A 57671-nucleotide genomic window follows, 5' to 3' on the forward strand; every position below is an offset into this window, starting at 1 on the left:
GTCAGCCCCGCATCCTCGTGTAGTCTGATTAAAACACAAATGACCCGTAAGAGGGTCACTTTTTTCAAAGTGTCCATCTTACGGGTCACAGTTCACTATGACCGGGGCGGCTTTTTTGCATTCATTTCGCACGCGTCTATTATCGACAGCGTTCGACGAAATTTGACGCGCGTCAACATAAATTGACGACTTTCGACCTAGGGATATATTCTTATGTCAGGTTAGTGATCGCTTACTTACATAGGTTCCGGAGGTGGGGGAATGGAAGGTTCGCCTCGCAAAGAAAGCATAACGCTGAAGGCGATCGACATCGTACACGAGATGGGATTTCAAGGACTGACGACCCGGGAAATCGCGAAGCGGGAAGGCATCTCGGAAGCGGCGATTTACCGCCACTTCAAAAACCGGGACGAAATCGTCGCCGCCGTCGTCGCGTATTACGCGAAGTTCGACCACAACTTCGTGGAATCCATTAACGATCTCCAGCTGAGCCCGCTCGAATCGATCGTCTCGCTCCTGGAGCGGATGGCGGCCTATTACGAAGAATACCCGGCGATCTCCTCCATTATGAACGCGTTCGATTCGATGCAGTACGACGCTGCCATGGCGGAGACGACCGCCGGCATTTATTTGTTCCGGAAGACGGCGGTGGAAGATTTGCTGCGCCAAGCGCAGGAAGACGGGGCGTTGAGCCGGGACGTAGATCCGGGCCTGTTCAGCTCCATCCTCTGGAGCGCTTTCTTCTCTCAAGTGTATGAATGGAGAGGCTGCGGCCGCGCCTTCTCCTTACAAGAGCAAACCGCGGCGGCCATTGGAATGCTGCTGCGACTCGCAACAGAAAAGACGGGGTGAACCGATACCGATGATGGAACATGGCAAACGCGAGCCGATGTTCGAGATGTTCCTGTACGAATCCAATCAACTGATCGAGCAACTCGAGCAGACGATCCTCGACGTCGAACGCTGCGGCGCGATGACGCTCGAGCAGATTAATCAAATTTTCCGCGTCATGCACACGATTAAGGGTTCCTCGGCCATGATGATGTACAACCATATTTCGGAGCTGACCCATTACGCGGAGGATCTGTTTCATTACTTGCGGGAGCATCCGTCGGCGATCGACGACCCGACGTCGTTGACCGATCTCGTTCTGTCGGTGTCCGACGCGATGAAGAGCGAGCTGCGGAAGATCGACCGCGGGGAAGAGACGAAGGATCACTTCTCGGAGCTCGTCGCGGATGTAAGGGCATACATACATAATTTGAAAGAACAGGGCGTCGGCGGCAAGACCGCGCCGTCGAACGCGCTTCGCGAAACCGTCGAGCGGCAACCGCAAGCGAAGCTGGCTCGATCGGACCGCGCGGAGCCGGGAACGACGGCGTACGAGGCGGTTCTCCGGTTCGACGAGGACTGCGGCATGGAAAATATCCGCTGCTTCACGGTCGTCCATAACTTGAAGGATAACGCGGACATATTCGGCTACGAGCCCGAGGATATCATGACGAACCACGAAGGCAGCTCCGAACGGATTCGCCGGGACGGGTTCCGCATCGCATTCTCTTCTCCGCAGGGATACGACGAGCTGATCGAGTTTTTCGCAGGCTCCAGCTATATCAGCAAGGTCGATCTGACGACGGTCGCCGCCGCGTCGGAGACCGTCGAGGCGGTTCCGGAACAGGATGCAAGGCCGTCCGCGGATAGCAAGACGCCGGCGCCGACGTCCGCCATGCAAGCGGCGCAGGAGTCGATCCAGAGCACGCAGAGCCACTTCCTTAGCGTCAACGTCGAGAAGATGGACAAGCTGATGGATTTGGTCGGCGAGCTCGTGATCTCCGAGGCGATGGTGACGGAGCATCCGGAGCTGCGGGGGCTGCAGCTGGACCAGTTCTTGAAGGCGGCCAGACAGCTGAAGAAAATTACCGGAGAGCTGCAGGACGTCGTGATGTCGATTCGGATGGTGCCGCTGTCGGCGACGTTCCAGAAGATGAATCGCATCGTGCGCGACATGTCGAAGAAGCTGAACAAGGATGTAGCCTTACATATTGCAGGCCAGGAAACCGAGGTCGACAAGAGCATCATCGAGCATCTGTCCGACCCGCTCATGCACATGATCCGCAACTGCGTCGACCACGGCGTGGAGGCGGCGGAAGAACGAGCGGCGGCGGGGAAGCCGGCGCAAGGCGCGGTCTGGCTCGAAGCGAGGAACGCCGGCGGCGAAGTGTGGATTACGATTCGCGACGACGGCCGGGGGCTCGACAAAAACAAGATTTTGGCGAAGGCGAAGTCGAACGGCTTGCTTCATAAGGCCGAAGAGGAATACAGCGAACGGGAAATCTACTCCATGATTTTCCTGCCGGGCTTCTCGACCAAGGAGGCGGTCACCGAATATTCCGGCCGGGGGGTCGGGATGGACGTCGCGAACAAGAACATTCAAGCGCTCGGCGGCACGATTCACGTCGAGAGCGTTCTCGGCAAGGGAACCTCGGTCGTCGTGAAAATACCGCTGACGCTCGCCATCATCGACGGCATGACGATCAAGGTCGGCGACTCCCGGTTTACGGTGCCGACCGGCTCGATCCGGGAATCGTTCCGGGTGAACGACGAAGAAATTATTCGCGATCCGGACGGCAACGAGATGCTGCTTATTCGCGGCCGATGCCATAAGGTGCTTCGCTTGTACGAACGGTATGCGCTTCGCACCGAGGTGACGGCGCTCGATCGGGGCGTCATGCTCATGGTGGAGTACGAAGACGAAGCGGTCTGTATTTTCGCCGACGAGCTGCTCGGCAAGCAGCAGGTCGTCGTGAAGTCGCTGCCGCCGATCTTAAAGAAGATCAACGGCGTTTCGGGGTGCACCCTGCTCGGCGACGGGAGCATCAGCTTGATTTTGGACATATCCGGATTGCTGCAGCCGGCAGCCTAGAGAGGAGACGACGACATGTCGGACATCATATTGGATCAAGCGTTTATGGAAGAGGATACCCAGAAGGGGAAGTTCCTGACCTTCGTCTTGGGGACGGAAGAGTACGGCATCGAGATCAAATACGTAACGGAAATCATCAATCTGCAGCCGATCACGGTCGTGCCGGAAGTGCCTGTATATATGAAAGGGATCATTAACCTCCGAGGCACGATCATTCCCGTCATGGACGTGCGGCTTCGGTTCCAGAAGCCGGTTCGGGAGTACAACGACCGGACATGCATCATCGTCATTCACTTCGAGGACGTCACCATCGGGCTGATCGTCGACAGCGTCGCGGAAGTGCTGAACATCGCGGACGGCGACATCGTCGACCCGCCGAACATGAATCAGACGAGCCAACGGTACATCCGCGGCATCGGCAAGGTGAACGGCAGCGTGAAGCTGCTGCTCGACTGCTCGAAGCTGATCGGCGACGACGAGCTGCAGCAGATCAAGCCGAATTCATGAGAGATCTATGATAAGCAAGGAGGCGTTTCTTGCCATGAGGCAATGGTTATTGGACCTGAATCTTCGGATCAAGCTGATTTCCGCTTTCGTTGTCGTCGCATGTATCGCTGCCGTTGTCGGAGTATTCGGGATCTTGAACATGAACGCGATCAGCGACAAGGGTCAAGAGATGTACGAGGTGGACACTCGGCCGCTCGCGGTATTGGGTCAATGGTCCGGGTTATATCAGAATACGAGGGTTTCGGCGAGGGACGTGCTCCTCTCCGACGAGCCGGAATATAAGCAGGAGCGGGCGGACCGGACCGCCGAGCTCTTCAAGGCAATGGAACCGTTGCTGGCGGACTTCGCTTCGTCCGTTCACGACGACGAGGTTCGCGAGGTATACGACACGCTCGAAAGAGCCTTCGGTCCCTATTACGAGGGTACAATGGAAGTCGTGCGCATGGGCCTGACCGGTCAGGAAGAACAAGGCATGAGGCAGTTGTACGACATGGTCGAGCTGACTTCGATCGTAACGGATGCGTCGGAAGACCTCATGGCGCTCGTGTCGGAGCAGGCGGACGAGAAGGCGGACTCGAATACGGCTTTAAGCGATCGGTCGACGAGGGTCATGCTCGTCTTCATCGCCGCGGCCATGGCCTTAGCCATCGCGCTGGGCATGTTGATCGCCCGCATGATCGCCCGTCCGGTACAGACGCTCGTCGAGGCGTCGCGGAAGGTAGCCGACGGAGACCTGAACGTGAACATCGACATTCGGACGAAGGACGAGATCGGCACGCTGGCGCAGGCGTTCGGTGCGATGACGGACAGCATGAACGAGGTGCTGCATAACATCGCGAACGCGTCGGAGCAGGTCGCTTCGGGCTCCCGTCAAGTGTCGGAGGCGAGTCAAGAGCTGTCGCAGGGCTCGACGGAGCAGGCGTCCTCGATTCAGCAGCTGACGACGTCGATGGAACAAATCGCCTCGCAGACGAAGCAGAACGCCGCGAATGCCGAGGAAGCGAACCGCTTGGCGCTGTCGGCGAGCGCGGACGCGGAGCAGGGCAACGGCCGGATGAAAGAGATGCTGGCGGCGATGGAGCAAATCAACGAATCGTCGGGCAACATCTCCAAGATTATCAAGGTGATCGACGAAATCGCGTTCCAGACGAACATCCTCGCGCTGAACGCGGCGGTCGAGGCGGCTCGGGCAGGGCAGCACGGCAAGGGCTTCGCGGTCGTCGCCGAGGAAGTGCGCAACCTCGCGGCGCGCAGCGCGAACGCAGCGAAGGAGACGACGGCGCTGATCGAAGGCTCGATCAAGAAGGTCGAGGCCGGCACGAAGATCGCGAACGACACGGCGGCCGCGCTCGAGAAGATCGTGGGCGGCGTCGGCAAGGCGGCGCAGCTCGTCGGTTCGATCGCAAGCGCCTCGAACGAGCAAGCCGCGGGCATCATGCAGGCGAACCAGGGCATCGCGCAGGTGTCGGACGTCGTTCAGGCGAACTCGGCGACCAGCGAGGAGTGCGCCGCGGCGAGCGAGGAGCTGTCCGGCCAGTCCGAGCAGCTGAAGGAGATGGTCGGCAAGTTCCGGTTGAAGCGGAACGCGCTTTCGTCGGGCTTCGCCGGCTACGAATCTTACGCGGGACTCGATTCGAACCGCGCGAGGTTCGCGTCGGCGTACGCTCGGTCGGAGGTGGCCGCGGCATCCGGCAAGAAGAGGGTCCGATTGGACGACGACTTCGGGAAATACGAGTAATCCATTGAAATTAAAAACCTATGAGGGGCGTTCATATCCATGGATTGGTTTCGGAACCTACGCATCAGCAGAAAGTTACTATCGTCGTTCGGTCTCATCGCGGTCTTGGCGGGCGCGATCGGCGCGATCGGCTCCCTCAGCTTGGCGAACGTGACCGGTAAGCTGTCGGACGCCTACGAGTATAATACGAAGCCGATCGCAGGAATCGGGAACTGGCTGGAGCAATACGCCAGCATGAAGGTCGTGCTGCGCGACGCGCTCATTCAAGACGACCCGGAATATCTCGCGAGTCGGAAGGCGCGGTTCGACGAGCTGAAGCAGCAGATGGACGGTTCGTTGGCCCAATACGCCACAGGCATCGCCTCCGAAGAAGAACGCGCACAGTACAACAAGCTTGTCGAAACGTTCAATACCTACTTTAAACATTTGGAAAATACGATTCAGGCCGCCGTGGACGGCGATAAGGCGCGAGCGATTCAGCTGTACAAGGAAGGCAATGACTTGAATACCGTCGTGAACGAGGTCGGCCGGGGCATTATGCAGCTGAATATGAAGATGGCCGAGCAAGATTTGGCGTCGAACAAGGCGTCCTCCCAGCAGTTGATCGCCGTTATGATCGTGCTCAGCATTGTGGGCGCCATCGCGGCCATGGTGCTCGGCGTCGTCATCTCGCGTATGATCAGCCGTCCGATCCAGACGCTCGTCGACGCGTCGCGGAAGGTGGCCGACGGGGATATGAACGTCGATATCGGCATCCGGACGAAGGACGAAATCGGCACGCTGGCGCAGGCGTTCGCCGCGATGACGGACAGCATGAACGAGGTGCTGCATAATATCTCGAACGCGTCGGAGCAAGTCGCTTCGGGCTCCCGTCAAGTGTCGGAAGCGAGCCAAGAGCTGTCGCAGGGCTCGACGGAGCAGGCGTCCTCGATTCAGCAGCTGACGGCGTCGATGGAGCAGATCGCGTCGCAGACGAAGCAGAACGCGGCGAACGCGGAACAGGCGAATATGCTGGCGGTGTCGGCGAGCGCGGACGCGGAGCAGGGCAACAGCCAGATGAAAGAGATGCTGGCGGCGATGGAGCAAATCAACGAATCGTCGGGCAACATCTCGAAGATCATCAAGGTCATCGACGAAATCGCGTTCCAGACGAACATCCTCGCGCTGAACGCGGCGGTCGAGGCGGCGCGGGCGGGGCAGCACGGCAAAGGCTTCGCGGTCGTCGCCGAGGAAGTGCGCAACCTCGCGGCGCGCAGCGCGAACGCGGCGAAGGAGACGACGGTGCTGATCGAAGGCTCGATCAAGAAGGTCGAGGCCGGCACGAGAATCGCGAACGACACGGCGGCCGCGCTCGAGAAGATCGTGGGCGGCGTCGGCAAGGCGGCCGACCTCGTCGGTTCGATCGCGAGCGCCTCGAACGAGCAGGCCGCGGGCATCATGCAGGCGAACCAGGGCATCGCGCAGGTGTCGGAGGTTATTCAGGCGAACTCGGCGACGAGCGAGGAGTGCGCCGCGGCGAGCGAGGAGCTGTCCGGGCAGTCCGAACAGCTGAAGGAGATGGTGGGCAAGTTCCGATTGAAGCGGAATGCGTCCTCGACGGTCTTCGGCGGCTACGAAGCATACGCGGGACTCGATTCGAATCGGGCCCGGCTCGCGCCGGCGTTCGCCCGGGCGGAGGTTGCCGCGGCATCCGCGCCCGCGTCCGGCAAACCGAGAATCCGATTGGACGACGACGATTTCGGCAAATACGAGTGAGTCGGGCTGTCGTTCGGGGACGGTGCAACGGGCGTTACGTCCGCTTTCGAGCTTAAGGACGCTATATAAATCGTTAGGAGGGCACCCTCTTGAAACATTGGTTGTTGAATCTTAGGCTTCGTCTCAAGCTCGTCTTCGGGTACGCGATCGTTGCGTGCATCGCCGCCATGATCGGCATCTTCGCGATCGTGAATTTCCAATCGATCGATGACCGCGACACGGAATTATATGTGGAAAATACGGTGCCGATCGCGGCTCTCGGCAGCTGGATGGAGCTGTTCAACAGCATGCGCGTAGCCGCCAGAGACGTGCTGCTCTCCGAAGATCCGGACTACCGGCAACAGCGGGCGAATCGCATCCTGGAGCTTCACGGCGAGATGGAGTCGTTAATGGAGCGGTTGAAGTCTACGAGCTCAACCGAGGAAGGGCGCGCACGGTATGAAACCCTCGATACGGCGTTCGCCGCCTTTCACTCCGGAAACCAAGAAGTCGTTCGCCTGGCGTTGGCCGGGGAAAAGATGAAAGCGATGGAGCTCCAATACGGGAAGCTGTCGGAGCAGGCATCGACGACTTCGGATGCGGCGTTAGGGTTAATGAGCGAATTGGAGCGTCAAGCCAAACTCAAGGTAGACGAAAATACGGTCGTGGCGAACCGAACGTCCATCGTCATGATCGCTCTTATCGCGATTGCCATGCTGCTTGCCGTGGTTCTGGGTTCCTGGATTTCGGGTTTCATCGTGCGTCCGATCCAGACGCTCGTCGAGGCGTCGCGGAAGGTGGCCGACGGGGACATGAACGTGAACATCGATATCCGGACGAAGGACGAGGTCGGTACGCTGGCGCAAGCGTTCGCCGACATGACGGGCAGCATGAACGAGGTGCTGCTCGGCATCGCGAACGCGTCGGAGCAGGTCGCTTCGGGCTCCCGTCAAGTGTCGGAAGCGAGCCAGACGCTGTCGCAAGGGTCGACGGAGCAGGCGTCTTCGATTCAGCAGCTGACGGCGTCGATGGAGCAAATCGCGTCGCAGACGAAGCAGAATGCCGCGCATGCCGAGCAGGCGAACGCATTGGCGATATCGGCGAGCCGGGATGCGGAGCAGGGCAACGGCCGGATGAAAGAGATGCTGTCGGCGATGGAGCAAATCAACGATTCGTCGGGCAGCATCTCCAAGATTATCAAGGTGATCGACGAAATCGCGTTCCAGACGAACATCCTCGCGCTGAACGCGGCGGTCGAGGCGGCGCGGGCGGGCCAGCACGGCAAGGGCTTCGCGGTCGTCGCCGAGGAAGTGCGCAACCTCGCGGCGCGCAGCGCGAACGCGGCGAAGGAGACGACGGCGCTGATCGAAGGCTCGATCAAGAAGGTCGAGGCCGGCACGAGAATCGCGAACGACACGGCGGCCGCGCTCGAGAAGATCGTGGGCGGCGTCGGCAAGGCGGCGAATATCGTCGGCTCGATCGCCGCCGCTTCGAACGAGCAGGCGGTCGGCATCGCACAAGCGAACCAAGGCATCGCGCAGGTGTCGGAGGTCATCCAAGCGAACTCGGCGACGAGCGAGGAGTGCGCCGCGGCGAGCGAGGAGCTGTCCGGCCAGTCCGAGCAGCTGAAGGAGATGGTCGGCAAGTTCCGCTTGAAGCGCGTCGCGACGTCGGGCTTCGGCGGCTTCGAGTCTTACGCGGGAACGATCGCGACGAACCGCGCGCGGTTCGTGCCTCGGTTCGCTCGCGCGGAGGTCGCCGCGGCATCCGCGTCCGGCAAGCCGACCATTCGGTTGGACGACGACGACTTCGGCAAATACGAGTAGGGGTCGATTATGACGACGCTAACGGAGCAGGAATACCGGCATCTTGCCGGGTACATCAAGAAATATCTCGGCATTCATCTCGGAACCGAGAAGAAGACGCTCGTTCAGAGTCGTCTGCTTCCCGCCTTGGAGCAGCGGCGGATGAGCAGCTTCGGCCAATACGTCGAATACTTGGAGCGCGACGGCACCGGCGTCGCCCTCCGGGAGCTGGCGGCGAGGCTGACGACGAATCACACGTACTTCAACCGGGAAGCGGAGCACTTCGTCTTCCTGAGAGATCAGGTGCTCCCGTACCTGGAGCGGACGGTCCCCTCCCGCGACTTGCGGATATGGAGCGCAGGCTGCTCCTACGGGCAGGAGCCGTACACGCTGGCGATGCTGCTCGCGGACTACTTCGGCGCGAACAAGGCGTCGTGGGATACGAAGCTGCTGGCGACCGACATCTCGCCGAAGGCGATCGAGCATGCGAAGGGCGGCGTGTACAAACGGGAGGATGTTCTGCAGCTGCCGGAGCGGTGGCGGCGCGCGTACTTCCAGTCCGCCGGGATCGACAGCTTCGCCGTCGTTCCCAAAGTGAAGAACGAAGTATTGTTCCGAACGCTCAATCTCATTCATCCGTTCCCGTTCCGGCGTCCGTTCCACGTGATCTTCTGCCGGAACGTGATGATTTACTTCGACGCCAAGCTGCGCGCCGAGCTGCTGCATAAATTTTACGACGCGCTTGCGCCGGGCGGTTATTTGTTTATCGGTCACTCGGAGTCGATTCCGAGGGACGAGACGAAATTCGAATACGTCATGCCGGCGGTTTATCGAAAGTGAGGGGAACGCGTTGCCGAAAATCAAAGTGCTCGTCGTAGACGACTCCGCTTTGTTCCGACACGCGGTCGTCAGAGGGCTCGAAGAGCATCCGTCGATCGAGGTCGTCGCCGCCGCCGCGGACCCGTACGAGGCGCGCGACCGCATCTTGGAGCACGAGCCCGACGTCATGGTGCTCGACGTCGAGATGCCGAAGATGAACGGGATCGTATTTCTGAAGAAGCTCCTGCCCCAGTACCCGCTGCCGGTCGTCGTGATGAGCTCGCTGCCCGACCACGTCTTCGAAGCGATGGAATGCGGCGCGGTCGACTTCATCGCGAAGCCGGGCAGCCGAACCGGGGTCGAGGCGCCCGTCTTCCTGCGGGAGCTGCAGAGCAAGATTCGCGTCGCCGCCCGGGCGACGCTCGCCCGGCCGACCGCCGCGCCGGCGGCGCAGCAGCCGGCCGTTCGGGAACAGCCGCGGGCGGCATCGACAGCCTACGACGTCATCGCGATCGGCGCGTCGACGGGCGGGACGGAGGCGATTCTCTCCGTGCTCAAGGGGCTGCCTCCCGAGAGTCCGGGTATCGTTATCGTCCAGCATATGCCGGCGGGCTTTACGAAGTCGTATGCGGAACGGCTCGATCGAGTGACGGCGTTCGACGTGAAAGAAGCCGTCAGCGGAGACGTCGTGGCGCCCGGGAAGGCGCTGCTGGCGCCCGGCAATCAACAGATGAAGCTCGTAAAGCGCGGCTCGAGGCTGCACGTGGAAGTGTACGAAGGTCCGAAGGTAAGCGGGCATTGCCCGTCGGTCGACGTGTTGTTCGAATCGGTCGCGGCGGTCGCCGGACCCAAAGGGGTAGGCGTGCTGCTTACCGGCATGGGCAGCGACGGCGCGATGGGCCTGCTGCAGATGCGGGGCCGCGGCGCTCGAACCGTCGGTCAGGACGAGGCGACCTCTGTCGTATACGGCATGCCCAAGGTCGCGTTCGAGATCGGAGCGGTCGAGAAACAGACGTCGCTGCAGCAAATCCCCGTCGCGGTAAAGCATTGGGTGTGGAATTCGTAAGAAGAACCGGAGGCTTGAATCTGATGTACGCGGACAATTCCGTATTGCTTGCGTTGGACGATGAATGGAGCGCGCTCTTGATGGAGGGCGAAACCATATACGGGGTCAGCGGCAAGGCATTGGCCCTGCTGGGCGTAGACGACCGCGCGCAGGTCGTCGGACAGCCGTTCTCCCGCTTGCTCTATCAGCGAATCACCGCCTCTCTCTATGAGGATATCAGGGAGAGCATCGGGGCGACCGGGCGTTGGCACGGCGAGCTGAAGCTGCGAAGAGGCGAGGACTGGTTTTGGGCGGAATGCGCGATCCGCCGCCTGCCCTCCAAGAACGGCGAGCATCGCTCGCTGTGCTGCTTCCGCGACTCCACGAGGCAGAAGGAATTGGAGCATCAGGTATTTATCTCGGAGTGCTACGACACCTTGACCACGCTGCCGAACCGGGCGTTCTTCGGGTACCGCCTGTCGATCGAGGTCGACAAAGCGTCCAGAATCCCAGCTAGAACGCTGCTGCTGCTATTGATCGACATCGATCACTTCAAGCTGATTAACGACTCGTTGGGACATGCGTTCGGGGATCGCGTGTTGAAGGAGATTGCGAAGCGGCTGGAGGCGTGCACCGACCATTCGATGCTGCTCGGGCGCATCGGCGGGGACGAGTTCGCGTTGGTGCTGAAATCGGAGTCGAAGCCCGCGTTGCTGCCGAAGGTGCGGAAGGTGATCGAAGCGGTCACGACGCCGATCAAGATCGACCAGCACGATCTGTCGTTCACCTGCAGCGCGGGCGCCAGCTGTTATCCGGACGACGCGAAGGAGGCGGACATTCTGCTTAAGCACGCCGAGCTGGCGATGGCCGCGGCGAAGGAGCAAGGGCGCAACCAGATGCTGTTCTTCGAGAAGCGGATGAACGCTTCGGCGATGCGGCGTCTGCTGCTGCCGAATTACTTGCGCCGCGCGGTCGAGCGGCAGGAATTCGAGGTGTACTACCAGCCGAAGCAGCGGCTTAGCGACTTGGAGATTTACGGAATGGAGGCGCTCATCCGCTGGCGTTCGCCCGATCTCGGATGGGTGCCGCCGTCGGAGTTCGTCGCGGTCGCGGAAGAGCTTGGACTCATTCACGAGATCGGGACATGGGTCCTTCGCACCGCTTGCGCGAAGGCGCGCGAGTGGCAGCGGGAAGGCTGCCGGTCGATGAGCGTCAGCGTCAACTTATCGGGGAAGCAGTTCCAACAGCAAGACCTGGACGCGACGATCGCGGCCGTGCTGGAGGAGACGGAGCTGCCGCCGGAGCGGCTCGAGCTCGAGTTGACGGAGAGCAGCGTCATGCTGCATCCGGAGGAATCCGCGCTCGCGCTGCAGCGGCTGAAGAAGCTCGGCGTATCCGTCTCGGTCGACGACTTCGGGACGGGATTTTCCTCGCTGAATTATTTATCCGTCTTCCCGCTCGACACGCTGAAGATCGACAAGTCGTTCGTGCAGGCGATGACGAACGACGCGAAGAATGCGGTACTGGTCGAAGCGATCATCGATCTGGGGCATAAGCTGGGGCTCGCGATCGTGGCGGAGGGCGTAGAGACGCCGGAGCAACGCGAGATGCTGTCGTCGTACGGCTGCGATTGCATCCAAGGATACATTCTTAGCCCTCCGGTGGATGCGGCGAGCTTTAAAGAACGCTACTTGAGACAAGGATAACGGCGTCCGAGACGCGACGAAGAAGGAAACGGCGCAAGCTTCCGGCAGGGGCGGCGCCTTTTCTTCGTTTTCTGCATATTGACAATGATACAACTTGTAACATAATATAAGTGCAAGTTGATAGCTGCCGCATGCTCGGGAGGGGACGAATTATGGAGATGTATTGCTTTCGTTGCAGATCGATTGTGCCGGTTCGACAAATGCAGACGGTTATGAAGACGGCGTTCTACAAGTCTTATCCCGCCGGGATTTGCTGCGATTGCCATTCCCAGGAAAGCGATGCGGGTCTGAAGCCTACTGGTTTTTCTTCCACTTTTGGTACTCCAGGAAGTCCTTGAATTGCTGTTTGTCTACGCCGGAAGCCATAGCCTCTTGCACGAGCTGCGTCCATTCCGCGTCCAAGGGCTCATCCTCTTGCTCCCCGAACAGCAGCGAATTGATCGGGACCTTCAGCGTAGCGGCCATCTTCTCGATAAATTGAATCGACGGGTTGCTTTGAATATCCCGTTCTACGTTGCTTAGATATGATTTCGCCACGCCTGCCGCTTCCGCGAGCTCGGAGAGCGAGAGGCGTTTTTGTGTTCTTATGGCTTTAATGCGGTTCCCGATGCTGTCCATGGTTTGTCGTCCTTTGCGTTGGAATTGTTCTTTATATTATAACGATTATTATAACATAGTTCCTTAAAACGAACAAAATGAATATCGACTCATGTTGCAAACTTTTTTTCGAAGAGCGAGAGGAAGGGGAAAGAGAGACAGAATTGCCTGTTTTTCATTTTTTACCAATTATTCGACAAAATTCCGCCTAAAATTTTTTTTTTAGGCTACAAACTTTGACAAAATACAAACTGTATCAGGAGTATAATGCTGATATTGGGCGGATAGGAACACTGCACTATTTGCTACTATTAGGGTTTATTCTAGGAGGCTGGGTTTTCCGTGGAAGAAGCAATGAAACGCCTGGACGCAGAGTGGTTGGAACTGATCTTGACGGCGAAGCGCATGGGCTTGACCATCGAGGAGATCCGCGAATTTCTTATGAAAGAAACCGTCCAGCGTAAGGCGCAATGAAGAAAACCCTCGTAAAATACGCACTCCGCATTTTACCCTTAGGCTATATGGGGCTCGTATGGGTTCAATCCGGCCATTTCCAACCCGAATCCGTCATGCATCTTTCGCGTTATACGTTACTTTCGTTGGGGGTCTTGTTCGAAGCGGCGCATCTGTTTCAATTCGGCATTCTATACGCGGCTCTCGTCGTCGCGGCGTTGACCTTCGGCCCGCTGACGAAACGAGGGGAAGCGTTCGCGCTGCTCCTCTCCGCGCTCTATGCGTTGCTGGACGAAGCGCATCAGTATTTCGTGCCCTTCCGTTCGGCAACGCTGACCGATCTGGCGAAGGACGTCGTCGGCGTCGCGGTCGTCTGGTGGGCGATTCGAAGATCGTACCGATCCCAACGGTCCAAACTCGGACAGGCGCTTAGGAAATGCTCCGCTGCATTTTCAAAAATATAGGCTCGTCGTGTTGACATGTTCACTATAGAGAACTAAACTGTAATCAATGGTTCGTTAAAGTGAACTATTTAGACGGCTAACGACAGTGGAGGGAAATGATATGAGATCGGACGAAATAGACGTAAGGGTCTATTTTACCATGATCAAAAGACGCCTATGGCTTATTGTCGTTTGCGTTGCGTCCTTCACGACGCTTGCGGCTTGGTACAGCTACCAAAACTATGTTCCCTTGTACGAGGCGCATACCAAGCTGATCGTGAACGACGCGAGCGAGGCGGACCCGTTCGGCCGGCAGCTGATGAACATCGGCGGCGGCGGCGCGAACAGCGGATTGATCGACACTTATAAAGAAGTGATTCGGACGCCGATCATTATGGACAAGGTCGTGCAGCGCTACCCGAATTTGGGCGTGAGCTCCGAGTACTTGATGTCCGCGGTTCGCGTCGCCGCCCTGAACAACACGCAGGTCATGATTTTCTCCATCGTAGATTACTCCCATGAGCGCGCGGTCTCGATCGTGAACGCGATCACCGACGTATTTCAAGCCGAAATTCCGCACATCTCTCCGGTGAACAGCGTGGTCGTCTTAACGGAAGCGAAGATGGAATCCGACCCGCAGCCGATCAACGAGAAGCAAAACACTTACATCGTTCTCGGATTCATGGCTTCGTTGATCCTGTCGGTCGGCGCCGTCATTCTGCTCGACAGCCTCGACGACACCTTGCGGACGGAGGACGACATTCGGGAAGCGCTGGGCATTCCGACGCTGTCCTCCATCCCGAAGCTGGAGAAGCGTCGCCGATCGAAAGCCAAGAACGTCGGGGAGGGGTCGTATGCCGCGGTTAAATCCTAAGTCGACGGTTACGCTGCACGACGATGTCTCGTCCCCTTTTTCCGAAGCGTACCGCAATCTGAAAATCAATCTCGACTTCGCCGCCGTCGGCCTGACGGTTTCCATCGCGACGATCGCCGTCACTTCGGCCGCCCCGGGCGAAGGGAAGACGACGACGGCGCTGCAATTGGCCGCGGCGTATGCAAGGGGAGGAAAGAACGTCCTGCTCGTCGACGGCGACATTCGCAAGCCTAGTCTGCATGTCTTGGCGGGACGCGGCGGGCGAGCCGGACTGACGGATTACCTGGCCGATCCGAATACCGTATTGTTCGATGTCGTTCACGATTCCCCTTTGGAGGGGATGTCCGTGATGGCGGCGGGTACGCCGGTGCCGAATCCGTCCGATCTGCTTGCATCCGAGCGGCTCGACTCGCTCCTGCAGGAGCTCAAGCGAAGGTACGACGTCGTCGTTATCGATACGCCTCCGGTTCTCGGCGCGATCGACGCGAAGATCGTCGCGGCGAAGTGCGACGGCGTCTTATTCGTCGTCGAGGGCGGCAAGGTGAAGCGGGACGCCGCGAAGAAGGCGCTGGACGAACTGAATCAGGTGAAAGCCAGAATTTTAGGGGCGACGCTGACGAAGGTGCATCGGAAGGACGCTCAGAAATATCCTTACTACTCTTAATTCTAATGAAGGAAGAAGGGTACCTCGTGAGATCTGGAAGGAAGCAACGGAGGTTCATCGGGCGCGGCGCGCGCCATGTCGGGGTCGGGGTCCTCAGCCTGTCGATGCTAACCGGTTGCTCGCTGCTGGACGCTTTCCGGTCGGAAGAACCGGCGGCGGAAGCGCCCGCGCTGAAGACGGTGAAGGTCGAGCCGGTGGCCGTGCGGCGCATCGAAGAGCCCGTCTTCGTCGTCGGGGACGTCCACTCCTCGCTCCGAATGGACGTCGTCGTCGACATCGGGGGCAAGGTGGAACAAGTGTATAAGCGGCTGGGCGAGACGGTGAAGGCGGGCGAACCGCTCGCGAAGCTGAGCTCCACGGACGCGGAGCAGGCTAGATCGGAAGCGGCCGCCGCGCTGGATCGAGCGCTTGCGGCCGTCGCCGCGGGGAAGCAGGCCTTGGCCGACGGCAGGAAGGAGCTGTCCGTCGAGATCAAGAAGATGGAGCTCGAGTATGAGAGGCTCGTTCGCGCGCGGAATAAGACGAAGAACGATTACGACGGCGGAGCGGCGACGAAGTCGGCACTGGACGAAGCCGAGCTCCAGGTGGAAGCGTCCCGTATCGATCTGGAGCTGGCGAGGCAGAAGCTCCGGTCGATGACGTCGGCGGACGCGATCTCCTCGCTGGAGGCCGAAGCGAAGAACGCGGAGCAGGCGCTGCTTCGCATCGAGGAGGCGCTTACGCATCTGGAAGTCGTCTCGCCGATCGCCGGGATCATTACGGCCCAGACGTTGATCGAGGGGACGATCGTCAAGGCCGGCGAGGTCGTCGGTACGATCGACCGGGTCGATCCGCTCCGCATCTCGGCGCAGTTGAACGAGGAGGCGGCCAATCTGGTCCGGGGCAAGAGCGATCTCCAATACGCCTTGCCGGGCGGGGAAACGAAGAGTCGCGCGAATATCCATTATCTTACGAGCATCATGGATCCGGAGACGAAAACCTATGAGATCAGCTTAGAGGCGCCGGGCGTCGGCTCGGGACTGAAGCCCGGCATGAAGGTGTCGGTGCAGCTGACGGAAGACGCCGATCAGACCGCCCTCGGCATTCCGCAATATAGCGTCTTAGAGGACGGAGCGATGAAATACGTGTTCGTGCTGCAGGGGGACGTCGTGGAGAAGCGGGAGGTACGGCTCGGCCGCTCGAACGCAAACTACTACGAAGTGTTGTCCGGCGTTCGGGAAGGGGAGAAGCTCGTCGTGACGGGTCAAGCGGGGCTGCAGGATCGGGAGCAAGTGTTTAGCGTAGAAGAGGAGACGGCTTGGGAGCCGGGGGCGGTGCAGCCATGAGGAAGCATTGGCAGTGGAAGCGGCTGGCGGCCTGCTCCGTCCTCGTGCCCGTCTTGCTGTGGAGCGCGCTTCCGATGACGGCGGGCGCGGATACGGCGGCGGTTATCTCGGCCGCGGCTTCGCTTACGCCTTATGCGATCACGAGCGAGCTGAAGGCCGGCGTCAAGAGCGTCTTGAACGAACGCACGCAAGAAGGGACTCGGATCGGCGTCGTGGTGCGGTTGTTTAACCAGAGCGCGAGCGTCGTCGTCGTGCCCGACTATCAAGTCAGGGTATCGACGAAGGAGGGCATCTCCTACGCGCTGCAGCCCAGCGCGGCGAACGCGATCGCGGTGCAGCCGCGGGAGACGATCGAGTTAAGTTATATGATTACCGTGAAGCGGCACGACGCGTTCTCGCTCGAGAAGCTCGTATGGCTAAGCGTAGACGAGTTCGTGTACCCGAAGACAGAGACGGTCGTCGCTTCCGTCGGCATATCCTCCATGGAATGGAGAGGAGATGCGACGACGTTCTCCGACACGTCGAAGACGCTCGCTTGGGGCGAACCGTTCGCGTTGTCGGGAACCGGCGAGTTCGGGGCGGCCGCGGATTCGCTCCGGTATACGCCGGTGCAGCTCCTCGATCGGGAGACGCCGCAAGGCGCCGTTACGCTGGCGAGGCTGCTCGTCGAGAACCCCGGATCCGCGAAGCAGTGGATCCCCGACTTCGTCTTGGTCGGGAAAGCGGACAATCGCTACTACACGGGAACGCGGAAGGAAGCGGGAACGCTCTCGCTGGAGCCGGGGGAGACGCGGTATATTCATTACGCGCTTCCGGCGGACCACCGGAAGCCGTGGGGCGGCTTGACGGTCGCGACTCCGGAATCGTTCGTTCGATCGGACGGCACAGTCGTACCATACACGATCGGGCGGCTGCAAATTCAGACGCCGGCGAGCGCCACGGCCGCGTCTCTCCGGGTCCAACCGTATAAGCTTAAGAATAAGATCGCGCTCGACGCATCGAATCCGCTCGCGAATCCCGACATCGAGCTTGCGGTGGTGGAGCTGCAGCGGTTCGTGCAGGACGGCGACGGCTACCAGACGGCCGTAGCCAAAATTCAAATGACGAATCGAGGGAGCCGCGCCGTCTTGATGCCGCATTTCGGACTGGAGTGGGAAGCCTCGAACGGCGACCGGTACGAGGGGGTTCGTCAGACGACCGTCTGGCGGTCGCTGCTGCCGGGCATCGGCATGGTGCTGAACTACGCCTTCACGATTCCCGCCTCTGAGCAAGCGGAGAAGGTCGTGCTGCATGTGCTCGGCGGAACCGTCGACGGCCAGGCATCGGAGCTGTCCCAAGTGCCGATCGCAGCGGTGTCCGCAAGCCTGACGCCGCCGCCGGAAGCGTCGGTCATCGACATGTATCCGTTCGCGATGTCCGTGGACCGTTGGAAGATCCGGTCGGAGATCCGAGGAAGCACGAATTTCACGTACACCTATGCGCTCGAGTGGGACGTCGGCCTCTCGCGGGCAGCGGACGCCGCCGTCGACAAAACGTCGACGCGGATGAGAGCGGAGCTCGTGGACGGATCCGGCAGAGTGCTCGATTCGCAGACGCTGCCGCTCTCCGGGCAAGGGCGCATCGTGGACGGGGAACAGACGATCCGGTTCGAAGGCGCGGAGACCGAGCAGCGGATGACTTCGCTTGCGGTGAATCTCTACGAGGTGTTCGACACGGCCGAGGGAGAAGTGGCGCGTTTGGCGAAGACGTTGAAGTAAGCGGCAAGAGCTCAGGGCCGGCGAAGACGCGGATGCGCGTCTTCGCCGGCTTCTTAGTATATATAATAAAGCATAAATAGACTCGCTTTCGCTTTGGCGGGTATGGTTGTTCCAGGGTTTTGCAAACAGGCTGGACGGGCGTGGGGCATACCGGAGCGGCGACTTTCGTAGTTGTGTTGTTACTATAGCAAAATTCGATCAAACAACACAACTACGTGGAGCAAGCGGAGCGTATGACCCACGCCCTTCCTGGACGCATGATGCAAAGCTCACCTTCTGCTCAAGGATCGCAAATATTGGATCGTCGCAGATAGACGATGCAGCGGGGAATCGTAGTCGGACCACTGGTATTGGGCGAGACGCATGTATTGCTGCAAGTTTCTCTCGTCTTTATGTCGGATCGCGGAGTAGTTCCACCATAATCGTTCCGCGCTTCGGCTCTGGAAGGGGAGGGGGAGAACTCGTTGCAAGTGAGGAAATTGGCTGTATACGATGGACAAGGTGCTGGTCAACCGCCGGTGCGTTCGATGCACGAGGGCGTCCCCGAATAAGCGGTCGATATCCAATCGTTCGCCCGCCCGATGGATCATCTGAGCGATGTCGAGAAAATATTTAGGCGAGTCCAACGCGTGCTTCCAGCCGTGCAAACAAATCATGTAGAACGCGTGATAGTCCGAGAGTTCTTTAATATGCTTGTAAGACTCGCAGGGGACCGCTTCCTCCCAAAGCTCGTCGACGTCGAAGGAGGAGGTTCGCTCGGTCAACAAGCTCCAATGCAGCTCGACGGGCAGCGGAACCGTCGAGCGGGGAAGCGGCTTCGCCTGCGCGCTGTGGAAATGCTGTTCGATCCGCTGCCCCTCGATCGTAAAGCCCAGCGACCGCAGACATTGCCGCGCTCGTTCTAGATCCGCGGTCCGGATCAGGACGTCGATATCCGAGGTCGGCCTTGCGCCGACGCGGGAGAAATACTTCTCCGCGAATCGGGTGCCCTTCAGCGGAATCGCGTCGATGCCCTCCGCCTCGAACCGATCGAGCAGCCGGCCGGTTTCCAAATGAATATATAGATTGCGATGAAGCGACTCGCGGTACAGCTCCTTCAGGCGGGTGCGGAAGAAGGGCGGCGTCCGTTCAAGCCGATCGCCTTCCTCCAACAGCGTATAGACTTGCGGCGCAATCGAGAAAAATTCGATATCCTCCAACGCGCTAAGGTAGGCTTTGAAGTCGGACGGAAGCGGAAGGCGATCGTCGTACAGCGCTTGAAGCAGCGTCATGATCATCGATAATTGCTCCTTATGCCGTTGGTTTGCCTGCGGGTCAATTCGCGGTACGTTCCCCGTTTGCGCAAGAGCTCCTCGTGCGTCCCCGATTCCGCGATGCGGCCTTGGTCCAACACGACGATGAAGTCGGCGTTCCGCACCGTCGACAGGCGGTGCGCGATCACGAGCGTCGTTCGGTCTTGCATCAGGCGCTGCAACGCTTCCTGCACCTGATGCTCGGTCTCGCCGTCCAAGGCGGAGGTCGCCTCGTCGAGCAGCAAGATCGGCGCATCCTTCAGAATCGCCCGGGCGATGGCGAGCCGCTGCTTCTGCCCGCCCGACAGCTTCATGCCGCGCTCCCCGATTTCCGTGTCGTACCCGTTCGGAAGCGAGACGATGAAATCGTGGATGTTCGCGCTTCTCGCCGCGTCGATCATCGCCGCCTCCGTAACGCCGGGCCGCGCGAGCAGCAAATTGTCCCGTACGGTGCCCGAAAATAAGAAGGAATCTTGAGGCACATGAGCCATGTAGCCGCGGAGCCGCGAAGGCGTCAGCGCTCCGGCGGACAACCCGTCCACTAGGATGTCCCCCGTCTCAGGCTTGTAGAAGCCCAATAACAACTGGAATAACGTCGTCTTGCCCGCGCCGCTGGCGCCTACGATGGCGACGGTCTTCCCCGCGGGGACGTCGAGCGAGAACCGATCGATGACGCGGGTCGACCCGTCGTAGCCGAACGATACGTCTTTAAACGCGATCGACTTCGCGCCGGGCGGCGGGCATTCGTAGTCCGGCAGCTCCCGAGTATCGAGCGGCTGCTCGAGCACGCGCAGAAGGCGTTCCGCGGACGTAAGCGAGCTTTGGAGTCCGGCCCAGAGCCCCGCGATGCCCATGAGCGGATAAATCAAATGATTCGTCAAATTGACGAAGGACAAGAGGGAGCCGATGCTGATGACGCGATTCGAGACGAAGTAGGCGCCGACGCATAGGCTCAGCAAGAACGCGGCCGCCCCGGCCGCTTCCCCGCCCGCGCGGAACCAGCCGCGCAGCCTCGTGTCCTTCGTCTCGAGCTCGAACAGCCGCTCATTTTCCGCCGTATAGGTTCGGTACAGCTTCTTCTCCAAGCTGAAGGAGCGCACGACGAAGGTGCCGAGGAACGTCTCGTTCAGCAGACTGTTCAAATTTTCGCACAACGCTTGGATGACGCGGTTATTGCGGCGAAGCAGCACGCCGAACAGTGCGCCCGAGGCTAGAGCGGCCGGGATGACGGCTAGGCTTAGAACGGATAGGAACCAATGGATCTGAAGCATGTAGACGAACACGGCGATAAAGACGAGCGGAAGCTTCACGAGGCGGATCAGGCTGCTTCCGATCATGCCGCCGATGCCGTGAATATCGTCCATGAAGTGGGTCATGACCGCGCCGGAACGAAGGTTGCCGATATTCGCGGCCGGGAGCAGCAGGACGTGTTGGAGCAGATGCTCCTTCAAGTCCTTCTTTACGTTCGCCGTCGCCCGAAAATCCAGCATGTTGTTCCAGTAGCCGGAGGCGATGCTGAGCGAGATCAGGAGCACCCCCGCCGGGACGAGGCGGCCGAGCTTGTCGAAGCTGCCTTCGACCGCGGCGTCGGTGATCGTCCCCATAAACCAGGCGTAAGCCAGCGTAAGCGCGACATCCACGAACATAAAGAAGAACAGGCCCGCATACGCCCTTCGATGCTTCCATAAGAAAGGGAAAAGCATTCGGTACGGCTTCTTAAATTCCTGGATGGAGAAAGCCTTGATCGATCGGGCGATCATGAGAACGCTCCGGTCGTCGTCCGGGGCGGAACCCGAAGCTTTCTAGCGAACCGATTCAGCGCGCGGCTCAGGAACGGAAGCGACAGCACAAGGAGGCTCCACGCTCGGAAGGCGAAGCCGCCGGCTTCGATGCCGCGTTTCCGTCCCCGTTTCCGAACCGAAGCCAGCTTCCCGAGGATCCGCTCCTCCCGAACCGGCGGATCGCAAGAGAGGTTCGCATCCCCCTTGAACAGGTAGAGCCGCTCTCCATTCGCGGATTCCACCTTCAGAAGACGGTGAGCGACCAGCTGCTCCGTCTCGGCGTAATACAGGACCACGTCCCCCCGTCGCAGCGAGGGAGCTGGACACGGAATAAAGCGGCAGCTGTCTCCTTGGCGGATGAGAGGAAACATGCTGCGCCCTTGCGCCGGCAGATCGAGCCATCCGCCCTTCCGAAGCGACGCCGCCAGCAGTTCAGCGATGCTTCGATTAATAAACACGTTCCACCAGTCCGCACCCGTGCAGGTCGGTTAAGAAGCTATGGAGCTCCTGCTCCAAGACTTCGGGATCGGTCCCATAGAGCAGGCGGAACTCCTCCGCCAGAGAGGCCGCCGTCTGCGGTCCGGACAGCAGCGTCCAACACAGACCGCCGGTATGATTCACCTTCGTGATCGTGGCGCGCTCCGTATCGACGATCATCCACTCGTCGTCCAGCCGCACCGCTTCGCAGCCGGCCTTACGCGAATATTCCGCCATTACGAGATCAACTCCCAGAAGCTGTCGTTTTTTTGAAAATAAAGCTCGTACGCCGGCACCTGCAGGACGAGCAGACGCAGCATCGAGAGCACCTTGGCCGTGTTTTCGGCTCCGCGTTCCCAACAGAACACTTGATCCATCAATCGGATGAGAGCGTCCGCCTTCGTGAGCTCGACCTTCCGGTTATGGCCGGCTTGCCGGAGCAGCTGAACGCTGCGCAGGGGGAACGCGCCTTCGGGCGCTCCGTCCGTCTCCAGCTCGCTGCGGAACGGGGAGTGAAAGACGGCGATCCGATCCGTTCCGATCTTCACGAGCGCGGCTTCGTCGGAAAGCACGGTGCGAGGCAGCGAAAGCGCCGCGGCCGTCGACTTGCCGGCGCCGGAGCGGCCGGCGAACAGATGCGCCGCGCCGCCCTGTCCCAACACGCACGAGGAGTGAATCATCAGTCCCCAACGATGCTTAATGATGTAGGCGCTGTATAAGTTCATAAGCGCGTGCTTAAGGGCGAGCTCGTTATGGACCTGCACGCTCGCGCTGCGGCCGTCCTCGGCGAGCTCGATCCGATAGTCGGCTCTTCGATAGTATGTCGCGCCGTCTTCCGTCCAGGCTTCGACGTCATAGCCCGCGAAGGAAACGCCGTAGCCCGCGGAGACGCGAATCGAGAGGTCGAACGTTCGCTCGTTCGGCGGCAAGGGGGCGTAGGAACGGCGGAAGAACGCGGAGAATCGGTCCGAGTCGAGTTCGACTCGGACCTTGTGCTCCCCGAAAGAGAGGCGGAGCTCGATCATCTGTTGCCTCTGCCTCGCCTTTCTTTCCAGACGCCGTTCCCGATGCCGTTCTTCCCGTCGTGGTGGGGATTGGTGCCCGGGAAATTCGCTCCGTCGTTGCCCGTGCCCGGATGGTTCAAGTTCCCTTTGCCGGGGTTCCAGCTTTGCGCCGTTTCGAACTGGATCGGCTGGTGGGAGATGACCTTAGGCGGCTGGAATTGCTGCTCTTTCCTCATGAATGGATCCTCCGATTCGAACATAAATTAGTTGTGTTGTGCTTTATAATGAACAACACATAAGCTCATTATAGTTCTTTATTGAGAACGTATCAACAGGCTGTTTCTTAAGATTAGTCAAGAATCTGTTGACAATAAATTGTTGAGGTGATACGATGCAAATGTGTTCGTTATAAAGAATATTGTTCGCTATATCGGAGGATTCCATGAGCGCAATCGCTGGAATTGTTCATTTTCATAAAGAGCCGGTTTCGGCGGACGAATGTATCGCGTTAATGGGGGCGCTTCGCAAATTTCCGGCGGACGACGTTCAAGCGTGGCATGGGGAGCAAGCGTTCCTCGGCTGCCACGGCCAATGGATTACGCCGGAATCGATCGGAGAACGAAATCCCTATTATGATTCCGAACGACGGCTCGCCATCGCGTCCGACGCGATCCTCGACAACCGAGAAGAACTGTTCGAGGCGCTGGGCGTGGAGCGCGACCGACGGCCGACGACGACGGACGCTCAGCTGATCTTGCTCGCTTACGCCAAGTGGGGCGAGGAGGCGCCGAAGCGCTTGGTCGGAGACTTCGCCTTCCTGATTTGGGACGAACGGGAGCGGAAGCTGTTCGGGGCGAGAGATTTCTCCGGCGCGAGGACGTTGTATTATTGCGGGGACGGACGCCGGTTCGCGTTCTGCACCGTCATGCAGCCGCTGCTCTCGCTTCCGGTCATGGAGCGGGAGCGGGCGTTGGATGAGCAATGGTTGGCCGATTTCTTGGCCATTCCGTTCACGGTCGATACGGTCGACGTGCATTCGACCGTATACCGGAGCATCCGGCAAGTGCCTCCGTCCCATTCCGTGACCGTCAGCGAGTCGGGAGTCTCCTTCCGGCGTTATTGCCTACTGGAGCCGAAGTCGACCCTTCGATTGAAGTCGAACGCGGAATACGAAGAAGCGATGCGAGACGTATTCGATAAAGCGGTGAGAGCGAGATTGCGCACGCATCTCCAGGTCGGAGCGCAGCTGAGCGGCGGATTGGATTCCGGCAGCGTCGTCAGCTTCGCGGCCAAGGCGCTGCAGGAGGAACGGAAGAAGCTCTATACGTTCAGTTACGTTCCGATCGACCGGTTTACGGACTGGACGCACCGGAGCAGGGTCGCCGACGAAACGCCGAACATCCGGGAGACGATCGATTACGTAGGCAATATCGAAGGACACTTCATGAGTTTCAAGGATAAGAGCTCTTATACGGAAATCGACGATTGGTTGGACGCGATGGAAGCTCCGTATAAGTTTTATGAAAACTCCTATTGGTTGAAGGGGATTTACGAGGAAGCGGGGCGGCGCGGGATCGGCGTGCTGCTCACCGGCCAACGGGGCAACTGGACGATCTCCTGGGGTTATGCGTTGGATTACCAGGCCTCGCTCTTGCAGCGGCTGCGATGGAGCCGCCTCCATCGGGAGATGAAGATGTACGTTCGGCAGATGGGTTCGTCCAGAAGGCGGATCGTACCGATCGTCTCGAAGAAGGCGTTCCTTCCCATAACGAACCTCTGGACGCCGGGGAACGAGGATTATCATCCGAAGCTCATTAACCCGGGCTTCGCGAGCCGGACGAAGGTGCTCGACCGCATCTCGAACGAGCGAATCAACATTACCGGGAAGCAAGAGAGCGTCTATGCCGTGAGGCGGAATCAATTCCGACAGCTGTTTTATTGGAATTTGAACGGCATGATCGGTACGAAGCTTTCCTTGCGGCATCGCGTCTGGGATCGGGATCCGACGAACGATCTGAACGTCATTCGCTTCTGCTTGTCCGTGCCGGAAGAGCAGTTCGTCCAAGACGGCCTTGGTCGGTCCTTGATCCGGCGAGCGACGGAGCGGCACTTGCCGGACCGGATTCGGCTCAATCAGCGCGTTCGCGGCATCCAAGGCGCTGACGGCATCGAGCGAATGGCCTCGGATTGGAAGACGTTCGTCGGCGAAGCGGAATCGATGCTGCGGGATCCGACTTTGTCCGAGTATCTGAATATGGAAGTGCTGGAGGGCGCCCTCTCCCGAATTCGGGAGCCGAAGCCGGAGCTGGTATTCGAGATGGACTTCCGGATGATTATGAGGAGCTTGATTTTCGGCCGATTCATGAAGGCTCATTCTTGAAAGGAGGTGAGAACAGATGAACAACGCAAAAAAAGCTTGGAGCGCACCTTCCCTCGAGACGCTGGACATCGGCATGACGATGGCGGGTCCCGGTATCGCTAGACCCGACGCGGTACAGCCGGATCCGGACGCTCATGAGCACGACGTCGTTAACTACAGCTAGTGGGTACATAGGTTTCGTTCCTTCCGCCAGCCCTTATACCGACTCAGTATAAGGGCTTTCGGCCTACACCTCTCATGCATGGACGGAGTGACAAGATGGACGGTACCGCAAGAACCGCGATTTACGAAGCGTTCGGATTCCGGATAAGCAGCGACTTCCCCATGCCGGAGCTCACGATGCACGAAGACCAATCGCATGACGATATTCGCATCCGGCAATCGGACCTTTCCCTGCTTTGGCGGGAAGTCAACGATTCCGGCAAGCTCGTCTACGGGTTAGGAGATCGAGTTCTTTTTCACGTGCCCGATACCGCAATCTTCTGCGTCGCTACCGGAGACACAATATGGGTATCCCCGTCGGACGGCATGGACGAGGATAAAATGCGTCTCTATTTACTCGGGACCTGTATGGCTATCTTACTATTGCAACGAAAAATCCTTCCCTTGCATGGGAGTGCGATAAAGATCGGAGATATGGCGTACGCCATCGTCGGCGAATCCGGGGCAGGGAAATCGACCTTGGCGTCTATGCTCATGCGCTGCGGGTATCCCTTGGCGAGCGATGACCTGATCGCCGTTTCCTTCGAGAACGGATTCGGCGGCGACTGCCGCGGGCCGGAGATCGTTCCGTCCTACCCGCAGCAGAAGCTGTGGTCGGAGAGCCTTCAGCGGCTGGATATGAAGATCGGGGATTACCGTCCGCTCTTCGACCGGGAGAATAAATATGCGGTACCGATCAAAGACCGGTTTTACGGGAAGCGGCTGCCGTTCGGCGGCGTCTTCGAATTGACGAAGTTCGACGTAGGCAGAGTCGAGGTATCGCCGCTGCGGGGTCTGGAAGCGGTTCGGGCGTTGTATCGCCACACGTTCCGGAACTTCTTCGTGCCGATGCTCGGCCTGCAGCAATGGCATCTCGACGTATCCGTACAATTGCTGAAATACATCCAAATGCGGCAGCTGCGGCGTCCCTCGAACGGGGATACGGCTCTACAGCTGGCGGAAACCATCATTTCGATTGCGAATAGGAGGAACCAGGATGCAGCGCGCCAATCTTATTCATCCTCTTGATACGGTCGTTCAGGGGAAGGATCACATCGTCAGCGACATGGACGGGGAGAAAGTGATGTTAAGCATTCGCAACGGCAAATATTACAACTTGGGCGAGATCGGCGGAGACATCTGGGACCTCATCGCCGCGCCGTCCCGAGTCGAAGCGGTCGTCGATGCGTTGATCGGGCGATACGATGTCGAGCGCGATCGATGCGAAGATCACGTCCTGGCGTTCCTCGCCCGCTTAGCCGACGAGAAGCTGATCGAGGTGGAGCGCTCCTAATGAGTCTCCTGCGCAAATGGAACCGGCTGTGGACGCTGGACGGAAAAACCCGTCTCTTGTTCGTGGAAGCCTATTTCTCCTTAGGCTGGGCCCGCTTGCTGCTCCTTTTCCCCTTCTCGCGCATCGCGTTCACCTTAGGCACCAGAATGAAGGAAACCCCGACGGTCGCGACGGTCGAGGAAACGAGAACGGCGAGACGCATTTCGGCAGCCGTGCAATGCGTCAGCCGCCATACGTTCTGGGATAGCAAATGTTTGGTCCGCGCGATCTCCTGCCAGAAGATGCTGCGGCGCCGGGGCATCGCCAGCACCTTGTACTTGGGAACGGGGCGGGACGAAAGCGGCGGCCTAGCGGCTCACGCGTGGCTTCGGTGCGGCGCGTTGTACGTTTCGGGCCGCGAAGAGATGCACCGCTTTACGGTCGTCGGCACGTTCGCCGACTCGAAATGATTGAAGGGGAGAGAGTTCCCTCGTAGCAATGGGGTAGATCGGCCATTCGTGGCGGTCAACGGCATTCGCACGACCGCGTGGAGGGCCTTGCTGCGGCAGGCACATCGCAATTGGCAGGAGCAGCTGTTGGGCTAGGCGTTAATAGAAAGACGGATCTCCTGCATTCGAAGGCGGACGACCGACATCGGAGCTCCTTCGATCCAATCGTGTGATGCGATTGGCGTAGGGGTTCGTATTTTTTATGGACGTTCACGCTTCCTGCATCCTTATACGTCGGACGCTCAATCGCTGCCGCTCCCTTGCACTTCTTGTACTATCCGCTGCATCAGGCGCAGTGGCTTGACGAAAATCGATAATCCGGTTTGACGCTCAGGAGGGTATGCAGTGAGAGCCATCGCCATCGTATGTAGAAAATTGATCGCGACCGAGGGTTTGAAGTTGGGGTACCACCTCTTCGGCATGGTTATGGTAAGCTTGTTCGCGGGCGTCGGAACGTTCTTGCTCATCCCGCTGATCAGCCTCAGCGGCTTGACGGAAGCGACGGTGAAGCTTTCTCTGCTTACGCCGTTGACCGAGGCGCTCCGCGAGCATCCCCCTGCCGCGAGTTTAGGCATTGTGCTTTCGGCCTATACGGTGGTTATGTTAGGGCAGTTCGCGTTACAGCGCACCGTGACGATCCGGAACGTGAGGCTAATGAACCGGTTCGGAGAAGACGTCCGACTGGAGACGTATCGGGGGATCATGAACGCCGAATGGCCTTTCTTCCTTCGGAAGAAGAAGACGGATTTGACGAATGCGCTTAGCGCGGAGTTAGCCCGCGTCATTCATGGCACCTTCTTGGTTTTGCAGGTTGCCGCCTCGAGTGTTTTTATGTTTATCCAGATCGGGTTGGCGTTCTGGCTCGCTCCGGGGGTGACCGGTTTCGTGTTGGCGTGCGGAACGATTCTGGCTGTGTTCTCGAGCCGCTACATTAAGAAAGCCAAAGCTTTGGGCGGACAGAGCTCCTCGTTAGCCCAGGCTTATTTGTCCGAAATTACGGATCAATTGAACGGGATGAAGGAAATCAAGAGCAATAACTTGATCGCGTCCCGGTGGGACGGCTACCAGAAACTTGTAAAGAAGATGACGACGGAATCGATGGGGTATATTCAGATTAAATCAGGTTCGGATTTTCTCTATAAAGCGGCATCTACGTTGTTTATTTCGGCGTTCCTCTATGTTTCGGCGACTATGTTTCATGCGAAATTAGATCAATTGCTCATTGTCGTCATTATTTTCGCGCGGCTGTGGCCGATCTTTACGGGCCTGCAAGCTTCGTTGCAGCAGTTGGCCTCCGCCCTTCCTGCGTTCGTATCCGTTACGGAATTGCAGGAGGAATGCAGACGTGCTTCCGAGCGGCTGGACGCGAACGCCGGGAAGATCGCTTTAACCTATGGCGTCGAGTGTCGAGACGTGTCGTTTCGTTATGCAGGGGACAATGGGGCCAGAGCGCTTGAAGAAGTGAACTTGTTCATTCCGGCGAACGGCATGACGGCGGTCGTCGGCCGCTCCGGAGCAGGGAAGAGCACGCTGATCGACGTCTTAATGGGGTTGATTCGCCCGCAGCGGGGACAAGTGTTGATCGACGGTCGGCAGCTGGATCAAGCCGACATCCAAGCGCTGCGCAATTCGATCAGTTATGTGCCTCAAGACCCATATTTATTTAGCGGTACGATGCGGGAAAATTTTATGCTGGCGCAGCCGAACGCGACGGAAGCCGATCTGTGGGAAGCCCTGGAGTTCGCCTCCGCGGCGCCGTTCGTTCGCAAGCTCCCAGAGGGACTCGATACCCAAATCGGAGACAGAGGGATTCGGCTGTCGGGAGGAGAACGTCAACGTCTCGTCCTCGCCCGGGCGATCCTGCGGAAGCCGTCCATTCTCATCATGGACGAGGCGACTAGCGCGCTCGATTCGGAGAACGAAACGAACATTCAATCCGCGTTGGAGGCGTTGAAGGGGACTATGACCGTCATCGTCATCGCCCATCGCTTCTCGACCATTCGCAGCGCCGATCAAGTCGTGGTCCTGGACGAAGGACGGATCGTGCAGTGCGGGTCCTTCGTGCAGCTCGCGGAGGAAACCGGGGGCTTGTTCCAAGTGTTACTAGGCAATCAGCGGAAGCTGGCGATGTAAAAGCGGAAGCTAAAATATGTTGACATGTTCACTATAAAGAACTAAAATTAGGTCAAGAGTACTGAATAGCGAACATCTTCTTTTTTTGTTCGCCCGTTCTTAATTGAGAACGGAACCTTCGGTGATGTCTCCTGACCGTTATCAAGCGGAGGCACTCGGCCATGCTGTGGGTCTATGGGCCTTAGACGCAAGTCGTCAAGGGTGTGGCGTGAGGAAGGGTTTAATGCCCTATAGAGGGTCGCGTGACCATAATCTTAAATTTTTTAACCGTATGGTTTTTCTGAAAAACCATACGGTTAAAAAATTTAAGCCATACCGTTAAGGGGGAAGTCCATTGACATACCGGAAACGATTTTCATTGCTGATCTTAATCGATACTGCCATCGTACTGACTGCAGTATTCATCAGCCGCCTCTTAATCAACGTCGGATCGAACGACGTCACGGCGCCGCTGCTCGTTAGTTCGTTAGCGCTGATGGTCAGTCACCACTTTTTCGCATACAGATACAAGCTTTATAAGAAAGCTTGGGAATACGCCAGCTTCGGCGAGCTTCTCATAATCATCAAGTCCGTAACCTTTTCCATTGCCACAGCCGCTCTTATCCAACTCGTTTTCGTTCAGGATGTTTATTTCCGGATTCTGGCGGTGACCTGGATGCTTCACATGTTGTTTATCGGCGGATCTCGTCTAGGGTGGAGAATTTACCGCGACATCCGTTATCCGAAGGTACAAAGCAAGAAACGGGCATTAATTATCGGAGCGGGTTCGGCTGGGACGATGGTCGCTAGACAGCTCTTGAACAACAAAGACACGGAACTACAGCCGGTTGCTTTCATCGATGACGATACTAAGAAGCATAAGTTGGATATTATGGGTATTCCCGTAATCGGCGGAGTGAGTCAGATTGAGGCGGCGGTTCAGCGCCTGGCCATCGAGAACATCATCATCGCGATTCCTTCATTAGGGAGGAAGGGAATCAACACTATCTTCCAAGAATGCGCAAAGACGAAGGCAAAAACCAAGATTCTTCCTATGATCGAGGATTTGGTAACGGGGAAGGTGTCTGTCAGCCAATTCCGCGATGTGCAGGTCGAAGATTTATTAGGGCGGGAGCCAATCGAACTGGACATTGAAGGAATTTCAGAATATGTCACCGATAGGGTCGTGCTGGTCACGGGAGCCGGAGGTTCAATCGGATCCGAAATATGTAGACAACTCGCTAATTTCCATCCAAGAAAGTTGGTTCTGCTGGGTCATGGCGAGAACAGTATTTACGCGATAGAAATGGCTCTGCGGGATGCAGTTCCTCCGTCTTCCATCGAAATCGTGACAGAAATCGCCGACATCCAAGATGCTAAGAAAATGATGAAAGTGATGCAACACTATCGCCCGGACGTGGTTTATCATGCAGCTGCACATAAGCACGTACCGCTAATGGAACGGAACCCGGAGGAAGCGGTGAAGAACAACATTATCGGTACGATGAACGTAGCGAAAGCGGCCAGTCGATTCGGCGTAAACACATTCGTCATGATCTCTACGGATAAAGCCGTAAACCCGACGAGCGTGATGGGAGCCAGTAAACGGTTGGCCGAAATGGTAGTTCAACATATGGATGCGGTTAGCAACACGAAGTTCGTTGCCGTCCGCTTCGGGAATGTATTAGGGAGTCGGGGGAGTGTCATCCCCCTGTTCAAGAAGCAAATCGAAAAAGGCGGCCCCGTCACGGTTACTCACCCCGACATGGTCCGTTATTTTATGACCATTCCGGAGGCATCCAGGCTTGTCATTCAAGCGGGGGCTTTGGCGAAAGGCGGGGAGATCTTCGTACTCGACATGGGAGAACCGGTCAAGATCGTGGATCTTGCAAAAAATTTAATTCGGCTCTCCGGAAGTTCGGTCGAAGAAATCGGGCTTGAGTATACAGGGGTGCGGCCAGGCGAGAAATTGTTTGAGGAGCTGCTCAAGCCGGATGAAGTTCATGAGAAGCAGGTATATCCGAAAATATACATCGGTCAGACATCCAATTTGTTAATCGACGAGATCGAGGAGATCGTTGGGAATTACTCGAAATATGACACGTCCTTGTTGCGAGAAACTTTGCTTAAACTAGCGAATCAACGGCGCGACGCTCCTTCACAGACTTCCCCCGTGCTTTTGCCTGTACCGCTTATCTCTGTATCAAGTTAATGAAGGGGCTGAAAAGAATGAATGTTAAGAAAGCGATTATCCCTGCTGCAGGACTCGGTACCCGATTCCTTCCCGCTACGAAAGCGATGCCCAAAGAGATGCTTCCGATTGTAGATAAACCAACGATTCAATATATCGTCGAGGAGGCAGTAGAATCGGGAATCGAGGACATTATTATCGTTACCGGAAAGGGAAAGCGGGCGATCGAAGACCACTTCGATAATTCCTTCGAATTGGAGCAAAATTTATTGGAAAAGGGAAAGTTGGAACTTCTGAACGAGGTGCAGAAATCGGCCAAAATGGTGGATATTCATTACATCCGACAGAAGGAACCTAAAGGTCTTGGCCATGCGATCTGGTGCGCACGGAAGTTTATCGGCAACGAGCCGTTCGCCGTCCTCCTAGGCGACGATATTGTCCGGGCCGAGAAGCCATGTTTGAGGCAGCTTATAGAGCAATATAATCGCTACCGCGCCTCAATCATCGGTGTGAAGCCGGTCTCGGACCATGAGGTGTCACGCTATGGAATTGTAGATGGCAAACCTATCGACATGGGGTTACATAGTGTCTTACATCTCGTGGAGAAACCTAAGAAAGAGTCCGCCCCTTCGAATCTTGCCATAATGGGCAGGTACGTGCTAAGTCCCCGCATTTTTGACATCCTTGCGGAGCAAGGCCCTGGAGCAGGAGGAGAAATCCAGCTAACCGATGCCATTGCAAAGCTGAATGCTCAAGAGGCTGTGTACGCTTATGAATTTCAAGGAACTCGGTATGATGTAGGCGAAAAGATGGGGTTTATCCAGACAACCATCGAATTAGCCTTGCAGCGTCAAGACTTACGGTATGACTTATTGGATTATTTGGCGCAATTGGTTGATGCCGAGCTCACCAAGCAGTCGAGGTAAACGATGGAGAACAAGGTCTTGTTTTGCGCAACCGTTGATTATCACTTTCAAAAGTTTCATATCCCCTTTCTGCGATGGTTTAAAGAACAAGGTTGGGAAGTCCACGTGGCAGCGAAAGGCAAGCTTTCGCTTCCTTTTGTGGACGAGAAATTCGACATGCCTTTCGAGCGTTCCCCCTTCCGGGCCTCAAATTTTCAAGCATACCGGGAGCTGCGAGAACTTATCAATAATGGAGGTTATCGGATAATACACTGCCACACGCCGGTGGGAGGGGGGTTAACCCGGCTAGCGGCCAGAGAAGCGAGGCGGCAAGGAACCCATGTGCTCTATACGGCGCATGGGTTCCACTTTTTTAAAGGGGCTCCTTGGTTAAATTGGGCTATGTACTACCCTGCCGAGCGGTGGCTTGCCAAGTATACGGACTGTCTCATTACGATCAACGAAGAAGATTACAGACGTGCAATTGAACGCCGGTTTTCAGCGGGTCGCATCTTACGGGTGCACGGCGTCGGGGTCGACATTGACTTGTACCGGCCTGTAACGAAAGCGCAGAAAACTGCCTTCAAGGAGCGGAACGGATTTCTGCCGGAGCATATCCTTATGTTTTATGCCGCTGAATTTAACGCCAACAAGAATCAGCGACTTTTGATTGAAGCGTTCGCTTTGGCAAAGCATGAGATGCCGAACGCGCAGCTTCTTCTTGCTGGGGAAGGCCGGCTGCGCGCAAGCTGCGAGGAGCTCGCTGCGCGGCTTGGCGTGCTCGACAGGGTCCGATTCCTTGGATACCGCGACGATATTGCGGATCTGCTTCCGATGTGTGATGTGGCGCTCGCGTCCAGTCTGCGGGAAGGCTTGCCGGTCAATATCGTAGAGGCGATGGCTTGCGGACTTCCGGTGCTTGCGAGTCGGAACAGAGGCCATTCGGAACTTGTGGCTGACGGGGTTAACGGGTATATCGTAAGTTCGAAGGATGCAAGAGAAATGGCCGCTAAAATGGCCTCGTTGTACCGATTGGACTACGTTAGAGAACAATTCGGACAAGAAAGCCGCCGGAGCGCCGACCGGTACTCACTTGGAAGGGTCGAAGGCGAGCTTTCGAAAATTTACCTATCCTACTTGGATGGCGCGCATGGAGTCACCGATGAAGAAAAGGGAGAGTGGACCAAAGTTCCATGGGGAGTCCAGTGAAGGTTTTGCATGTTGTCGCAAACATGAACAGGGGCGGCGCAGAGACGCTGATCATGAATTTATACAGGAACATGGACCGTTCCCTCGTCCAATTCGATTTTTTGACACATCGCGAGGGCGTATTCGACAAGGAAATACGCAGCTTGGGCGGAACGGTGTACCGCATTCCGTACATTAACGAGGTGGGTCATGTTGCGTATCTCCGCGGACTCGATCAGTTTTTCCGAAGCCATGCGGCCTATAAGATCGTACATTCCCATATGGACAAGATGAGCGGATTCGTGCTCCGCGCGGCGAACCGCGCGGGCATTCCGATCCGCATCGCGCACAGTCACAATACGAGCAGCGAAGGCGGAATCGCAGCTAAGGCGTATAAGTGGACTGCAGGGAGGTTGGTGCCGTATAACGCTACCCATCTGTTGGCTTGCTCCGAACTCGCCGCCGCTTGGATGTACCGAAGTCGCGCGAAGCACAGTTCGATCGTAAGGAACGGGATTGAATGCGAGCGGTTCCGGTTTGACCCAGCCCTAAGAAGCGAGGTCAGAGAGGAGCTGGGGATCTTACCCGAGGGCTTCGTCGTCGGGCATGTGGGACGTTTCGCGGATCAAAAAAACCATTCCTTCCTGATTGACATCTTTGCGGAGATCGTTGTACTTCGGCCGGATGCACGGTTGCTCTTGTTAGGCGACGGTCCGCTTTGCGGCGAAATCAAACGCAAGGTCGCAGACCGAGGCTTGGAGCGGAGTGTTCGATTCCTCGGAGTGCGCGGCGATGTTCATCGTATACTTCAAGCCATGGATGTTATGGTATTCCCTTCACTTCACGAGGGTTTGCCTGTGACTCTGGTCGAAGCGCAAGGGTCGGGATTACCTTGCATCGTTTCCGATAGGATTACCCGTGAGGTAGACATGGGGCAAGGCCTCGTCAGCTTTGTGAGCTTACGTGACCATCCACGGTTGTGGGGCGAGAAGGCACTGCAATCATTTCAATTGTCTCGAAGCCGAGGCAGTTCAGACAGCCTGAAGCACAAAGGTTATGACATTCGGGAAAGTGCTTTGTGGTTACAGCAATTTTATGACCGCCAATTCAATCAAAATGGGGTCCATTCATTATGAAACAACCATTGCTTACCGTGTTTACCCCGACCTATAATCGGGCATACACCTTGCATTTATGCTACGAAAGCTTGAAGCGCCAAACCAACAAAGATTTCGTGTGGCTAATTATCGACGACGGTTCTACGGACAACACAAAGGAACTCGTTGAGGGATGGATTGCGCAGGGCCTCGTGCCAATTCGTTATCATTATCAAAAGAACCAGGGGATGCATGGTGCACACAATGCGGCATATCGGTTGATCGATACAGAACTGAATGTGTGCATCGATTCTGACGATTATATGCCTGACAATGCCGTGGAAAGGATAACTTCCTTTTGGAAACGGCATGGAGGTGAGCAATACGCCGGCATTGTCGGCCTAGACGCGACGTTCGCCGGGAACATTATCGGTACCGCCATGCCGAGCCATGTGTTTGCATCCACTCTTTCAGAGTTGTACATGTTGCACAAGGTGAAAGGCGATAAGAAGCTGGTCTATCGAAGTGAACTAACGAGGGTGTGTCCGCCGTATCCGCTGTTCCCCGGAGAAAAATACTGTCCTCTAATTTATAAGTATATGTTGATTGATCAGTTATACCCGCTGCTTGTCATGAACGAGGTCTTGTGCCACGTAGAGTATTTACCGGATGGCTCGAGCATGAACATGATTAAACAGTATCGCAACAACCCGAACGGCTTCCTGTTTTTCCGGAAGGTGGCGATGAAATACACGCCGTCGCTGCGCAGGCGCTTCCGTGAATCGGTTCATTATGTATCTAGTAGCTTGATGGTGCGTAATCGACGTTTCGTTCAGGAGTCACCGTGCAAGGCACTGACGATCTTTGCGATTCCGATCGGATTCATGCTTTTCGCTTATATTCGCTATACCAGACAATCGACGCCGATGAAGCAGCCATGACGATTTTATATATGAATCTTGCGGCGGTATACCTGCTAGCATTCATGTCCAGGTACTTATCGACGCGGACGGCGATCGGGCCGGCGGGCATTCGTCCGAGCTACTATTTCGGATTGCTTGCGGCCGCTTCGTTGTGTCTTGTATCGGGGTTGCGGAGAAATATAGGGGATACGTTCTTCTATATGCATTCCTACGTGGTCGAGGATTTTAGCTTGGAGAACCTTTCTCTGTCGGGAGATTTCGGGTTTACCATTCTTCAAGCGCTGTTGCATCGGATCACGGACGACCCGCAAATCCTGATCTTCGTAACGGGGGTAGCGACGAACGCCCTCATCGTCGTAGTGCTTCTGAAATATAGCCGGATGATCGAGCTCGCGTTGTTCGTATACATCGCGTCGGGCATGTTTACCGTATCGATGAACGGCATTCGCCAATACTTGGCGGCAGCGATCATATTCGCGGGACTCAAGTACGTCTTGAACGGAGATTGGAAGAAATATTTCTGCATCGTTCTTTTCGCGTCGACCTTTCACAAAACGGCGCTGATTTTGCTTCCGATCTATTTTCTCGTACGTCGCGAGGCTTGGACGAAGATGACTCTGATGCTATTGGGCGTGGCGGTCATGTTGGCGCTCGGATTCAATCTGGTTTCCAACATTTTGTTCGCTGCACTGGGCGATACCAAGTACAGCGTATACTCAGAGTTCAACGAAGGCGGAGCCAACGTCATTCGCTTGGCCGTCAATATGGTTCCGATCGTCATCGCGTACTTGGGAAGACATAAGCTGAGGCAACTTTGGCCGAAGAGCGATTACATCGTTAATTTGGCATTGCTCAGCAACGTCATTATGTTGATTGCGACGCAAAATTGGATCTTTGCAAGACTGAATATTTACTTCGATTTATATAATTTGATCTTAATCTCTTGGGGAGTAAAGTTATTCGTGGAGAAGCATAGGTCGCTGATCTATTACGGCATGATTGCTTTCTACGCGGTGTATTTCTTCTTCGAGCATGACATCATTCTTAATTTGCACTATCAAAGCGACTATATTAGATTTTAGATAATCGCGGAAAACGGGGTGTTTCCAATGAATGAAGGCGCGCGAATCCCGAAACGAATCCACTACTGCTGGTTCGGGAGGGGAGAGAAGCCGAAGAAAATCGCCATGTGTATGCAAAGTTGGAAGAAGCATCTGTCTGACTACGAGTTCGTCGAATGGAACGAGGACACGTTTGATCTTAACGCTAACGCATTCGTACGCGAAGCCTACGACGCAAAGAAATACGCGTTCGTGAGCGATTTCGTACGTCTGCATGCGCTGTACGAATACGGTGGAATATACTTGGATACCGACGTAGAGGTCGTGAAGTCGCTCGATCCGCTGTTAACCCATGAGGCGTTCTCGGGTTTCGAGGATGAGACGAATTTGCAGTCGGGCACGATGGGCGCGGTGAAGGGTCATTCTTGGATTTACGACCTACTCACATATTACGAAGGCAAACCGTTCGTTCTCCCGGACGGCTCGCTCGACACGACCTCGAACACGTCGATCATGACCAGGATGTGCGCGCAAGAGGGCCTCGTAACGAACGGGAACTATCAAGAGCTTCCCAATGGCGTCGTATTTTATCCACGAACATATTTTAGTCCTTACGATTATATTAACGGGGCGACCTTCATCAGCGACGAAAGCTATACGATTCACCACTTCGCGAAATCTTGGCTTCCTACTCACGTGCGCTTGCGGGGCGAAGTTAAGCGGATCGTCGGTCGTTATATCGGGCCACGATTCATTGCGAGTATTCGAGCGATTATGACAGGATCCCGTTCATAACCCATTGACGGGGCGTAACGCAGATGTTAATCTGTTCATATGTTCACTATAAAGAACATTATTGTGCTGTATAAAGAATTTTGTGAGGGGTATACGATGAGTAGCGAACCCATACCGGTATACGGCGAGTTTGACAAAGAAATGCGACTTCTACTCCGACTGCTGCGGACGGAAAACATCGAAGACATCGATCAAGCATTGGGGAAAGCGTCGGCCGAGATCGATTGGGGTGTATTCATTCGGTTGATCGCTCATCATCGCGTATACCCGTTTCTTTATAACCGTCTGAAGTCGTCCCCCGCCGTGCCGAAGGGAACGATGCAATGGCTAACATGGAGCTTCCGCCAAAATACGATCCAGATGCTGCACCTGGCCGCGGAGATGGAACAGATCGGCGTGCAATTGCATGGGCTCGGCGTGCCGGTGCTGTTTCTGAAGGGGCCAGTTCTTGCAGCCGAGCTTTACGGCGGTTTGTCCCTTCGGACGTCCTGCGACTTGGACTTCTTAGTGCCGATCGAACGGCTGGAGGAGGTCGAACGCTTCCTTGAGGGAAGGGGATACTGCAAGGACGATTACATCCAATCCGTACTCGGGGACTGGAAGTGGCGTCACCACCATGTCACCTTTCACCATCCGGAGAAGGGAATTAAGGCCGAGGTGCATTGGCGGCTCCATCCCGGACCTGCGAAGGAACCACACTTCCTCGAGCTATGGCAGCGGCGAAGGAAGAGCTCCGTCACGAGCTTTCCGGTAAATATGCTCGGCTTGGAGGATTTGCTCCTGTTCTTGTCGATGCACGGCGCTCGTCACGGTTGGTCGCGGCTGCGATGGTTGGTGGATATCGATCGTGTCGCGCGCAAGAAGCTGGATCCGGCACTGCTTGAGGCGCTTATGAAGGGGGGACATTGCGCTCATGTCGTGGGCCAAGCCGTTCGTCTCGCTGGGGATTTGTTGGGCACGCCCCTAAGCGGACGCCTCGCTGTGCTCGCTGCGTCCAAACGTTCAAAGCTACTCGCAAAGGCTGCCGAGTTCTACCTGCGGGACATGGTCAATTTGCACACCGAACCCGTTCCCGAGCCGGTCAGTCGATACCACAAGCGACACCTATTCGACCTCATGTCGTTCCCGCATAAGTGCTTATTTCTTCTCAGCTTTCTATTCCCATATCACGAAGACGCAAAAACGATGCCTCTGCCGAAACCGCTGCATTGGCTATACTTCCCGCTCCGCCCGCTCCTATGGGCGTGGAGGAAGGCCGGTCTTGCGGCTCGCTCCGAAGGAGGATAAGATGATTCGATTGTTCCGGAAGGCGCTGGCCACGATAAGGCAGGAGCGGGACGAGAGGGGCGCGTATATGGTCTTTCTCATGTATGCCTCACATCTCTTGGGTTTATTGCGAGGCTTGCTATATCGGGTCCTATACTTTGCGAATATCAGCGGTTTCCTCTTCGCGATGCAAGGCAGCAGCAAGATCGAGATTTTTCATAAGAGGGCGAGCGTTCGCATCGGCAAGTTCGTCTTCATCCGCAAGAACGCCAGCCTTCGGGTTGACTACGACGGAGATCTTATGCTCGGGGATTACGTGTTCATTAACGACAACTGCAATATCAATTGCGTCAACCGGGTCCACATCGGTGCACGGACGAAGATTGCGCCCAACGTATGCATTAACGATCACGATCATGATTATAAAGGCGTCTCCGGCGGCCGCCTGTTGAAGGGCGAGGTGATCATCGGCAACAACGTATGGATCGGATCCAACGTCGTAGTGCTGCGAGACACCGTCATCGGAGACAACGCCGTCATCGCGGCGGGCAGTGTCGTGAAAGGCCACGTCGAGCCGAATACGCTGTTTTATAACCGAAGGGAAACGCGGCATATTCCGATCCCGTCTGGCTCGGAGGCCGCCGCGGCGGCGCAGCCGACACCATCGGGAAGGGGGGGTGCGGGATGAAAAAGAGGATTCTGGTTACCGCGTACGATCTCGAAATCGGCGGCATCGAGCGAAGCCTAATCAATATGCTGGAACATTTCGACTACGAACGGTTCGAGGTTGATTTGCTTCTCTTCAGCCATACTGGCGATCTGGTTAGGCTCATTCCGACCCGAGTCAACCTGTTGCCGGAGAATAAGCGTTTCTCCGTATTTCGTAAGCCGTTAGGCCAATGCCTACGGGACGGCCAGTGGTTTGCGGTTTTCACGAGGCTGTTCTGCAAATACGCCGCGGTTTGGCAAGCGCGATCCCGGAATCTGAAAGAAGACGCCGGCTACATACAGATGCAACTCATCGCGAAGTACGTTTCAATGTTTCTGCCTAAGCAACAGTGCCGATACGACATAGCAATCAGTTACGCATGGCCGCACGATTACGTTGCGGATAAAGTCGACGCTGACGTCAAGGTCGGTTGGATTCATACCGATTATGGCGAACTCGAGATCGACAACGAACGAGACTTAAAAATATGGGAGCGATTCGTTCATATCGCTTCGATATCCGAGGCATGCACATCCTCATTTGTGGCGCGATATCCAACGCTTGCCGAGAAGATCGTGCTCGTAGAGAACATCAATTCGCCCGGCTTCGTCAAGGAACTGGCCGACGAGGCGGCCCTTCCGGAAGAGATGCGGAAGGACGAACGACAAGCGACTTTCGATATCGTATCCGTTGGAAGGCTGTCCTTCGTCAAGGGCTTCGACTTGGCGATTGAGGCGCTTCGACTCCTGCATGAAAAGGGGTACGACGACATCCGCTGGTTCGTAGTCGGGTATGGAGGCTACGAGGCCGACCTGAAACGAATGATCGCAGCGCATAGGCTGCAGGACAGCTTCCGACTCGTCGGGAAGAAATCCAACCCGTACCCATACATTAAGGCTTGCGATTTGTACGTGCAACCTTCCCGATACGAGGGCAAAGCCGTTACCGTCACCGAAGCGCAAATTTTGCACAAACCGATTCTGATCACGGGCTATCCGACCGCGCACAGTCAGGTCGAGGACGGCGTCGACGGCCGGATTTGCGAGTTGAGCGCGGAGGGGATTGCCCAGGGGATCGAGGCGCTTTATTTAGACGAAGAGGAGCGACGCCGGCTCGTCCGCAACGTCGCGCAGCGGGATTACGGTAACAGCCACGAATTGAAAAAACTTTATCGCGTGATGGCTCGGGGTGAAGGGGCATGGGGATGAAGATGATCAGAATCTACGGATGTAGGATGCTATGAAGAAAGTGCTCTTTTTTATCGAAAGCCTTGGCGGCGGTGGAGCTGAAAAGGTGCTCTCGGATCTAGTCAAGCATCTTGATCCGGCAAAATACGATATTACGGTCGGAACCGTAGTGGATGGCGGCATCTATACGGAAGCGGTGAGCAGTTATTGCAAGGTGGCGCCCATCCTTGAGCGACCGACCGAAGGGGATAGTTACCTCCGTAAATTCTGGTACAAAGTGAAGTATAAACTCATCTATCGGCTGCCGGTTTCTTGGGTATATAAGTTCACTGTGAAAGACACATACGACGTCGAAATCGGTTTCGTAGAGGGGTTCGCCACCAAGTTCGTCTCGCGATCGGCAAACCCCAGAAGCCGAAAAATTGCGTGGCTCCATTGTGACCCCATTAATCACAGCTATGCCGACAGCTATTATTCGGACCTCGACGACCAAATAAACAGCTATAAAACCTTCGACCACATCGTGTGCGTGTCGCACAATGTTAAGGATGCATTCGAGAAGCGGATGTTTAAGAGCCGGAAGGTGACGGTATGCTACAACCCGATCGATAGCGCGTCGGTTGTAAACCGTAGCTTAGAAAGCGGCGAATTCCGCCTGAATACACGCGGGAGTAAGATGTTGTTGTGCTCAATCGGGAGACTTGTTCCTGAAAAGGGATACGTCCAATTGTTGGAGGCCGTCCGTGAGCTCAAAAATGACGGTCTTCAATTGGAGCTTTGGATCATAGGTGAAGGTGAGGAGCGGGGCAAACTGGAGGAGTTTATCGCACAGCATGACTTGGAGGATACGGTGACATTAATGGGTTTTGATCTGAACCCGTACCGTCTCCTGAAAATGTGCGACGTTTACGTTTGTTCCTCCAAAGCGGAGGGATTCAGCATGGCTGTCGCCGAAGCGATGGTTTTGGGGCTTCCGGTCGTTAGCACGAATTGCGCGGGTCCATCCGAGTTGCTAGGGGACGGAGAATATGGGTATTTGGTAGACAATAACTCGAGGTCTCTTTATGAAGGAATCAAAACCTTGATTACGAACGAAGAGGTTCGTCATCGGTTCAAGCGTAAATCGCTAGAGCGCAGAAATATATTTAATATGGCACGTTCCATTCAGCAGATCGAAAATTTATTTTCCTAGGTGATGAAATGCAACCTTACATTAGCGTCATCGTTCCTGTGTATAACGCGGAAAAATTCATAAGAAGATGTGTCGACTCCCTTCTATCGCAGAGCTATCGGGACTTTGAGGTGCTGCTGATCAACGACGGCTCAACGGATCGCAGCGGTCCGATTTGCGACGAGTATCAGGAACGGTATGAAAATATAAGGGTGTTTCATACAGAAAATCGAGGGGTATCCGCTGCTAGAAACCTTGGGATTGAACAATGTAATGGGGAATACGTTCAATTCGTAGACTCCGACGACTTTGTCGACGAGAATTACATCCTTGGGATGCTTGAGGGGATAAGCGAAGGGATCGATCTCGTAATCGGTGGCATTCGCCAGGTGGAGGAGCGCGGTGGTCGGTTTCTGGTAACGAAAGAATATCGGCAGCCGCCTGGGGAATATAGCAAATCCGAGCTCGGAGAACATTTCAGGGATTTGCTGTTAAACTCCTATATCAATTACTGTTACGCTAAATTATTCAGAAAACGAATATTAACCGATCATGGAATTCGTTTCGATCAAGACATCAGTCTAGGCGAGGACACCCTTTTTGTCCTTAAGACGCTCGACCGCACCAACGCCTTTGCCGTCAAAGAGGAGATCTATTATAACTATGTCCAACATTCGAACCTTACCTTAACGTATCGCTTTCGACCGGATAAATTTCGCGTGTTGAACGACCTCCACTTCGCGATCGTAGACTTTTGCAAAGTGAACCGGTGTTACGATCAAAAAACAAGGACGGCGCTAGACAAGCGATATATGGAGCTGATTTTGTTTTGCTTAGACGAAAATTTTAAAAGAGGTTTCCCGCAAGCGTTACAAATTAAGAAACAGCTTGGTGTTTTGCTAGGGGATGAACATATTCAGAAATTTGTCACTCAAGGAAATGAAATTAAGCAGCAGTATCCCCTGATTCTTATACAGGCCATTCGATCGAAAAATCCTTATTTTTATTTTATTGTTTACTATTCCTTGATCGTCTATCGGAAGGTAAGGAGCAAAAAAAATGAAAAGGCTGCTGTTCGTCGCTAAATGCGAGTCTATCGGGGGATTGGAAAAGACGCTGTCTGCTTATACCGGCATGCTAAATACCGGCGAGTACGAGATTACCGTGATGACGGGACAATACAACCCGTCGTTACGAGACATGCTTCCGAAAGAAGTGAATTACAAAGCGTTATTTCGCAGACGGTTTAAAGGATTGGATCGGATCTTAATGCACGCTCCTCGATCGCTATTGCATCGATGGTACATTCGAGAACGTTACGACGTTGAGATTTCGTTCCAGGAAGGGTATCCGACGAAGATCGTCTCGGGGGCAAATTCACGAACCAAGAAGCTGATCTGGTTCCATAACGATCCTGCCTATCACGATTTTAACTTGTCCTTTATCCCGGATAAAGCGAAATTACGGGAGACGATCCGAACCTACGACGCATTGGTCGCGGTTTCCGAATCGATCAAGAAAGCTTACGCCGCATATATGCAATTGCCGGACATGACGGTGATCTATAACCCGATCGATGTTCCATTCCTGATCGATTGTTCCAAGCAAAACGTCGAGGAAGATTTGAAGGAGGGCATATTTCGATTATGTTGCGTCGGCCGGCTTTCCGAGGAAAAGCAATACGACATGCTTGTCGACTGCGTGGTCGACCTGCTTCGGGAAGGGGAGAACGTGGAACTGCTGATTATCGGTGAAGGCAGTTTATATGACGATCTGAAGAGAAAGATCGACAACTCCAACGTTCAGGATGCGATTAAGCTTCTAGGCTTTAAAAGCAATCCGTACCCCTATGTTGCAAAATCATCTTTGCTTGTTTGTTGTTCGAGAACAGAATCGTTTGGACTGGTCGTTGCGGAGGCGTTGGCGCTGGGGGTTCCAGTCGTCGCCACGAGGTGCGGAGGGCCCGAGGAGATACTGGGGCAAGGCGAGTACGGCTTGCTGACCGACAATAATAAAACCTCCTTGTTGGCAGGACTTAAGCGCATGATTCGCGATCCGGAACTTTATGCAACCTACCGAAAATCGTGCGCCGAAGCAGTAAAGAAATTCGAAAAGCAAAAGATACTGAGGGAAATAGAAAACTTATTTTGAATCTATGGAGGAAACATCGTGAAAAAAGTTGTGCTGTATAGCCATGGAGGTAGCGGGAATCGAGGCTGCGAGGCGATCGTAAGAGGGACTTACAAAATCATGCGGGATCAGCTGCAGGAAACCCCCGTGTATCTCTGTTCGCTGAATAAAGACGAAGACGAGGCAGTCGGCTTGTCGAGTCATATGAATATCGTTCCTTACTCGAATTATGTAACGAGGAAGTCCGTCGACCATATGAAGGCCGCGGCGATGAACAGACTGTTCGGAAAAGCGGACTACTATGTGACTCTGGCGCAAAAAAATCTTTACGAGCTGTTCGGTCAAGAAACGCTCGCGGTTTCGATCGGGGGCGATAATTATTGTTATACCGATTCCAAATGGCTGTATCTGAGCCATAAAGAAGCCAAACGGAAACGGGCGAAAACCGTCCTTTGGGGTTGCTCTTTAGAAGAAAAGAATATGGATGACGAAATGATTCGCGACCTAAGCAGTTATGATCTTATCATCGCGCGTGAGAGTCTAACGTACGAATTATTGCTTCGCAAAAACATTGCGAAAAACACGAAGCTGTTTCCTGACCCAGCGTTCCAATTGGACTACGAAGAAGTTGAGTTGCCGGCGAAATTCGCAAGAAGAAATACGATCGGCATCAATTTAAGTCCTTATATTTTTTCTACGGACATTGATCAGGAACAGGTCATCGATATGTACGCGGGCTTCATTAGACATCTTCTCTCGCATACGGATTCCCAGATTGCGTTGATTCCGCATGTATTCTGGAGCCACAGCAGCGATCTCGACGTCATGCGTCAGGTCCTTGCCAGGGCGGGGAATGAGGAACGCGTGTTTATCGTCGAGGCTCGCTTCAATTGTATGCAAATGAAATATGTCATTTCGCAATGCCGAATGTTCATCGGAGCTAGAACGCATTCAACGATCGCAGCCTATTCCACTTGCGTTCCTACGTTAGTTCTGGGGTATTCGGTCAAATCGCGCGGAATCGCCCGCGACATTTTCGGTTCGGAGAAAGACATGGTGATATCAGTGAAAGAGATTCGAAGTACGGAAGATCTGATTACTGCGTTCAATCATATCTGGAACCGCGAAGATTCGATTCGGGCGCATCTTAAGCAGATAATGCCCGACTATAAGAGTAGAGTCGTTCTCGCCAGCAACGAATTGAAGAAACTAGTTTCCGGAAGGTAACTATGAGAAACCAGTACAAAGCTGGAGCGATTTTATCCTTTGTTACCATATTTATAGGCAACTTCGTAGGGTTGATCTATACGCCGATTATGCTTCGGATGTTAGGGCAAGCGGAATACGGGTTGTATTCGCTAGTAGGCTCCATGATCGCTACGTTAAGCCTCTTAGACTTAGGTTTTACGAATGCGAGCATCCGGTATATCTCTAAATATCGGGCCTTGGAGGATAAGGATAAGGAGTATCGCGTGAACGGAATGTTCGTGGTCATCAATACCGCGATCGCTTTGGTCACGCTTGTAGTAGGGTTCATCATATACCGATACGCCATGAATCCGTTATTCGACGGTAGCTTGACTGCGACGGAACTGTCGAAGTTTAGAGTTATGTTCTTCATTTTGATCCTTAATCTGGCCATTGGTTTTCCGTTGTCGGTTTTCAGTTCAATCATTGTTTCCTATGAAAGATTCGTATTTCCAAAGTTGATGGGATTGCTTCGGACAGTGTTAAACCCGATCGTGATCATTTGCGTCCTTTATATGGGATATGCCTCGCTTGGGATGGTTATCGCCAACTCGATTCTGAATGTATTGTTTTTAGGAATTAATGTTTACTATTGCTTGAAAATACTTAAGATAAAGTTTCTGTTTGGAAATATTGATTGGAAGCTCATGAAGGAGATTTTCATCTATTCTTCGTTCATCTTCCTTGCCATTATCGTGGATAAAATTTATTGGACGACGGACCAACTTATCTTAGGTGCGGTTTCCGGCACGGCCATGGTGTCCATTTATGCCATTGCCTCCCAGTTCAATATGTATTACATGCAGTTCTCGACGGCAATTTCAGGCATGTTCCTTCCGCGAGTAACGACGATCGTCGTCAAGAGCGATTCGAACGAACGGGAGCTATCGGATCTGTTCATTCGCATCGGGCGAATTCAATACATCATTATGGCTTTAGCACTTACCGGATTTGCGCTGTTCGGCAAACCCTTCATCGAAATGTGGGCAGGTCCCGAATATTCGTCGGCGTATTACATCGCATTATTGCTTATCACCCCGTTCACGATTCCCTTGATTCAAAATATGGGACTAACCATACTGCAAGCGAAAAACAAGCATAAATTCCGTTCCGTTACTTATTTGATTATCGCTGTCCTGAATTTTGCGGTCAGCATTCCATTGGCTCAAGCCTATGGAGGCATTGGATGCGCGATCGGCACTGCGGCTTCGATGGTAGTCGGAAACATCATCATTATCAATATTTATTACTATAAGAAAATACATATCGACATCCCGAAATTTTGGCTGGAAATCGCAAAAATGTCGATTCCAGTGGCAATCGTCCTCGCAATCGGACTTGCGGTCAATGCGATCGTTCCGGGGTTCGGGATTTGGTGGTTCGCGGTCAAGACAGTCGTCTTCCTGATTTTGTACTGCGCAGCAATGTATGCTATGGGAATGAATCGCTATGAGAAGGAATTGATTCACTCCTTGTGGAGGGGCGTTACAAGGCAAACAAAGAGAACGGCCGTGCAAAATTTCGGTTGAGTCATCATTATTGCCATACGAGGGAGGGTGTCTATGTCAAACCGGATCGAGTCCTTCGATTCTGTCAGAGGAATCGCTTCTATGGTCGTCGTTATTTTCCACTGTCTTATTTCGTTCCCTCTCTTCCACGACTCCTACTACTCAAACAAGCATGTAAGTTCGTTCTTGGAGCTATTTACGAATACGCCGCTCCATCTAGTCTGGGCTGGAAAAGAAGCGGTCCTTCTGTTTTTTATTCTTAGCGGGTTTGTATTGGCTCTTCCTTTCTTAAAGGAGCGACCGCCCGCTTACGCATCTTTCGCCATAAAACGATTTTTCCGTATCTATATCCCTTACATCGTTGTCATGGCGGTTTCCTGCATACTCTTGGTCCTGTTCGCGCAATATCAGCCGATCGAGAGCTTAAGCCATACCTATAACGAAAGATGGAACCATCCTCTGGACATGAAGGCCTTGACCTCGTATTTGCTCATGATTAATTACGATCTAACCAATGTGAACGGCGTAGTGTGGACATTGTTTCATGAGATGAGAATCTCGTTCGTATTTCCTCTGATCATGCTCGTCGTCGCACGGAACTCATTGTTCCGTTCTTTCACGGCATTGTTCGTTATGATCGCTATTGCATATGTTGGTCTAGGATTTCTATCCAACTATGCCACGACAGGTCTGTTGTCGGCTTTTATCTTTTCCGTTAGAGAATCCGTGTACTACATGCTGTTTTTCGCATTAGGCGCGTTCTTGGCAAAATACAAGGACGTCATCGCGAAGTCGCTGCAACGCGCCCCCTTCCCATTAAAAGCGGGGGTGTTGTTGTTGGCTATCTCAACGGTTAGCGGAAGATGGTTATATTGGTTCGTCGATGCCCTGCCGCCGTTTGTTTTGGACGTCGTTTCCGCTGCCGGGATTCTCGCGATGTTCAGTTGTATCCTAAGCATGAAGCGACTGGATAGGGTGTTGAGCGGCGGAGTGCTAATGTTTCTCGGGAAAATATCCTACAGCCTTTATTTGGTGCACATTCCGGTTCTTATGCTGGTTGGTTCCTATGCAGGGAGGTTACTTCCCTTGCCGGTCGCATTCGCATTCGTTCCGGCAGTTTCCGTAATTGCGGCTGCCTTCGTGTACAAATATGTGGAACAACCTGCGATCTGGGCCGGGAGATCGGTAGCGAAGCATATGGATACCAAAAAGCGAAACTTCGTTAGGAAGGAGCATTCCGTTCATATATGAACGCCGGAATGAAGGTGTGATGAGACCTGAGACTGAGGGGGAATGAAACTTTGGATCGAATTCGGGATCGAATATCGGAGTTGGATGCCTTAAGGGGTTTGGCTGCATTGGCGGTCATGTTATTCCATTACGTATATTTTTACAACCATAATTATGCGATTCATCCCATAGATACCAGCGGTTCCTTCTTTCAATACGGAGCCTACGGGGTTCATTTGTTTTTCATCATAAGCGGGTTTGTCATATACATGACCATTCGGAAGTGTGAATCGGTTAAGGATTTCTGGGTAAAGCGCGCGATTCGGTTGTATCCGGCCTATCTCACTGCGGTAGCCTTCACTTTTCTTGCGACATCGACATACTCTGGACTTGATTCGTTGTCCATCAGTATCATTGACGCTCTTTTGAATGCAACCATGCTCCAAGGGGTGGTTCCAGGAGTAGACATTCCTCTGGTGGACGGTTCATATTGGAGCTTGGCGGTGGAATTACATTTTTATGTATTCTGCGGAATGCTGCTAGCGACAGGATTGCTTAGAAGTCCGTTGACCATTTCGTGGGTTTGGATGGTTACGATATATGTGTTGAAACTGCTGTTTGTTGCAGGAATGATTCATCCGATCGTCGGCGATCTCGGGATAGTAAATTATTCCAATCTCTTTATTGCGGGAGTCATGTTTTTCGAGCTAAAGAACGGGAAGCGGATCGTTCCCCACGTCATTATCGTCCTCGCAGCGGCATATCAGTTTATTTTCTTTTCCTTTTTGTCAGGAGTGATCGTCTCGGCGTTTTACCTGCTATTTTACGCGTTACTAACAGGGAATCTGCGGCTGCTAAATAACAAGCCCCTCATTGCTTTAGGAACAATCTCATACAGTCTATATCTTATTCACCAAAATGTAGGCTATCTGATCCTTCATTATCTGGAGGACAGAGGGTTTACGCAACCGGGGATTCTAGCGGTTCCGGTAGTCGTTTCAATTTTATTAGCCGTAGTGATCACGAATTTTATTGAAAGACCGCTTCAGAGGAAGATGCTTCGAGCGTACGGTGCTGTGAGGGCGAAGGACGGGAGCGATTCGATTCCAGTGGCTACCTAACCCATCGAAGGAGGCGAGCATAGGATTCGTAAAAAAATAGCACAGAGGGAGTGAAGGGATGAAGAGGTGGATGGCGCTGACATTATGCGCAGCGATGATGATGGGGGCAATTCCTAGTATGTCTGCGGCGGATCCAGCAAGGAAGGCGTTAACCGATATCCAAAACCACTGGGCGGCAGAGGGGATTATGCGTCTCCAGGCCCTAGGATGGGTCGGAGGATACGAAGACGGTACGTTTCGGCCGGACCGAAGCGTTACGAGGGCGGAATTTATCGCCGTTTTGATCCGCGCATTGAAGTTAAAACCTGCGGGCTCGTTCACCGTTCCCTTTAGGGACGTACCCGCGGACTACTGGGCAACGGACGAAATCGCTGCTGGACGTTCGGTTGGTTTGCTTGCCGGAGATCCGGACGGCGCATTTCGCCCCAATGACGGAATGACAAGGGCGGAAGCGGCTTCCGTGCTTGCAAGAGCATATCTTTATCCTGAGGATGATCAAAGTGGCTTCGCCTTCCGGGACGTCAGCCAAGAACATTGGGCGTATGAATCCGTTATGACACTTGCGGGGAATGGGATCGTGGAGGGGAATTCGCAAGGGTTATTCCAGCCGAATCGATCGGTTACTCGGGCGGAGGTTGCCGTGATGCTACTCCGAACGATCGATTCGAATGTACGGCCGGCGAGTTCCGTCATATCCGGGCCGCCCGTTTTGCCGAACGTGTATGAACTTATCCCCAGGGATTGGAATATTTACAGCGACGGTACGCACGCGAAGGAAACGACGAAGGGGTTTAACGATGCTTTGGTCTGGGCGCATAAAGCCGGTTATACCGTGTTCAAGGTACCGGCGGGGACGTATTTGATTTCTAAACCCGTGAAAAACACGATCGGGTCGGACGGATATATAACAATGGTGCCGAACATGACGTTCTGGGCCGATGATAACGCCGTGTTCCAGAAAGAGGCGAACGATTCTGAAAGCTATACGACCTTGCTGGTTCCCTACGGCGCGAATAACGTAGTCATCCGAGGGGGCACGTATCGAGGCGATAAGGATACCCACAATTACGCGGTTAAAGACACATACGGGCCTGGTACCCATGAGGGCGGATACGGGATATCCATCGCCGGAGCAAACAACGTTACGATCGATGGGGTGAAGGCTGTCCACTTTACGGGAGACGGAGCGATCGTCGGCGGAAAGCCTACACTGATTCAAGATATTTATGAAACTGGGTTTACCTCCGGCAATATAGACGAAGCCGGGAACATGCTCGCCGATCCCGCCGCCGTCCGGACGAAGACGGCGGTTACGCTCGATCCTGCTAAAAAACCGATGTTTGCGACTGAAAAATATTTCGAGCTTTCGAATCCGCGTAATCTCCCAGGTATGTTCGATATTTATTTTTATCGTGCCGACGGTTCGTTTCTCTCGCGTCAAACGAATGTCGCGATGAGACAGATCCTTTCGATTCCTTCAGAAGCAAATCATTTCCATCTCGTGTTTCGCAAGGCAAGCGCGACGGATGCGTACGTCGAAGTATGGAACAGGGTTCAGAGTGATTCCGTCGTTATCAAAAATTCAGAGTTTGCGTTTAATCGACGTCAGGGAATCACCGTAGCCGGGGGCAATAACGTTACAATCGAAGGGAATAAAATCCATGACATCGGGGGCACTGCTCCGATGAGCGGGATCGACGTCGAGGGCGGTTATGGGGAAAACGGGATGTTAAATACGAACATTTACATTCGAAAAAACGAGTTTTACAATAACAGACTTTACGACATCATTCTGTATGACGGTCGCAATGCGGTGGTGGAAGGGAATCGGTTAGGCTCCTCCAAAGCAATCGGATTGGCGATTTCTGATCCATTCACAGGGGCGACGGTGCAAAACAATACGTTCGTAGGTTCCGGGATCAGCGCCGCGCACGATGCTACGTTTATCAATAATACGATGAGCGACGCAACGGCGGCCTTCCAAGGTCCCAATGTCGTCGTCGATCAACTTACCTTGACAGACTCGGTATTTACGGTCACGAACAAGGTTAAGTTCGGCGTACAGGTGTCGAATTTGAGGATGACGAACACAAAGAAGGGAACCTCGGGGATTACTTTATACGGCGAACCGATCCATATGAAGAACGTATCTATGAAGGGCGAGAGCGCGCTTCGGAATCTGACGGGAGAAATTGCCGACGGCAGCATTTTCGATAATCTCGTGATAGAAGGGTATAATTCGACGTACGGAATCGATCTTCCCCGGGGAACATATAACAACTGCAAATTCACGGCATCCGGTCAAGGAAGCGGAACGATTTCTGTAAATGGCGAGGGTACGTACGCATTGAATAAATGTGAGATTTCGGTGTCGGGAAGGGCTCTTCATGTAAGCGGTGATGGAGTGGGCTTTACGATTCGCGACTCCAAAATCGGAATCAATGGCTCTTGGGGGCAAGCGCTGTATGTGGAACAAGCGCGGAATTTGCTGATCGAGGGGAATGAAATTCGAGCGGAGCATCTTGCACAACCTGTAAATCTGATTCAGTTCTACAAGAGCGGAGAGAAGGTAAATCGAAATGCAGTCGGTAATGCCGTCATAAAGTCCAATACGATCGTCACCAACAATGCGTCGAAGGGAGTTTCGACGCAAGACGGAGGAGCCGGGGCACCTGCATTTACGGTAACGGACAATGTTCTGGTGAACGCAACGTTAGACTTGAAGAAGGCGGACGTTCAAAGGAATAATGAGCTGATTTCTGGACAGTAAGGTAAAACGTCGAGGCCCGGGGATCGGCCCGGGCCTTACGTTGGGTTATGTGGAAATCGGGCCGAATGTGCGGAAGACGGCTCGCGGTCCGATGTACTTCCAGGTTAATCCATTAGGGTCTGTCCAGTTGCCAGAGGCATGGCTGGGAGGCATGGAACCGCTTGTTCCCGAAGTGATGCTGTGGTACACCTTACCGTTCGAATGCACCTCCGCGCCTACGGAATAGATAGAACCTGGAGTCCAAGCGACGTTCGACGCGTAACCGGCCAAGGTGCAAATCCACCCAACATGACTTCCGGGCACGGGCCTTGCGTTAAAGTAAATGTCGCCAAGATGGAAATACCCGGAAGATGGCTCCGACACCCCCTTGCGCTCCGGGTCATATGGGACGAACCTGCTGTCGTTTACCGTAGGAATAATTAAATTCGAAGTCGTACGATTGTCGGCGAATACGAACCGGAGAACGCCGGACGCGTTGGAATAGTAAGTTAAGTCAAGCGAACCATCGCCAGCGAACGATAGAGTATTTCTCTTCAAGATGACTTCCGCTGAAGCCGGATATGCGGCAATGCGCAACAGGTGCTGGAAGGATGGGTTGTGGATCGCGATTCGGGAATCGGTAATCCGGATCGACCCGTATCCACGGTTGCTCTCGATAATAAGAAGACTGTTATTAGCCCTGACCGTAATGTCGCAGTCATCCAATGCAATGCTTGGAGTTTCCCCGGCGGTGTTCGTATTCCCGACGCTTATGAAGGAATCCTCGAACTTAGATCGACGGACCCTGGCTTCTTTGCCCTTCGTCATGTAAACATGGTTGTTGAGCGTGGATTGAATAAAGCTGCATCCTTCCAAGACGAGGATATCTCGAACCGTCAATTCGTCGCGTGTTCTCATATTTACCATGATGTTTCGAAATGTACTATTCACCGATTCGAGCGTTCTGAAATTCACTTCCTTTTGCGGATACAACGAATCGAACGTGCAACCTTCGATTCGATCGACGGTAACCGAACTCGTTCCAACGGCGCTGCTGTATTTTACGTAATTATTCTTAAAATGGTACAATGCGCCGCGTGCCGTCTCGATTATGAAGGGGTCGACGAAGTTATTTTCCGTCACGGAAACCTGGTAGCCGCTACCGTTCAAAATCGTCACTCCGTTGTGTATGCTATTACCCGTAATATTGACGTACGCGTTTTCTATGCGAGCTGTCATTAGTCCGATCGAAGACCCGCAGTTGAATATAAAGTTTCCTCGGATGGTCGCGTGAGCGAGCGAATATAGATTGACCGCGGTTGAATCCACGTTATAGATATGATTGTTCTCGATCTGTACGGAGTAGCAACCTACCAGTATCCCATGGTTGCTATTGTATATCAGATTATTACGAATCACGCAGTTATCTCCGAAGGAATCCTCTTGGTTGATCGCATACCTTGTAGGATCGTAGAACGTCGGGAGGCCGTCCAGAAACTTCAGCGTATTCTTCCCGTTGTCGCGAATTACGTTATGCTGAATGACGTTGTAGCTCCCTCCACCGGTGATACCGCCTCTATGGCCGTTAAAGATTTCGTTATGCTCTATGACGTTGTGGTGAGCGATGTCGCCGTAGACGATAGTGATCTGCATGTATTTATTTGCGTTCGCTTCTTGGCGAAACAGCAGTCTGAACGTTCTTGCGCCGACGGGGACGGTAATGGGCGTATAAATCTTGCGTCTCTTCTGCACACCGAGATAAGCGTTATTTTCACCGTAAAAATAAACATCCACTTCTCTTACGTTGAGGTTGGTTTCCCGGGTATACCCAGCGCCTGCGATGAGAATAGAAGAGTATTCCACATCCGAAGGGAGGGGGATATTCGTAGTGATAACCGTGTTCTGCGATGTCGTCGGTTGTCCGGTTTTATCGTCTAGGCCGTTTACAGTGAGTCCCTGGTAAAACTCGACCAAGGATCGGAACGCGGAACTCACCAGCGAGACGTTATCTCCCATGTAGTCGCTGATTGCGCAGTGAGAGACGGAACAATGGCTGGACCCTCTTCCGATCACAACTCCATAGGTATGCTCCATCTTTGCTTCTTCCGTAGCGTTGGTCCAACTCCGATCCGTCCGGTCGCCTATGATTCTTCCGCCAACGAGATGAGCGTTGGTTACGTTCTCGAACACGAAGCTATTTCCTTTAAAGTTAAAGTAATCGTTAGTAGTACGGTTATCAAAGGGCGATTTTCGGTCCGAGTCATACATGACCTTAAAAGTCGATCCATTGAGAAAAAAGGTAAGGTTGCTAAGCATTGCAATCGACCTAGGGTAGCAGATGGAGTACTCCCCTCTCGGGATGACCACGGCGTTGTAGCCGCTCTCCCGAGCAAAGGCAAGTGCATTGTTTATTCCCTGGATGTTTCGGTCGGCGCTCGTATAATCCGCTTCCGTATAAGGTTTCTGCGGAAGCCCTTGCACGATCCCCCATCGTTCTATATCGATCATGTAAGTCGCGCTACCCGACATCGAATTTATAATGGTATCTATGTCGCTAAGCCTCGACTTTAGGTTCACGGTTGGCTCGACGTAAACGGCCTCGGCAACAGTGATCGGCAACAGGTACTCGTTGCTTGCGTTTTTCAGTTTTTTCAGTTTTCCCTCCATAACGTAGGACCTCCTTTAGAGAAGGGTTTTGTAATTCTGCGCCCGCTCTTCTGTTGTAAGCGCCCTATTATAATAGGCTAAATATTCATACCACACGTTGTTTACTTTATCGCCGACTTGAAGTAATGGTCTTTCAAGACGGGCGATGTGGAACTGCGGTCCGAACGGTTTCTGCATAATTAAGGCATTATCAAGATATAGGGAGATAGCGGATGCGTCGCGTACTAGGACCACGTGATAGTATGGGGCGGTACTAAGCGAAGCGGTAAAAAGGGAGGTTGCGACAATCGCATTGGTATTCAGGTCTCTAGCAAAAAGCGTTACGACGAATTGCGTATTAGGGCTGTAATTCCGTTTCACCGTCACGCTGGTCGTTGCTTCGTTCTCTCTGGCAGAGTCGAAAATATTGAGGAAGGACGTCCCTTGGTCGGATTTCACGGTCATGGTTAGGGTGAAAGGTTCGTTGCCATCGAAGTAATTCCTAGGATATAAAAAGGAGTAATTTTCGGGAGTTTCCTCTAACAGAACTAAACCGTTCGTAACAAGACCGGCCAAACTCGGTGAGACCGGCGGAGTCGTAAGTGTGATGCTCTGACCGAACGAGTAGTTGTTCGCTAGGTCTTTGGCTCTCACTGTGAATGTGTAAGTTGTCGATGGAGTTAAGCCGATGATGTCGGAGTAAGTCGCGAGTCGATTTCTGGTCCTGGCTACTACGGTTTGACCGCTAAAAACCTCGTAAAAAGTGACGTCTGTAGAACCGGAGACATTCCATGTCAACCGGACGCTCGTGGCAGTTAATTTCGTATAAGCTAGTGAAGTAACGTCATTCGGCGGATCCTGATCGATCGTAAACCAAAAGCTGTAAATAGGGCTTTTGTTTCCGGCGCGATCGACGGCGAAGTATTTTAGGTTCGTAGTCGTTCTAATTGGAATCGGGCCTGTATAGACGCTGCTTGAGGTTGTTGGGTCCGAACCGTTAAGGGTGTAATATATTGAAGCAGCTTCGTCGGCGGTTAAAGTCACGGTTTGGGCCGAGTTAAACGATTTATTGCCCGGCGGAGAAGACGTAACCGTCGGCGGTTTCGTGTCCGAGGTAATGCTTGAGTATACTTGGATCTGTACTGCGCTGGCATTACCAGCGACATCTATCGCAAAGTATTTAAGCGTAACGGTTCCCGTTATGGGAATAGGAGAGGAATAAACAGGACTTGATTCGGTAGGTGTCGATCCGTCCAACGTATAGTAAATCGTTGCAGGCTCATTCGCCGTTAACGTAACGGTGAATGGCTGGGAGAAGTTTCTTCCCTCCGGCGATGCGGTTACGAGCGGCGGAACTTCCTCAATCAATTCAACCTTTTCCCCGGGGGTCCAATTCTCGTAGAGAACTGCGTCGCTTAGATTTACTTTAGCATCGAGCAATCGCTCGATTTTTTCCGAGCTGTAGGTACGGTCGGGGTGGGCGCTGCTGTCATCGATATACATGGCTATACACCTCGATCCTATACGTGAAACTACTTGTTTCATACATATGCCGTTCGAAAGAAAGGTGTGCGATGATATATGTCTCTTTCTTGTCGCGTCTCCTTTCCTGCAAGAGAACGATTAGATCGAAACTATCTTGACATGTTCTTTATAAAGAACTAAAATGAACATATAAATCACTTGCCTATTTTTTTTTTATCCAAATGTTCTCTATAACGAATGAATAGCGAGGTTGATATCCCATGCCAGTCCTAGTCACCGGCGGCGCCGGATACATAGGAAGCCATACCTGCGTAGAGCTGCTGGAAGCCGGCCATGAGGTCGTCGTGGTCGACAACCTGCAGAACAGCAGCGAGGAATCGCTGCGGCGCGTGCAGGAGATCACAGGCAAGTCGGTTACGTTTTACAAAGCGGATCTGCTCGATCGAGAGGCGCTGGAGATCGTTTTCCAAAGCCATCGGATCGAATCGGTCGTTCACTTCGCCGGCCTGAAGGCGGTGGGCGAATCGGTGGACGCGCCGATCGAGTACTACCTCAACAACGTCGTCGGTACGCTGGTGCTGTGCAACGTCATGTCGGACTTCGGCGCGAAGAAGCTGGTGTTCAGCTCCTCGGCGACCGTGTACGGGCTGCCGGAGCGGGTGCCGATCCCGGAGGACGCGCCGCTCGGGGCTACGAATCCGTACGGCCGGACGAAGCAGATGATCGAAGAAATCCTCCGAGACATTTGCGCGTCCGACAAGCAATGGAGCATTGCGGCGCTGCGCTACTTCAATCCGATCGGAGCGCACGAGAGCGGCCGCATCGGCGAGGATCCGAACGGCATCCCGAACAATTTGATGCCTTATATTACGCAAGTGGCGATCGGAAGGCTTCCGCGGCTCGGCGTCTACGGCAACGATTACGATACTCGGGACGGCACCGGGGTGCGGGACTACATCCATGTGGTGGACCTCGCCAAGGGGCATCTGAAGGCGCTCGATTACGTCGCGAAGCGGCGCGGCATGGAAGCGTTCAACCTCGGCACCGGCCGGGGCTACAGCGTACTGGAGATGGTCGCCGCCGTCGAGAAGGCGTCCGGCCGGACGATTCCGTACGCGATCGCGGACCGCCGGCCCGGGGATATCGGCGTCTGCTTCGCCGACCCGTCCAAGGCGCGGGACGTCCTCGGCTGGACGGCGGAGAAGGACATCGAAGCGATGTGCGAGGACGCTTGGCGCTGGCAATGCCGCAACCCGAACGGCTATGCGGCCGCGAAGGAAGCCGGGCTGTTCACTACGGTCGTGTGAGAGGGACGCGCATATGGATAATATTTCGCTGAAATTGACGCAGCAGCAGCTGCGGGAGATCGCGATTCGGGCTTATAAGAAAGGGCAAGCCACGGCGAATTTGGAAGCCAAGGACCTCGTGAAGGAGCTTCGCGAGCAAATCCTGTCGGCGATCCGGGAGAGCGGCGGCGGCGAAGCGGGGCGAGGCCAATGAAGCGGTGCTTCGACGTCGTCGTCGCGACGCTGCTGCTCCTCCTGTTGTCCCCGGTCGTCGCGGTCACGGCGCTCGTCGTGAAGCTGCGGATCGGCTCCCCGATTTTGTTCGCGCAGGAGCGCCCCGGGCTGCACGGCAAGCC

The 57671-nt window shown here is 54.6% G+C and carries 51 protein-coding genes (1 of these 51 running past the window's edge); 42 read left to right on the forward strand and 9 right to left on the reverse strand.

Translation table 11 applies throughout. The annotated features are described in order from the left end of the window. The first annotated feature begins 261 nt into the window (after positions 1 to 261). The 9 genes from FE782_RS24955 to FE782_RS24995 all read left to right on the forward strand — a co-directional run bounded on the left by FE782_RS24955 (position 262) and on the right by FE782_RS24995 (position 12277). Complete coding sequence (locus FE782_RS24955; RefSeq protein WP_138197087.1) at positions 262 to 852, forward strand: TetR/AcrR family transcriptional regulator; 591 nt, start codon at positions 262 to 264, stop codon at positions 850 to 852. Between the two features lie 10 nt (positions 853 to 862). After that, positions 863 to 2923 (forward strand): chemotaxis protein CheA, encoded by a 2061-nt coding sequence (locus FE782_RS24960; protein WP_138197088.1) that lies wholly within the window; start codon positions 863 to 865, stop codon positions 2921 to 2923. A gap of 15 nt (positions 2924 to 2938) precedes the next feature. Beyond that, positions 2939 to 3430, forward strand: coding sequence for a chemotaxis protein CheW (locus FE782_RS24965; RefSeq protein ID WP_138197089.1), 492 nt, complete (start codon positions 2939 to 2941; stop codon positions 3428 to 3430). A 34-nt stretch (positions 3431 to 3464) separates the two neighbouring features. Continuing rightward, positions 3465 to 5168, forward strand: coding sequence for a methyl-accepting chemotaxis protein (locus FE782_RS24970; RefSeq protein ID WP_138197090.1), 1704 nt, complete (start codon positions 3465 to 3467; stop codon positions 5166 to 5168). Positions 5169 to 5207: 39 nt separating this feature from the next. Further along, entirely contained in the window at positions 5208 to 6923 is a 1716-nt protein-coding gene (locus tag FE782_RS24975; protein WP_138197091.1) for a methyl-accepting chemotaxis protein, read from the forward strand. Positions 6924 to 7012: 89 nt separating this feature from the next. Continuing rightward, entirely contained in the window at positions 7013 to 8728 is a 1716-nt protein-coding gene (locus FE782_RS24980) for a methyl-accepting chemotaxis protein (RefSeq protein WP_138197092.1), read from the forward strand. Between the two features lie 9 nt (positions 8729 to 8737). Continuing rightward, positions 8738 to 9547 (forward strand): CheR family methyltransferase, encoded by an 810-nt coding sequence (locus FE782_RS24985; protein WP_138197093.1) that lies wholly within the window; start codon positions 8738 to 8740, stop codon positions 9545 to 9547. Between the two features lie 10 nt (positions 9548 to 9557). After that, positions 9558 to 10592 carry a protein-glutamate methylesterase/protein-glutamine glutaminase gene (locus tag FE782_RS24990; protein WP_138197094.1) on the forward strand — a complete coding sequence of 345 codons (1035 nt, stop codon included), beginning with the start codon at positions 9558 to 9560 and terminating at the stop codon, positions 10590 to 10592. Positions 10593 to 10615: 23 nt separating this feature from the next. Then, entirely contained in the window at positions 10616 to 12277 is a 1662-nt protein-coding gene (locus FE782_RS24995) for a putative bifunctional diguanylate cyclase/phosphodiesterase (RefSeq protein ID WP_138197095.1), read from the forward strand. A gap of 294 nt (positions 12278 to 12571) precedes the next feature. Here FE782_RS24995 and FE782_RS25000 read toward each other — a convergent pair whose 3' ends face one another. Beyond that, positions 12572 to 12895 carry a helix-turn-helix domain-containing protein gene (locus FE782_RS25000; RefSeq protein ID WP_138197096.1) on the reverse strand — a complete coding sequence of 108 codons (324 nt, stop codon included), beginning with the start codon at positions 12893 to 12895 and terminating at the stop codon, positions 12572 to 12574. 321 nt (positions 12896 to 13216) lie between these two features. Here FE782_RS25000 and FE782_RS25005 point away from each other — a divergent pair, with 321 nt between their 5' ends. The 6 genes from FE782_RS25005 (at position 13217) to FE782_RS25030 (ending at position 18390) form a co-directional block, all read left to right on the forward strand. Beyond that, positions 13217 to 13348: an anti-repressor SinI family protein gene (locus tag FE782_RS25005; protein WP_338016918.1), complete on the forward strand. Its 132-nt coding sequence runs from the start codon at positions 13217 to 13219 to the stop codon at positions 13346 to 13348. A 47-nt stretch (positions 13349 to 13395) separates the two neighbouring features. After that, complete coding sequence (locus FE782_RS25010; protein ID WP_500690501.1) at positions 13396 to 13791, forward strand: VanZ family protein; 396 nt, start codon at positions 13396 to 13398, stop codon at positions 13789 to 13791. Between the two features lie 100 nt (positions 13792 to 13891). After that, complete coding sequence (locus FE782_RS25015; protein WP_138197098.1) at positions 13892 to 14644, forward strand: YveK family protein; 753 nt, start codon at positions 13892 to 13894, stop codon at positions 14642 to 14644. Next, positions 14625 to 15308, forward strand: coding sequence for a CpsD/CapB family tyrosine-protein kinase (locus FE782_RS25020; protein WP_138197099.1), 684 nt, complete (start codon positions 14625 to 14627; stop codon positions 15306 to 15308). Before FE782_RS25015 ends, FE782_RS25020 begins: the two co-directional genes overlap by 20 nt. Positions 15309 to 15334: 26 nt before the next feature. After that, positions 15335 to 16633 (forward strand): efflux RND transporter periplasmic adaptor subunit, encoded by a 1299-nt coding sequence (locus tag FE782_RS25025; RefSeq protein ID WP_158299535.1) that lies wholly within the window; start codon positions 15335 to 15337, stop codon positions 16631 to 16633. After that, entirely contained in the window at positions 16630 to 18390 is a 1761-nt protein-coding gene (locus tag FE782_RS25030; protein ID WP_138197101.1) for a hypothetical protein, read from the forward strand. The genes FE782_RS25025 and FE782_RS25030 overlap by 4 nt, the downstream gene beginning before the upstream one ends. Positions 18391 to 18659: 269 nt before the next feature. Here FE782_RS25030 and FE782_RS25035 read toward each other — a convergent pair whose 3' ends face one another. From FE782_RS25035 to FE782_RS25060, 6 genes are read right to left on the reverse strand one after another with little or no spacing between them, the layout of a single operon-like run. Beyond that, entirely contained in the window at positions 18660 to 19667 is a 1008-nt protein-coding gene (locus tag FE782_RS25035; RefSeq protein ID WP_138197102.1) for a nucleotidyltransferase family protein, read from the reverse strand. Continuing rightward, positions 19664 to 21442: an ABC transporter ATP-binding protein gene (locus tag FE782_RS25040; RefSeq protein WP_138197103.1), complete on the reverse strand. Its 1779-nt coding sequence runs from the start codon at positions 21440 to 21442 to the stop codon at positions 19664 to 19666. The genes FE782_RS25035 and FE782_RS25040 overlap by 4 nt, the downstream gene beginning before the upstream one ends. Further along, complete coding sequence (locus FE782_RS25045; RefSeq protein WP_138197104.1) at positions 21439 to 21921, reverse strand: S24/S26 family peptidase; 483 nt, start codon at positions 21919 to 21921, stop codon at positions 21439 to 21441. Before FE782_RS25045 ends, FE782_RS25040 begins: the two co-directional genes overlap by 4 nt. Next, positions 21911 to 22177, reverse strand: a complete 267-nt coding sequence (locus tag FE782_RS25050) for a PqqD family protein (RefSeq protein WP_138197105.1) — start codon at positions 22175 to 22177, stop codon at positions 21911 to 21913. Before FE782_RS25050 ends, FE782_RS25045 begins: the two co-directional genes overlap by 11 nt. Then, the gene (locus tag FE782_RS25055) at positions 22177 to 22965 is read right to left on the reverse strand and encodes a hypothetical protein (protein WP_138197106.1); all 789 of its coding nucleotides are present in this window, start codon (positions 22963 to 22965) and stop codon (positions 22177 to 22179) included. Before FE782_RS25055 ends, FE782_RS25050 begins: the two co-directional genes overlap by 1 nt. Further along, positions 22962 to 23180: a hypothetical protein gene (locus FE782_RS25060; RefSeq protein WP_138197107.1), complete on the reverse strand. Its 219-nt coding sequence runs from the start codon at positions 23178 to 23180 to the stop codon at positions 22962 to 22964. The genes FE782_RS25055 and FE782_RS25060 overlap by 4 nt, the downstream gene beginning before the upstream one ends. 206 nt (positions 23181 to 23386) lie before the next feature. Here FE782_RS25060 and FE782_RS25065 point away from each other — a divergent pair, with 206 nt between their 5' ends. The 24 genes from FE782_RS25065 (at position 23387) to FE782_RS25180 (ending at position 51919) form a co-directional block, all read left to right on the forward strand. Further along, complete coding sequence (locus FE782_RS25065; protein ID WP_138197108.1) at positions 23387 to 25324, forward strand: asparagine synthase-related protein; 1938 nt, start codon at positions 23387 to 23389, stop codon at positions 25322 to 25324. 16 nt (positions 25325 to 25340) lie between these two features. Continuing rightward, the gene (locus FE782_RS25070) at positions 25341 to 25487 is read left to right on the forward strand and encodes a paeninodin family lasso peptide (protein ID WP_138197109.1); all 147 of its coding nucleotides are present in this window, start codon (positions 25341 to 25343) and stop codon (positions 25485 to 25487) included. Positions 25488 to 25960: 473 nt separating this feature from the next. Continuing rightward, complete coding sequence (locus FE782_RS33005) at positions 25961 to 26554, forward strand: phosphoenolpyruvate carboxykinase (ATP) (RefSeq protein ID WP_238392656.1); 594 nt, start codon at positions 25961 to 25963, stop codon at positions 26552 to 26554. After that, positions 26523 to 26819, forward strand: coding sequence for a lasso peptide biosynthesis PqqD family chaperone (locus tag FE782_RS25080; RefSeq protein ID WP_138197111.1), 297 nt, complete (start codon positions 26523 to 26525; stop codon positions 26817 to 26819). The genes FE782_RS33005 and FE782_RS25080 overlap by 32 nt, the downstream gene beginning before the upstream one ends. After that, a complete protein-coding gene (locus FE782_RS25085; RefSeq protein ID WP_138197112.1) occupies positions 26819 to 27268 on the forward strand; it encodes a lasso peptide biosynthesis B2 protein in 450 nt (149 codons plus the stop codon). The genes FE782_RS25080 and FE782_RS25085 overlap by 1 nt, the downstream gene beginning before the upstream one ends. A gap of 384 nt (positions 27269 to 27652) precedes the next feature. After that, entirely contained in the window at positions 27653 to 29440 is a 1788-nt protein-coding gene (locus FE782_RS25090) for an ABC transporter ATP-binding protein (protein ID WP_439116457.1), read from the forward strand. A gap of 334 nt (positions 29441 to 29774) precedes the next feature. Continuing rightward, on the forward strand, positions 29775 to 31631 hold the full coding sequence (locus tag FE782_RS25095; protein ID WP_138197113.1) for a polysaccharide biosynthesis protein: 1857 nt from the start codon (positions 29775 to 29777) through the stop codon (positions 31629 to 31631). 17 nt (positions 31632 to 31648) lie between these two features. Then, positions 31649 to 32536: a UTP--glucose-1-phosphate uridylyltransferase GalU gene (gene galU, locus FE782_RS25100; RefSeq protein ID WP_138197114.1), complete on the forward strand. Its 888-nt coding sequence runs from the start codon at positions 31649 to 31651 to the stop codon at positions 32534 to 32536. 3 nt (positions 32537 to 32539) lie between these two features. Further along, entirely contained in the window at positions 32540 to 33724 is a 1185-nt protein-coding gene (locus tag FE782_RS25105) for a glycosyltransferase family 4 protein (RefSeq protein WP_138197115.1), read from the forward strand. Continuing rightward, positions 33709 to 34839 carry a glycosyltransferase family 1 protein gene (locus FE782_RS25110; protein ID WP_138197116.1) on the forward strand — a complete coding sequence of 377 codons (1131 nt, stop codon included), beginning with the start codon at positions 33709 to 33711 and terminating at the stop codon, positions 34837 to 34839. Before FE782_RS25105 ends, FE782_RS25110 begins: the two co-directional genes overlap by 16 nt. Beyond that, positions 34836 to 35741 (forward strand): glycosyltransferase family A protein, encoded by a 906-nt coding sequence (locus FE782_RS25115; protein WP_138197117.1) that lies wholly within the window; start codon positions 34836 to 34838, stop codon positions 35739 to 35741. Before FE782_RS25110 ends, FE782_RS25115 begins: the two co-directional genes overlap by 4 nt. Beyond that, the gene (locus FE782_RS25120) at positions 35738 to 36805 is read left to right on the forward strand and encodes an EpsG family protein (protein ID WP_138197118.1); all 1068 of its coding nucleotides are present in this window, start codon (positions 35738 to 35740) and stop codon (positions 36803 to 36805) included. The genes FE782_RS25115 and FE782_RS25120 overlap by 4 nt, the downstream gene beginning before the upstream one ends. 27 nt (positions 36806 to 36832) lie before the next feature. Next, a complete protein-coding gene (locus FE782_RS25125) occupies positions 36833 to 37579 on the forward strand; it encodes a glycosyltransferase family 32 protein (RefSeq protein ID WP_138197119.1) in 747 nt (248 codons plus the stop codon). Between the two features lie 141 nt (positions 37580 to 37720). Next, positions 37721 to 38866 carry a nucleotidyltransferase domain-containing protein gene (locus tag FE782_RS25130; protein WP_238392657.1) on the forward strand — a complete coding sequence of 382 codons (1146 nt, stop codon included), beginning with the start codon at positions 37721 to 37723 and terminating at the stop codon, positions 38864 to 38866. 1 nt (position 38867) lies between these two features. Then, on the forward strand, positions 38868 to 39533 hold the full coding sequence (locus FE782_RS25135) for an acyltransferase (RefSeq protein WP_138197121.1): 666 nt from the start codon (positions 38868 to 38870) through the stop codon (positions 39531 to 39533). Further along, positions 39530 to 40762, forward strand: coding sequence for a glycosyltransferase (locus FE782_RS25140; RefSeq protein ID WP_138197122.1), 1233 nt, complete (start codon positions 39530 to 39532; stop codon positions 40760 to 40762). Before FE782_RS25135 ends, FE782_RS25140 begins: the two co-directional genes overlap by 4 nt. Positions 40763 to 40793: 31 nt before the next feature. Beyond that, entirely contained in the window at positions 40794 to 41933 is a 1140-nt protein-coding gene (locus FE782_RS25145) for a glycosyltransferase (RefSeq protein ID WP_138197123.1), read from the forward strand. Between the two features lie 8 nt (positions 41934 to 41941). Then, positions 41942 to 42997 (forward strand): glycosyltransferase family 2 protein, encoded by a 1056-nt coding sequence (locus FE782_RS25150; protein WP_138197124.1) that lies wholly within the window; start codon positions 41942 to 41944, stop codon positions 42995 to 42997. Next, positions 42972 to 44063: a glycosyltransferase gene (locus FE782_RS25155; protein ID WP_138197125.1), complete on the forward strand. Its 1092-nt coding sequence runs from the start codon at positions 42972 to 42974 to the stop codon at positions 44061 to 44063. Before FE782_RS25150 ends, FE782_RS25155 begins: the two co-directional genes overlap by 26 nt. 18 nt (positions 44064 to 44081) lie before the next feature. Next, on the forward strand, positions 44082 to 45269 hold the full coding sequence (locus FE782_RS25160; protein WP_138197126.1) for a polysaccharide pyruvyl transferase family protein: 1188 nt from the start codon (positions 44082 to 44084) through the stop codon (positions 45267 to 45269). Positions 45270 to 45271: 2 nt separating this feature from the next. Continuing rightward, positions 45272 to 46819: an oligosaccharide flippase family protein gene (locus FE782_RS25165; RefSeq protein ID WP_138197127.1), complete on the forward strand. Its 1548-nt coding sequence runs from the start codon at positions 45272 to 45274 to the stop codon at positions 46817 to 46819. Positions 46820 to 46852: 33 nt separating this feature from the next. Then, the gene (locus tag FE782_RS25170; protein ID WP_138197128.1) at positions 46853 to 48049 is read left to right on the forward strand and encodes an acyltransferase family protein; all 1197 of its coding nucleotides are present in this window, start codon (positions 46853 to 46855) and stop codon (positions 48047 to 48049) included. 50 nt (positions 48050 to 48099) lie between these two features. Continuing rightward, the gene (locus FE782_RS25175) at positions 48100 to 49149 is read left to right on the forward strand and encodes an acyltransferase family protein (protein WP_158299536.1); all 1050 of its coding nucleotides are present in this window, start codon (positions 48100 to 48102) and stop codon (positions 49147 to 49149) included. Between the two features lie 70 nt (positions 49150 to 49219). Further along, positions 49220 to 51919, forward strand: a complete 2700-nt coding sequence (locus FE782_RS25180) for a right-handed parallel beta-helix repeat-containing protein (RefSeq protein ID WP_158299537.1) — start codon at positions 49220 to 49222, stop codon at positions 51917 to 51919. A gap of 45 nt (positions 51920 to 51964) precedes the next feature. Here the strand turns inward: FE782_RS25180 and FE782_RS25185 are convergent, their stop codons facing one another. Further along, positions 51965 to 54565 (reverse strand): right-handed parallel beta-helix repeat-containing protein, encoded by a 2601-nt coding sequence (locus tag FE782_RS25185; RefSeq protein ID WP_138197131.1) that lies wholly within the window; start codon positions 54563 to 54565, stop codon positions 51965 to 51967. A gap of 15 nt (positions 54566 to 54580) precedes the next feature. Beyond that, on the reverse strand, positions 54581 to 56047 hold the full coding sequence (locus FE782_RS25190; RefSeq protein WP_158299538.1) for a chitobiase/beta-hexosaminidase C-terminal domain-containing protein: 1467 nt from the start codon (positions 56045 to 56047) through the stop codon (positions 54581 to 54583). Positions 56048 to 56289: 242 nt separating this feature from the next. Between FE782_RS25190 and galE the strand changes: the two genes are divergently transcribed. The 3 genes in view from galE to FE782_RS25205 are tightly spaced (at most 13 nt apart) and all read left to right on the forward strand, a layout consistent with a single transcriptional unit that may run on beyond the window. Beyond that, positions 56290 to 57336 (forward strand): UDP-glucose 4-epimerase GalE, encoded by a 1047-nt coding sequence (galE, locus tag FE782_RS25195; protein WP_138197133.1) that lies wholly within the window; start codon positions 56290 to 56292, stop codon positions 57334 to 57336. A 13-nt stretch (positions 57337 to 57349) separates the two neighbouring features. Next, positions 57350 to 57529, forward strand: coding sequence for a YwzD family small protein (locus tag FE782_RS25200; RefSeq protein ID WP_138197134.1), 180 nt, complete (start codon positions 57350 to 57352; stop codon positions 57527 to 57529). Beyond that, positions 57526 to 57671, forward strand: the beginning of a protein-coding gene (locus FE782_RS25205; protein WP_138197135.1) for a sugar transferase. It continues 442 nt past the right edge of the window; only the first 146 of its 588 coding nucleotides appear in the window; the start codon lies at positions 57526 to 57528; its stop codon lies off the right edge, out of view. The genes FE782_RS25200 and FE782_RS25205 overlap by 4 nt, the downstream gene beginning before the upstream one ends.

It is taken from the genome of Paenibacillus antri (assembly GCF_005765165.1).
GTDB lineage: Bacteria > Bacillota > Bacilli > Paenibacillales > YIM-B00363 > Paenibacillus_AE > Paenibacillus_AE antri.

What these genes read in the sequence shown, in the direction of transcription:
- FE782_RS25040 (WP_138197103.1), bottom strand. Translation starts at nt 21,442, where the DNA reads ATGATCGCCCGATCGATCAAGGCTTTCTCCATCCAGGAATTTAAGAAG.
- FE782_RS25030 (WP_138197101.1), top strand. Translation starts at nt 16,630, where the DNA reads ATGAGGAAGCATTGGCAGTGGAAGCGGCTGGCGGCCTGCTCCGTCCTC.
- FE782_RS24960 (WP_138197088.1), top strand. Translation starts at nt 863, where the DNA reads ATGATGGAACATGGCAAACGCGAGCCGATGTTCGAGATGTTCCTGTAC.
- FE782_RS25020 (WP_138197099.1), top strand. Translation starts at nt 14,625, where the DNA reads ATGCCGCGGTTAAATCCTAAGTCGACGGTTACGCTGCACGACGATGTC.
- FE782_RS25055 (WP_138197106.1), bottom strand. Translation starts at nt 22,965, where the DNA reads ATGATCGAGCTCCGCCTCTCTTTCGGGGAGCACAAGGTCCGAGTCGAA.
- galU (WP_138197114.1), top strand. Translation starts at nt 31,649, where the DNA reads ATGAATGTTAAGAAAGCGATTATCCCTGCTGCAGGACTCGGTACCCGA.
- FE782_RS25120 (WP_138197118.1), top strand. Translation starts at nt 35,738, where the DNA reads ATGACGATTTTATATATGAATCTTGCGGCGGTATACCTGCTAGCATTC.
- FE782_RS24985 (WP_138197093.1), top strand. Translation starts at nt 8,738, where the DNA reads ATGACGACGCTAACGGAGCAGGAATACCGGCATCTTGCCGGGTACATC.
- FE782_RS25125 (WP_138197119.1), top strand. Translation starts at nt 36,833, where the DNA reads ATGAATGAAGGCGCGCGAATCCCGAAACGAATCCACTACTGCTGGTTC.
- FE782_RS24975 (WP_138197091.1), top strand. Translation starts at nt 5,208, where the DNA reads ATGGATTGGTTTCGGAACCTACGCATCAGCAGAAAGTTACTATCGTCG.
- FE782_RS25085 (WP_138197112.1), top strand. Translation starts at nt 26,819, where the DNA reads ATGAGTCTCCTGCGCAAATGGAACCGGCTGTGGACGCTGGACGGAAAA.
- FE782_RS25060 (WP_138197107.1), bottom strand. Translation starts at nt 23,180, where the DNA reads ATGAGGAAAGAGCAGCAATTCCAGCCGCCTAAGGTCATCTCCCACCAG.
- FE782_RS25200 (WP_138197134.1), top strand. Translation starts at nt 57,350, where the DNA reads ATGGATAATATTTCGCTGAAATTGACGCAGCAGCAGCTGCGGGAGATC.
- FE782_RS33005 (WP_238392656.1), top strand. Translation starts at nt 25,961, where the DNA reads ATGGCGTACGCCATCGTCGGCGAATCCGGGGCAGGGAAATCGACCTTG.
- FE782_RS25015 (WP_138197098.1), top strand. Translation starts at nt 13,892, where the DNA reads ATGAGATCGGACGAAATAGACGTAAGGGTCTATTTTACCATGATCAAA.
- FE782_RS24995 (WP_138197095.1), top strand. Translation starts at nt 10,616, where the DNA reads ATGTACGCGGACAATTCCGTATTGCTTGCGTTGGACGATGAATGGAGC.
- FE782_RS25105 (WP_138197115.1), top strand. Translation starts at nt 32,540, where the DNA reads ATGGAGAACAAGGTCTTGTTTTGCGCAACCGTTGATTATCACTTTCAA.
- FE782_RS25145 (WP_138197123.1), top strand. Translation starts at nt 40,794, where the DNA reads ATGAAGAAAGTGCTCTTTTTTATCGAAAGCCTTGGCGGCGGTGGAGCT.
- FE782_RS25190 (WP_158299538.1), bottom strand. Translation starts at nt 56,047, where the DNA reads ATGTATATCGATGACAGCAGCGCCCACCCCGACCGTACCTACAGCTCG.
- FE782_RS25170 (WP_138197128.1), top strand. Translation starts at nt 46,853, where the DNA reads ATGTCAAACCGGATCGAGTCCTTCGATTCTGTCAGAGGAATCGCTTCT.
- galE (WP_138197133.1), top strand. Translation starts at nt 56,290, where the DNA reads ATGCCAGTCCTAGTCACCGGCGGCGCCGGATACATAGGAAGCCATACC.
- FE782_RS25010 (WP_500690501.1), top strand. Translation starts at nt 13,396, where the DNA reads ATGGGGCTCGTATGGGTTCAATCCGGCCATTTCCAACCCGAATCCGTC.
- FE782_RS25050 (WP_138197105.1), bottom strand. Translation starts at nt 22,177, where the DNA reads ATGGCGGAATATTCGCGTAAGGCCGGCTGCGAAGCGGTGCGGCTGGAC.
- FE782_RS25180 (WP_158299537.1), top strand. Translation starts at nt 49,220, where the DNA reads ATGGCGCTGACATTATGCGCAGCGATGATGATGGGGGCAATTCCTAGT.
- FE782_RS25035 (WP_138197102.1), bottom strand. Translation starts at nt 19,667, where the DNA reads ATGATCATGACGCTGCTTCAAGCGCTGTACGACGATCGCCTTCCGCTT.
- FE782_RS24965 (WP_138197089.1), top strand. Translation starts at nt 2,939, where the DNA reads ATGTCGGACATCATATTGGATCAAGCGTTTATGGAAGAGGATACCCAG.
- FE782_RS25000 (WP_138197096.1), bottom strand. Translation starts at nt 12,895, where the DNA reads ATGGACAGCATCGGGAACCGCATTAAAGCCATAAGAACACAAAAACGC.
- FE782_RS25065 (WP_138197108.1), top strand. Translation starts at nt 23,387, where the DNA reads ATGAGCGCAATCGCTGGAATTGTTCATTTTCATAAAGAGCCGGTTTCG.
- FE782_RS25080 (WP_138197111.1), top strand. Translation starts at nt 26,523, where the DNA reads ATGCAGCGCGCCAATCTTATTCATCCTCTTGATACGGTCGTTCAGGGG.
- FE782_RS25130 (WP_238392657.1), top strand. Translation starts at nt 37,721, where the DNA reads ATGCGACTTCTACTCCGACTGCTGCGGACGGAAAACATCGAAGACATC.
- FE782_RS25135 (WP_138197121.1), top strand. Translation starts at nt 38,868, where the DNA reads ATGATTCGATTGTTCCGGAAGGCGCTGGCCACGATAAGGCAGGAGCGG.
- FE782_RS25110 (WP_138197116.1), top strand. Translation starts at nt 33,709, where the DNA reads ATGGGGAGTCCAGTGAAGGTTTTGCATGTTGTCGCAAACATGAACAGG.
- FE782_RS25070 (WP_138197109.1), top strand. Translation starts at nt 25,341, where the DNA reads ATGAACAACGCAAAAAAAGCTTGGAGCGCACCTTCCCTCGAGACGCTG.
- FE782_RS25155 (WP_138197125.1), top strand. Translation starts at nt 42,972, where the DNA reads ATGAAAAGGCTGCTGTTCGTCGCTAAATGCGAGTCTATCGGGGGATTG.
- FE782_RS24955 (WP_138197087.1), top strand. Translation starts at nt 262, where the DNA reads ATGGAAGGTTCGCCTCGCAAAGAAAGCATAACGCTGAAGGCGATCGAC.
- FE782_RS25140 (WP_138197122.1), top strand. Translation starts at nt 39,530, where the DNA reads ATGAAAAAGAGGATTCTGGTTACCGCGTACGATCTCGAAATCGGCGGC.
- FE782_RS25185 (WP_138197131.1), bottom strand. Translation starts at nt 54,565, where the DNA reads ATGGAGGGAAAACTGAAAAAACTGAAAAACGCAAGCAACGAGTACCTG.
- FE782_RS25115 (WP_138197117.1), top strand. Translation starts at nt 34,836, where the DNA reads ATGAAACAACCATTGCTTACCGTGTTTACCCCGACCTATAATCGGGCA.
- FE782_RS25150 (WP_138197124.1), top strand. Translation starts at nt 41,942, where the DNA reads ATGCAACCTTACATTAGCGTCATCGTTCCTGTGTATAACGCGGAAAAA.
- FE782_RS24970 (WP_138197090.1), top strand. Translation starts at nt 3,465, where the DNA reads ATGAGGCAATGGTTATTGGACCTGAATCTTCGGATCAAGCTGATTTCC.
- FE782_RS25165 (WP_138197127.1), top strand. Translation starts at nt 45,272, where the DNA reads ATGAGAAACCAGTACAAAGCTGGAGCGATTTTATCCTTTGTTACCATA.